The following is a 52,371-nucleotide window of genomic DNA, read 5'->3' as shown; positions in this document are numbered from 1 at the left end:
GACCACCGTGGCCGCCGCCCCCACTGCCCGCCGGGCGGCCGCCACCGCCCTTTCAGTAGGCGAGCCGGCTTCCGCCGTCCGGGGCGCTGTTGCTCGCCTCGACCAGCGCGTCCACAACCGCCCCCACGTCCGGCAGCCAGGGCGAGGCACTCGCCGATATCGCCGATGACGCTGCGCAACTGGGCGCGCCCGTCGGCGAGGTTGTAGGTCACACAGGCGATGGCCAGCGCGCCGGCCTCGACGCGCTCGGAGATCGTCGACGACCGTTGCATGAGCAGGCGCGCGGTCTCCTCGACGTGGCGGGCTTCCAGCTCGTCGACGTTGGTCAGGCCCTCCCGGCGCCCGAGCAGGATCGACGGCGTGACACGTTCGACAACGCTGCGGATGAACCCACCGGGCACCGTCCCGTTGTCGAGGGCGTCGATGGTGGCGGCGACCGCGCCGCAGGAGTCGTGGCCGAGGACGACGATCAGCGGCACCTGCAGCACCCCGACGCCGTACTCGATCGAACCGAGCACCGAGCTGTCCACCACGTGACCGGCGGTGCGCACGACGAACATGTCCCCGAGCCCGCGGTCGAAGATGATCTCGGCGGCGACCCGCGAGTCACCACACCCGAACAGGATCGCCGAGGGCTGCTGGCCACCGGCCAGCTTGGCGCGATCGGCGGCACCCTGGCTGGGATGCTGCAGGGTATCGGTGACGAAACGGTCGTTTCCATCACGCAGGGACTTCCACGCGGCTACAGGATTCGAATGGGGCATAAGACCCATACTGCACGAATCGCGCACCGCGGGGGGATGGGCCCCGCTCACCTCGGCACCCGCCGCGGGTCGGGATCCGGATTCCGACCAGAGCCATCCGGCCGGGTGGGCTGGCCGAACTCCGTTGCACCACTCCAGCGCGGCAGCTCGCCGCCCTCCCGGAAGCGACGGAAACCACCATGCGATCCCTGCGCAGCACACTCCTGGCGGCAGCACTCCTCGGCTCGGTGCTGGGCGCCGCCGCCTGTTCCGACGACGATTCGACCACCTCGTCGGCGACCTCGTCCGCACCGATGACCACCACCTCCGCCGCGACCGGCGCCGACGCGTCGGGCCTGGTCGGCCCCGGCTGCGCCGAGTATGCCGCCCAGGTCCCGACCGGCCCTGGCTCGGTGAGCGGCATGGCCCAGGACCCGGTGGCCGTCGCCGCGTCCAACAACCCGATGCTCACCACCCTCGTCGCGGCGGTGTCGGGGAAGCTCAACCCGCAGGTCAACCTGGTCGACACCCTCAACGGCGGCCAGTTCACCGTCTTCGCGCCCGTCGACTCCGCCTTCGCGAAGGTCGATCCGGCCACCGTCGAAGCGCTGAAGACCGATTCGGCCACGCTCACCCAGATCCTGACCTACCACGTGGTGCCGGGTCAGCTGTCGCCGTCGCAGGTCACGGGCACCCACAAGACCGTCGAGGGCGCCGACGTCACGGTGACCGGTTCCGGTGACAACCTGCAGGTCGACGGCGCGTCCGTGATCTGCGGCGGCGTGCGCACGGCGAACGCGACGGTCTACCTGATCGACAGCGTGCTCCTGCCACCCGCGGCGTGAGGTCGACGATGGTCACGCCGCCGAGGGCCGTAGAGTCACGAGAGAAAGTCTTCGGTGGCGCCCATCCGTACCGCGGGGCTGGCCGAAGTCCCTCTCATGCTGACGCACGCAGGGACCACACGATGACGAACCGTCCGGGCTCCTCGCCGATCCGGCTGCGCGTGGTCGCCGACCCGGCGCCCGCCTGCCCGGCGCCGACCCGGACCGACCACGCGGTGCAAGCGCGCCTGGTGACGCTGCTCGGCGAGATCGCGTCCGGGGACCGGACGGCCTTCGCCGAGTTCTACCGGGCCACCAGCCCGCGGGTGTTCGGGCTCGCGCTGCGGGTGGTGCGCAACCACGGCGCCGCCGAGGACATCGCGCAGGAGGTGTTCCTGCAGGCCTGGTCGCTGGCGGGCGAGTACGACGCGGGCAAGGCCAGCCCGATCGGCTGGTTGATGATGCTGACCCACCGCCGCGCGGTCGACCGGGTCCGCGCCGAACACTCCGCGACCAGCCGTGACCTGGTGTTCGGGCACACCCACCTCGGCCGTGACCACGACATCGTGGCCGAGGAGGTCACCCAGCGGCTCGACGAGCAGTCGGTCCAGGACTGTCTCGCGACGATGACCGACCTGCAGCGTGAGGCGGTGGCGCTGGCCTACTACAGCGGGCGCACCTACGCCGAGGTCTCCGAGACCCTGGACGTGCCGTTGCCGACGGTGAAGAGCCGGATCAGGGACGGCTTGAAACGACTCGAAAACTGTTTGACCGGAGGGAATTCCCGATGAGCGAGACAGATCGGCGGACCCCTCGGCCGTGGCTCGACGACCCCTATCCCTACGCCCTCGACGCGCTCGATCCCCGCCAGCGGCGCGCCGTCGACGACGAACTCGCCGCGGCGGATCCCGAGCGCGCGGCGGCGTTCCTCGACGCCGTGCACCGCATCCGGGAGACCATGGCCGCGTTGACCGTGTCCGACTCGGTGCCGCCGCCCGCCCGGCTGGAATCCGCGCTGCTGCGGGCACTGGACCGACTCGATCCGCAGGTGCGTCCGCTCGCCCGGCGGGACCCACTCGGCAGGCGCTGGCGGTTGCGCTGGCTCACCGCCGCAGCGGCCGCGGTCGTCGCGGTCGGCGTCGGCGCCGGGGTGGCGGTCGTGCTCGACCGCGCGAACGACGACACCGGCGCGATCACCGCGCAGCAGGTCCTCGACGAGCCGGACAGCCGGGAGTCGTCGGTCGCGATCACCGGCGGCGGCGAGATGACGGTGCATCAATCCACGGCACTGGGCGCCGCGGCGGTGTCGTTCCACGACATGCCCGCACTGCCCGCCGACCGCGCCTACCAGCTGTGGCGCGTGCCCGCGGGTGGTGCGCCCCGCTCGGTAGCGGTCATGGACGGGCCCGCCGCGGTGGTGACCGCCGTCGACACCGCCGACACCCTCGCGGTGACGGTCGAACCCGCCGGTGGATCGGCCGGTCCGACCACCCCGGCGATCGTCAGCATGACCGTCGGCTGACCCGCACACGGCGGGCCGCGCCGGCACTCGACCCCTCAGGAGTGACAGCATGGTCCGCCGTATCGCGCCCTCCCCATGGCCACCGGGGCGCATCGCCGCCGCGTCGGCGGCGATGGCCGCCGCCGCGACGGTGATCGGGGTCGGGCATCTCGTCGCCGTGTTCGTCGATCCGGCCGCCTCCCCGTTCTTCGTCCTCGGGGACACCGTCGTCGACCACACGCCGAAGTGGTTGAAAGACAGCGCTATCCGCTGGTTCGGCACGAACGACAAACTGGCGCTGGCGATCACGATGGTCGCGGTGATGGCGGCCGCCGCCGCGCTGATCGGGCTGCTCGCCCGTCGCAGTCCGGCGGCCGGTGCCGCGGTCCTGGGGGCGCTGGGGGTGGCTGTCGCCGTGCTCGCGGTGCGCCGGCCGGGCGCGGGTCCGGACTTCGCGCTGCCCGCGCTGGCGGGAACCGGCGCGGGAATCGCCGCGCTGTGTGTGCTGTTCGTCGTTCCGGCCGCTCGGCGGCCCGGTGACGGGCTCACCCGGCGTGGCTTCCTGCTGGCCGTCGCTGGGGTGACCGCCGGGGCGATCGCGGCGGGTGCCGCCGGCCGGGTCATCGGTGCCCGGTTGCGCGATATCGGTGCCGACCGTGCGGCTTTCGTGCCACCACGCGTCGCCGATCCGGCACCGCCGGTCCTGCCCGAGACGGACCTTCCGGTGCCCGGTCTGACCCGGTTCGTCACGCCGACCGCGGAGTTCTATCGCATCGATACGGCGTTGCAGCTGCCGTCGCTGACCCGCGCGCAGTGGCGGCTGCGCGTCCACGGGATGGTGGACCGGGAGATCGTGCTGGACTTCGACACCCTGAGCGCTCGCCGCGCCGTCGAGTCCCTGATCACGCTGACCTGTGTGTCGAACGAAGTCGGCGGCACGCTCGCCGGGACCGCCACCTGGACCGGCTATCGCCTCGCCGACCTGCTGGCGGAGGCGGGGCCCGCGCCCGGCGCCGACATGATCCTGTCGCGCAGCGTGGACGGTTTCACCGCCGGAACCCCGCTGGCCGCGGTCCTCGGCAACCCGGACGCACTGCTGGCGGTGGCCATGAACGGCGCGGCGCTGCCCGTCGCGCACGGCTATCCGGTGCGGATGATCGTGCCCGGTCTCTACGGTTACGTCTCGGCCACCAAATGGGTCGTCGACCTGGAACTCACCCGGTTCGACCTGGCCCGCGCGTATTGGACCGAGCGCGGCTGGTCGGAACGCGCACCCATCAAGACCGCGTCGCGGATCGATGTCCCCGCCGCGTTCGCGACCCTCGCCGCCGGGCCGGTGACGGTGGCCGGAGTCGCCTGGGCGCAGGGACGCGGGATCACCGCCGTCGACGTGCAGGTGGACGACGGGCCGTGGCAGCCCGCCGCCCTCGCCACGGCCTACTCCCTCGACACCTGGCGCCAGTGGACCTGGACGTGGGCGGCCACGCCGGGAACCCACACGCTGCGTGTCCGCGCCGTCGACGGCGCCGGCATCGTCCAGACCGAGGCCCGCACCACCCCGTTCCCCGACGGCGCCACCGGCAGGCACACCCGGGTGGTGACCGTCCGCTGAGCACGCGAGTCCACGATCTCCACCCATCTCCCGACGGGCGCGGCGCGAACTCCCTCCGCACCGCGGTCACATCCGGTCCGAGGGTGTGCCCGCGCACCCGTCGGACCACGGACCCATCAGGAGGAACTGTGAACAGTGAGCTGGGCGAAGTAGTCGTGGCGAGCACCGTCCGGGACGGCGACAACGAGATCGGCGTGGAGATCGCCGATCCGCGGCAGGACACCATGACGCAGGACTGGCACTGCACCTATCGCGTCGCGGGCACGCGCACCCATCGCGTCCGCGGCCCGGACCGGTTGGCGGCCGTCTACGCGGCGCTGATCGATATCCCCGGTGCGACAGCCCGATTCGGCTCCACCGACCTCGTGGCCGACCCGCATCGGCGGCGCGACCCCGTGGCAGGCCGGCCGCGTGGCGGCACCTCCGGGGCGACCGCCCGCGAGTTCGGTCCGCCGCTGGGGGCACGTGCCGTCGACACCGCCACCGGACCGGTGGTGATCGTGCTCGGTCGCCCCCGTCGGGACCCGTCCAGCCCGCACACCTGCCTGTGCCCGTTCCGCATCGACGATCGCACCGAGGTCTTCGGACAGGGATTCGACGACCTGCACGCCGTGCTGGCCGCGATCCGTGGGGCGAGCGCCATCCTGGGCATTCCGCGTGACTGGCCCGCGGGGGCGCAGGCCCGGACGACCCGGAGCGGATGAAGCGCGGCAGCGGGATGCGGGATTACCCCGTCTCCTGTTCCCAGAGCCGTCGGGTCGGGGGCATGGCGGCCTCGCCCCTCGCTTCCGCGACGACGCCGAGGACCTGGTGGATACCGAGTCCGCCGTCCTCGAAGCCCAGCGCGGAGGCGGCCATATAGAGCCGCCAGACGCGTGCTCGTCCCTCGCCGACGAGGGAAACCGCCTGCTCCCAACCATTTTCGAGATTCGCGACCCACTGGCGCAGGGTGCGCGCGTAGTGCTCGCGCAAGGACTCGACGTCGCGAACCTCGAATCCGGCGCGCTCCATGGCCAGGACGACCTCGCCCACGTCGAGGAGTTCGCCGTCCGGGAAGACATAGCGCCCGATGAAGGAGCGGTTCCGCATGGTGGAGCCACCCGGCGAGGAGATGGCGTGGTTGAGCAACCGGCCGCGCGGGTGCAGCAGAGCGCGCAGGGTGTCGAAGTACTCGGCGGCGCGCCGGGAGCCGACGTGTTCGAACATGCCGATCGAGGAGATGGCGTCGAATTCCTCGCCACGCAGGTCCCGATAGTCGGCGAGCCGGATCTCGACACTGCCGGACAGCCCCGCCTCGGCGACTCGCCTGCGGGCGAGCTCGACCTGAGCGCCGCTGATCGTGACGCCCACGACCCGCGCCCCGTAGGTGGAGGCCGCGTGCATCGCCATCGATCCCCACCCGCATCCCACGTCGAGCAGGCGCATCCCCGGCTGCTCGGCCAACCCCAGCTTGCGGCAGACCAGGTCGTGTTTGGCGCGCTGGGCCTGCGCCAGCGAGCCGTCCTCGCCCGGGACGAACCGCGCGCACGAGTAGGTCATGCTCGGGCCGAGCACCAACCGGTAGAAGTCGTTGCCGACGTCGTAGTGATGGCTGATCGCCGCCGCGTCGCGCCGTCTGGTGTGCAACGCGCCGCGCCGCGGCCGCGCCTCCTCCGGCGGTGGGGACGGGCGGCGGCCGAGCGCGCCGAGCCGCCGCGCCGCGCCGATCGCCCGCCAGGCCGCGCCGATGCCGAGGCGGGCGTCGTTCGGTGCGGTGGACTGGAGGGCGCGCAACATCGTGAAGATGTCGCCGTCGAGATCCACTGTGCCGGAGACGAAAGCGCGCGCCAGGCCGAGTTCGCCGGGCGCCCAGATCAGGTGCCGCAGCGCCACCTCGGAGCGCACGCGCAGGGTGCCGGGGCTCGTGCCCTCGGGCTGGATCGCGCTGCCGTCCCAGAACGCGAGTCCCACCGCGGGGTGTGGACCCAGGGTGGCGTGCAGCAGGGGTTCGAACGCGGCGGCGACCGTGGTCTGGTTACCCATCCGACAACTATGGCCCGCGTCGCCCCGCGGGGACGGCAGCGACGCGGGCGGCGGTCAGTCCCGGCGCCGCTGTACCGGTGGTGGGGCCCACGTCCCGTCGAGGGCTTCGGCGCGCGGCGCGTAGAGACGCATGGTGATACCCAGTGGCCCGCTGGACGCGGGCAGCCAGTTCGCTTCCCGGTCGGGTCCCGGGTTCTTCCGGGAGACGTGGATGTCGAGTGAGCCATCCGGGTTGTACTGCAAGGGATCTCGGTCGCCGATGGCGAAGCGATCGAGTTCGTTGGGGATCTGGAACCCTTCGGCGTCGTACATGGTGATCGACCAGAACGCCGCCGCGGGCGGCAGTTTCCCCGCGTCGAAGTGGATCAGGTAGTCGTTGTCGCCGACGAGCGGATCGCCGTCGGCGTCGGTCGCCAGCAGCGGGTAGATCGCGTCTTCGGGCGGGTTGGCGCCCAGGCCCGCCAGCGTGATGGCGGACCGGGTGAAGTAGTTGTTGCCGTAGACGCCGATCGTGCCCAGCACACTGACCCACCCGTTGACCGGCTGGGCGAGTTCCATCGGCGCCGCCAGCACCGCGGCGCGCGCGGCGGTGACGCCCGCATCGATCGCGGCGCGGTCCGCGGCGGAGAAGCGGGACGCGTCGAAGTCCCGGCCGGGCACGATGCCCAGCAGCGCGATGCGCGCGAGCTGGGAGAAATCGGTGCTGTGCGGCGGGTCGACCTTCAACGCCGTGGCGGCCCGCTCGAAGAACTCCGTGGCCGACATCGCGTTGACCTGCCGCAGCGGCTCGGTCTCGGTGACCAGGGTGGGGTCCGGCTGAAACGGTGCCGGGTCGCCCAGTTCGGTGATCCGCAGGCCGTCCTGGAACTCGCGCACCGCCGCGTAGTCGGCGGGCCCGTTGGTCTGGGTGCGGCCGATCATCCAGGCGTGCGGCGTCGGGGAGTGGATCACCGGGACACCGGCAGGTAGCTCTCCGCCGTACCCGGGCCCCACGACGACGAAGTCCTGTTCGGCGGTGCCGGTGGTCCGCTTGCCGGGGTTGGCGAAGACATCGGTCCAGGCGTCCAGGATCGGCAGCATGTAGAACCGGTCGCCGCTGTCGGGAACGTGGACGCGGACCGGGCCGCGGGTCAGATCCAGCCAGGCCGAGGAGTACAGCGTGTCGAAATTCGGCCGCACGACCGCGCGAAAATCGACATCTGGGAAGGAGCGCATGTGGTGGAATTGGTTCGGCGGTCCGAAACCCGGGGTGGAGTCCGCCGGGGCGTTCGTCTGCTGCTGGCGGGTGACGTCCATCGTCACCAGCGAGTACAGGTAGACATACGCCTCGTAGCTCAGTGTTTGCAGATCACTGGACAACACGCTCATGACGCCTCCATCGTGGATCGCGATCCAGCCGGGACGAGCCTCTTTTCGAACGTAACAGGGGGGAGTCACGACCCCATCACAGGGCGTTTGCCGGATCGCGGGACGTCACGCCGGGGTGAGCACGCAGAACTCGTTGCCCTCCGGATCGGCCAGGACCGTCCACGGCACGTCACCCTGGCCGATATCGAGGTCGGTGGCGCCCAGCGTCCGCAGGCGGTCCACCTCCGCGGCGTGGTCGTCGCCGGGATAGGGCCGCAGGTCGAGGTGGAGGCGGTTGCGGACGGTCTTCGGCTCCGGCTTGCGGAGGAACTCCAGGTAGGGGCCGATGCCCGCGGCGGACCGCAGCGTCGCGAAGTCGTCGGACACCTCGTGCACGGTCCAGTCCATCGCCTCGCCCCAGAATCCGGCCATGGCCCGCGGATCGCCGCAGTCGACGACCACCGCGGCGATCGGCCCGGTGTCGCGGTAGACCGGTCGCGGCTCGAGCACGCAGAACTCGTTGCCCTCCGGGTCGGCGAGAACCGTCCAGGGCACGTCGCCCTGGCCCACGTCCGCGGGCGTCGCACCGAGCGCGCGCAGCCGCGCGACCAGCTCCGCCTGCTCGGTGCCGGAGCCGGTGGCGAGGTCGATGTGCACGCGGTTCTGCGTCGTCTCGGGTGCCGGATCGATCACGATGTCGAGACAGACCGCGGCGGGATCGGGATAGACGAAGCCGACGGGCTCGAGATTGGCCACCCCCGGCGCCTCGCTGTCCATCCGCCAGCCGAGCGCCGCCGCCCAGAATCCGCCGAGCGCGACGTCATCGCGAGCTTTCAGATGGATCTGGACCAGCCGCGTCGCCATGGGACCCGAGTCTAGGGTCGGCGTCACGCCGCGGCTATTCGTGCCGCCGCGATGTCGGAGCGGTGGCGCGCTCGCCGAGCGCGTACTCGACCGCGGCGTCGAAGGTCATCGCCGCGCCCCGGCGCAGGCTCGTCTCGAATACCCGCGAGCTCAGCGCGTCCCGGCAGGCGAGCTCGCAGTCCGTGCGGTGGCGCAGGAGCGCGGGGAAGACGAACGGGGAGCTGCCGGTGACACCGGCCAGCGAGTCCGCCGCTCCCATCAGCACTGTCGCGCGCCGGTGCCGGTCGCGCTCGGCGGTGATCCACGCCAGCTCTTCCACGCAGGCGGCGGCGACCAAGGGGTCCGGCACCTGCCGGGCCGCTCGAATGCCCTTCTCCAACAGGTCCACCGCGCGGTAGGTCGCCGCTGCGCGCCAGGCGACATACCCCGCCGCCGCCAATGCCCACGAGCGGAGCATCGTTTCGCCCGCGGCCTCGGTGGTGGTGAGCACCTGGTCGAAGCAGTCGGTCGCCCTGGCCGCGTCACCGAGCAGGACACACGACCACCCCAGCGAGATCAGCACGTCCAATCGCATGCTGAGTTCGCCCAGTGCGGTGTAGATCGCGAGGGCGCCGGTCAGCAGCTCGTCGGCGCGCGCCGGATCGGCGTCGGCGGTCATGAGCACGGCGCTGCCCTCGGCGTGCGCGTGCAAGGCGCCGACCAGCGGGTCGGTGGACCGCTCGGCCAGCTGCCGGAGCTGGGCGAGTCTGTCGGTGGCTTCGGTGAAGTCGCGTTGCAACACCGCCATCGCCACGGCGGCGTGCAGCGCCTCGGCCTGTTCGATGAGCGGCGCACCGGTCGACGGGGTGGCCAGCGCCCGGGCAGACCAGCGGCGGCCTTCGCTGAGGCGTCCCCGCATCATCCAGAAGGGATACAGGGCGTTGGTCATCCGGACCGCGGTCTCGTTCGCCTCGGCGACGGCGGATTCCAGCGCGGTGCGCACATTGGGCAGTTCGCGCTCGAGCCGGGCGACCCATGTGAGCTGGTGCGGGCCGATCCACTCCGTCTCCGCGCGCAGCACCAGGTCGAGAGCCCACTCACGGTGTCGCCGTGACCATTCCGCGTACTCACCGCTGTCCTGGGCCCGCTGCCTGCCGTACTCCCCGACGGTCTCCAGCATCCGGAACCGCACCGTGGCACCGAGGTCTTCGCGGATCACGATCGACTTGTCGACCAACCCGGAGACCGCGTCGAGCATGTCCGCGGCGGCCGGATCGTCGCCACAGAGCCGGGCCGCGGCGTCGAGCTCGAAGCCACCGGCGAACACCGACAACCGGCGCCACCAGCGCTGCTCGTCCGGCGTGCACAGGTCGTAGCTCCAGCCGATGCACCAGCGCAGGGTCTGCTGGCGCAGCGGGGCACCACGGCGGCCGCGCGTCAACAGGCCGTAGCGATCGTCGAGCCGGGACAGGATCTGCTCCGGCGACAGGGTCCGGAGCCGGGCCGCGGCGAGTTCGATCGCCAGCGGGAGCCCGTCGAGGCGGGCACAGATCCGGGTCACGCAGGCCCGGTTGCTCTCGGCGATGCCGAATCCTGGCACCGCCGCGGCGGCTCGTTCGGCGAACAACGCCAGGGCGCTGTCCCCGGCGGTGCTCGGCGTCGCGAGCGCCGGGTCGGGAATCGTGAGTGGTGGCACCGCGAGCACCGCTTCGCCGCCGAGGTCGAGCGCTTCGCGGCTGGTCGCCAGGATCCGCAGGTGCGGGCAGGCGCCGAGCAGGGTTTCGGTCAGCGACGTGACGGCGTCGATCACCTGCTCGCAGTTGTCCAGCACCAGCAGCAGACGACGGGCGGACAGATAGCCCGCCAGCACGTCGACGGTCGGTCCGGCCCCTCGGCCCCGCAGCCCGAGAGCGCCGGCGACCACGTCGACCAGCAGGGCCGGATCGCGCACCTCACCCAGCTCCACCAGCCACACGCCGTCCGCGAAATCTCCCATCACCTCATGCGCGACATGGAGGGCGAGCCGTGACTTCCCGACTCCGCCGATCCCGGTGAGCGTCACTAGCGACGACCGCGCCAGCAGCTGCGTGACCTCGGCCAGCTCGGTCCGGCGACCGACGAAACTGGTCAGCTCGATCGGCAGGTTCCCGCCGTCACGAGCCGCCGCGGGCTCGGGTGGCCCGGTCGGCGCGGATCCGGGTTCGGACCGCACGGGCAGCCGGTCGACCGGGAAGCCGTGCCCGCGCTGCGCCTCGCGGAGCCGCTCGCCCATCGTCGCGGCGTCGGGCCGATCGGCGGGATCCCGCGCCATCGCGTCCTCGATGACGGCGCACACGTCGTCGGGAAAACCGCTGCCGCGCAGCGGGGGAGCTGGTTGCTCGGTGATCCGCAGGAATTGCGCGACCAGCTGTTCCCCGCTGCGCCGCTCGAAGGCCGCGTGCCCGGTCAGCACGCAGAACAGGGTGGCCCCCAGGCTGTAGACATCGGCGGCCCGGCTGGGTGCGTCCCCGGTGAGGACCTCGGGAGCGGTGAAGGCCGGGGAACCGGTGATGACCCCGGTCGTTGTCTCGAATCCGCCGGTCATGTGGGCGATGCCGAAATCGGTCAGCGCGGGTTCGTCGTAGTCGGTGAGCAGGATGTTCGCCGGTTTGATGTCGCGGTGCAGAATGCCGGTGCGATGGGCCGTCTCGAGCGCGCCCGCGAGTTTCACGCCGAGATGGAGCACGTCCTGGAGCGGGAGCGGGCCGTCGCGGTGCAGGCACTGCTGGATCGAGCCGCGCTCGTAGTACGGCATGACCAGATACGGGTGACCGTGCTCGGTGGTGCCGACCACCAGCAGGGACACGATGTTCGGATGTCCGGTCAGCTGTCCCATCGCCTGCTGTTCACGCAGGAACCGGTCGTGATTGTCGTCGAGCTCCTCGGTGATCACCTTCACCGCCACCGTGCGCTCGACACCGACCTGCCTGCACCGGTAGACCGCGCCGAACCCGCCCCGCCCGATCTCCTCGGCGTCCGCGAAACCGGCAGTGCTCAGCTCCGTGATGACATCGAACCCGGCATCACGCTGTGTTCGGGACGGATCGCTGTCGGCCATCGGCTACTCGGATCTACCAGGGACAGAGTCAGGATATCCCGGTGGTGGACTGTGCCGTCGGCGAACGTCAGCCGACGGCACAGCCGATCATGGCGACGCCGTCCGGGTCAGCGCTCCAGCGCGCGCCGGATGTACTCCGTCCGGGTCGACGACGCGGCCTGCGCGATGGCCGCGGTCGGGACGTTGTCGAAGCCATGGAAGCCACCGCCCCACAGGTGCAGGTCGACGCTCACCCCGGCCTGGCTCAGGTTCGTCGCGTAGTCGATCGCCTCGTCGCGGAACAGTTCGGCGGAGCCGACGTCGATGAACGTGCGGGGCAGGCCGGACAGGTCCTTCGCGCGCGCGGGTGCCGCGTAGTACGAGACGTCTTCGGTGCCGCGTCGTTCGCCGAGCAGGGCGGTCCAGCCGTAGAGGTTGCCGTTGCGGTCCCAGGTCCCGTCGTCGTCGAGCATCGTCGAGCTGTGGGTCTGGAACCGGTCGTCGAGCATCGGGCAGACCAGCACCTGGTGGGTCACCTGGGGACAGCCCTTGTCGCGGGCCATGAGGGTGGCGCCCGCGGCCAGGCCGCCACCGGCGCTGGTGCCGGTCACGACGATGTGCGACGGGTCGATGCGCAGGCGCTCGGCGTTGTCGGCGCACCAGCGCAGGCCGTCGTAGCAGTCGGTGACCGGAACGGGATCGGGGTATTCGGGTGCGAGCCGGTAGTCGATCGACGCGAGCACAGCGCGTCCCTCGGCCACGTGCGCGATGTGGTCGCCCAGGCTCAGATGGCGCCCGCCGGCGACCATCCCGCCGCCGTGGATGTAGTAGATCAGCGGCCACGGGCCCTGTCCCTCGGTGGGACTGAGCACGGTGAGGGCGAGTTCGGCCGCACCGGTGGTGATGGTGAGCTCCTCGACCCGGACCCGGCCACCGACGGTCAGATCGATGGGATCCTGCCCGGGTATCGCCCCCTTGGTAATCGATCGCATCAGCTCGAGCGTGTCGTCGCCGAGCGCGGGCATCGCGGACCGGATCGCGACGAGGCCGGGGATCAATTCGGGATCGTAGGGTGGCCGCACCGTGGTAGGTCCGAACGAGAATGGGTTCTGAGTCATGAACGCCTCCTTCGGCATTCAGTGAACCGGTTCTGTGTGGTGCGCTACAGCCGCCAAGGCGGCGCAGCTCCCGTCCCGATCACCGACAAACGGCGGTCCGCGTCGCGGGTCAGCGGTCGCGTGGCCGCGCGCCGTCGAGGACGAGACGGACGAGGTCCTGGCGCCGCTCGGCAGGCAGGCCGCTGGGCGGGTGGGTGGCGGCCCGCAGCATCAGCGTGCCGGTGATGGTCTCGGCGACGACGGTGGCATCGATATCGGCCCGGACCTCACCGCGGGTGGCGGCGTCGCGCAGCGCGTCCTCGATCGCCGCGAGACAGCGATCGATCGAGTCCCGTTTGAAGGCGGCGTACATGTCCGGGTACTCGGCGATCTCTGCCGTACAGCGCTGCAGGATGGTCAATCGCGGCTCGACGAACACGGCCGCGATCTGGTCGAGCAGGACCGTCAGGTCGCCGGTGATCGTTCCGGTGTGCGGCGGCACCAGCCCGGCCGCCAGCGTCGACATCGCCGCCAGGATGAGGTCCTCGCGCTGGGGCCAGCGCGCGTAGATGCTGCGCTTGGCGGCGCGGGCGCGGGCGGCCACCGCTGTGATGCTGAACTCCGCGATGCCCTTGTCGGCCAGCTCCTCGACCGCGGCGTCGAGTACGCGCTCGTCGACGGTGGTGTCGCGAGGACGGCCGCGCGGCCGGGGCGATGTCATCACGGCAGTATAGGCAGCAAATATGTCACGGGGGGCGTTGCATAAATACGGGACCTCAAATACCCTTGGCCGTATGACAATTCACAAATTCTCGGTCGCCACCGCGGACGGGGAACAGCGTTCGCTCGACGACTACAACGGCCGCGTGGTGCTCATCGTCAATGTGGCAAGCAAGTGTGGCTTCACGCCGCAATACGAAGGACTGGAAGCGCTGTACAAAGACAGCCGGGAGCGCGGGCTGGAGATCCTCGGATTCCCGTGCAACCAATTCGGTGGCCAGGAACCGGGTGCCGACGCCGAGATCCAGGAATTCTGCTCCACGAGTTACGGCGTCACCTTCCCGGTGTTCGGCAAGGTCGACGTGAACGGTCCCGAGGCGGACCCGCTGTTCACCTATCTCCGCGCGGAAGCACCGGGCGATTTCGGCCCCTCCGCCGGTCCGCTGTATACGCATATCGAGGCCACCCGCCCGGAAGCGCTCGGCACCGATGAAGTGAAATGGAACTTCACGAAATTCCTCGTCGGCCGCGACGGCGCGGTGATCCGCCGATACGAATCGACCGTGACACCGGAACAGATCAAGTCCGATATCGCGGGACTCCTGAACTGACAGCGCGGGTCGAGACGTAGTGTCTGCGTCTCGACCCGCACCGCCGGCGATCAGTGGTTGGGGTTGGCGGCGTGGACGGCCGCGCGGTCCAGGCGCGGCACCGGCGGCGGGCTCATGTCCTCGAGCCGGGAGACGCCGGGCAGGTCGCCGAAGTCGGGGCCGAGGATTTCGGTCATCGCCGTGGCGAAGGTGGTGTCCATGAACATCCGTTCGCCGAGGATGCGATTACCCGAGAAGACGATCACCGCCATGTACCGGCCGGTTTTGCGTCCCTCGTCGGTGTCGAAATACACGTACGCCTCGCGACACAGCGTGTTCTCGCTGATTGCGTGTACCCGCTTGTCGGCCCAGATGTTTCGCTTCTCGCCGCCGGGCAGCATGCGCTGATAGGTTTCGCGGACCGCCGCCCGGCCTTCGATATGCCAGCCGAGTGTCGGCAGCTCGTAGATGGGGTTCTCCACCAGGGTCTCCATGGTGGCATCGAGATCGAGCTCGAACTCGGCCGCCTCGTGTACGGCGAGCAGCGCTTCCATCTCCGGCAGCGTGAACTTTTCCATCGTGTGTTTCCTTTCCACTGAACTCGCCACCGAACGGGAACCCCGGTCGGTCCGCGAGGATTGCGTCACCGACTGCGGCCGCCGGCTCGGCGGAGTGTTCAGTAGGTACGCATGTGCTGGCCGTCCGCGATGCGTCGACACGTCGATTCTAGATTGATCTATCTAATTTCGAGGGTGATTCGCGTTTTCTCGCTTCGTCATCAGTGCGACGGCGAGAAGACGCGGTCTGGTAGTGCCTGTCCTTCGATCGTGCGCCGCGGGACGCCGGGCACGGTCCCGCCGATGACCCTGATTTCCGGATCGTTTCGCCGCCGACTGGCGGGTTGCCGCCGCCGATCGACCGCCGGCCCGCCAACTGGCGGATGTTTCGGGCGGTGTTCACGTCGTTTGGTGGCTACGACCGTGCTCGACCCGGGGATTGAATGGTCGGCATGACCTACACCACCCCGTTCACCGGCACCCCCGTCCGGCCTCCGTTCGACGCCGAGCTGGTCGCTCCGCTGCAGGCCTTTCGCTCCCTGGTGCCCTGGCTGAGCACCGACACGCTGGACGCGGTCCGCGAACTGTCGACCACCGGCCTGCCCGGGCAGCCCATGCCCGACTTCACCGCGGGCGGCGCCGTCCGGGTCGACGAGCACACTGTTCCCGGACCCGACGGCGAGCTGGAGCTGGCCGTGCTCACACCGGCCGCCGGGACCGGTCCGTGGCCGGTGCTCTACTACATCCACGGCGGTGGTGTCGTCGCGGGCAACCGGTACAGCGCGCTCGCCGAGATGCTGCCCTACGTCGCCGAGGGCAAGGCGGTCGTGGCGTCGATCGAATACCGGCTGGCCCCCGAGCATCCCTACCCGGTGCCGGTCGAGGACTGCTATGCGGGCCTACGCTGGGTCGCCCAGCACGCGGAGGAGCTGGACGTCGATGCCGAGCACATGATCGCGATCGGTTTCAGTGGTGGCGGCAACCTCGCCGCGGGTGTCGCGTTGCTGGCCCGCGATCGCGGTTTTCCCGCGCTGTCGCACCAGATCCTGGGGTGCCCGATGCTCGACGACCGTCTGCAGACCCACAGCGCGCAGATGCTCGACGGCGAAGGCGCGTGGGATCGCAACGAGAACCTGTGGGCCTGGACCGCGCTGCTCGGCGACCGCCGCGGCACCGACGATGTCAGCCCCTACGCGGCACCCGCGCGCGCCACGGATCTGGCCGGGCTGCCCCGCACCTTCATCGATGTCGGCTCGGCCGAGGGCTTCCGCGACGAGGCTGTCGACTACGCCCAGCGGCTGTCCCAGGCCGGTGTCAGCGTCGACCTGCATGTGTGGGGCGGTGGATTCCACGGATTCGACATCGGGATCCGCCAGCCCGCGCTGTCGCAGGCCTCGCTCGCCGCGCGGGACGAATTCATCCGTCGTGCGCTGGAACGCTGAGTGGGCTGGATCGTGGGACCGCATTCATCGATGACCGACGACGCGACACCGGCGGTGTACGCACCGTCCGAAGCCTTTGCCGCGCAAGCGAATGCCGACGCGACGCTCTACGACCGGGCGGCGGATCGGCTCGGCTTCTGGGCCGAGCAGGCCCGGCGCCTGGACTGGGCGACCGCGTTCACCGACGTCCTGGACTGGTCGGACGCGCCGTTCGCGCGATGGTTCGCCGACGGGACCCTGAACGTGGCGGTCAACTGCCTCGACCGGCACGTCGCCGCCGGGAAGGGCGAGCGGGTGGCGATCCACTGGGTCGGCGAACCCGGCGACTCCCGTGACCTGACCTATCGGCAGTTGCTCGCCGAGGTGAGCCGGGCCGCCAACTACTTCACCTCGATCGGCCTGACCGCCGGTGACCGGGTGGCGATCTACCTGCCGATGGTGCCCGAGGCGATCGTCTCGATGCTGGCCTGCGCCCGGCTCGGGCTGACCCACTCGGTGGTGTTCGCCGGGTTCTCGGCCGGGGCGTTGCGCTCCCGGATCGACGATGCCGGGGCCGAACTCGTCATCACCACCGACGGGCAATACCGACGTGGCCACCCGGTCGCGTTGAAGGCCAACGTCGATGCCGCTCTCGGCAGCGGATCCGACGCGGCTCCCTCGGTCGAGCGGGTGCTCGTCGTGCGGCGGACCGGACACGATCCGGCGCTGCCGTGGGTCGAGGGCCGCGACGTCTGGTGGGACGAGACCGTCGGGGTCGCGGACGACACCCACGAGCCCGCGGCGTTCGCCGCCGAGCACCCGCTGTTCCTGCTCTACACCTCGGGAACGACCGGGCAGCCCAAGGGCATCGTGCATTCCTCCGGCGGCTATCTGACCCAGGCCGCCTACACCTTCCACTACGTGTTCGACCACAAGGAGGACAGCGATGTCTTCTGGTGCGGGGCGGACATCGGCTGGATCACCGGGCACTCCTATCTCGTGTACGGGCCGCTGGCCAACGGCGCCACCACGGTGCTCTACGAGGGCACGCCCAACACCCCCGACGAGCACCGGCACTTCGAGATCATCGAAAAGTACGGCGTCACCACCTATTACATCGCACCGACCTTGATCCGCACCTTCATGAAGTGGGGCCGCGAGATCCCGGACGGGCACGATATGGGTTCGCTGCGACTGCTCGGCTCGGTCGGGGAGCCGATCAATCCCGAAGCCTGGCGGTGGTTCCACGAGGTCATCGGCGGAGGCCGCTGCCCGATCGTCGACACCTGGTGGCAGACCGAGACCGGGGCCGTGATGATCTCGCCGCTGCCCGGCGTCACGGCGGCCACACCGGGCGCGGCCATGGCGGCACTGCCCGGCATCGGCGCCGCGGTGGTCGACGACAACGGCGAGCCGGTGGCCCCCGGCGAGGCCGGCTATCTGGTCCTGGACCAGCCGTGGCCGTCGATGCTGCGCGGTATCTGGGGTGACGACGAGCGGTATCGCGACACCTACTGGTCACGGTTCGCCGACCGGGGCTGGTATTTCGCCGGTGACGGTGCGCGCTACGACGACGCGGGCGCCCTGCACGTGCTGGGCCGCGTCGACGACGTCATGAACGTGTCCGGACACCGGATCTCCACCGCCGAGGTCGAATCCGCGCTGGTGAGTCACCCGGCGGTCGCCGAGGCCGCGGTCGTCGGGACCGCCGACGACACCACCGGGCAGGCGATCGTTGCCTTCGTCGTTGTGCGCACCGGCTTCGAGGACGCCGGAGAATGTCTGGCCGGCGAACTGCGGACGCAAGTGGCACTGGAGATCTCACCGATCGCCAAGCCGCGCGAGATCACCGTCGTGCCGGAGTTGCCCAAGACCCGATCCGGCAAGATCATGCGCCGTCTGCTCCGGGACGTCGCCGAAGGCAGGGAACTCGGCGATACGTCCACCCTGGTCGACCCGGCGGTCTTCGACGCCATCCAGCGCGCTTCCGCGTCCGGGGTGTCGCCGGTGCGGTAATCGGTTTCCGGACACGGTGCGGAGAGGAGAACACGATGGTGTGGCCCGCAGGAGAAACGGCGTTCGTCACCGGCGCGGCATCCGGCGTCGGTCTCGGCGTCGCCAAGGCGCTCGTCGCCCTGGGCGCCCGAGTCGCGCTCGCCGACGACCCCGGCTCGTCGCTCGCCGATGCCGCCGGCCGGCTGGCCGCCGGCGGGGGTGCGGTCACCGCCGTCGACCTCGACGTGACCGATCCACGGCAGTGGGCCGCCGCCGTGGATCGGGCGGAAGCGGCGCTCGGTCCGATCTCGATCCTGTGCAACAACGCCGGGGTCAGCGCGGGCGGACCGGTCGATCGAACCTCGCTGGCGAGGTGGCAGCGGGTGCACCGGGTCACTGTCGATGCCCAGTTCATCGGTGTCTCGACCCTGCTGCCGCGGTTCAAGCGCCGCGGTGGCCGTGCGCACATCACCACCATCGCCTCCATGGCCGGGATCGTGCCGATGAGCCGGGTCGGCGCGGACGCCTCCGCCCATTTCGCCAGCGTCGGATTCTCCATGGTGTTGCGCGACGAACTGCGTGACACCGATATCGGGGTGTCCCTGTTGTGCGCGAGCCCGCCGACGGCGCCGGGCGACGAGCCGGGGGAGTGGATCGGTGCGCGGCGGGTGCCGGTGATCGATCCCGATCGCGTCGGTGAGCTGGTGGTCGAAGCGATGCGGGACCGGCGGTTCCTGATCGTCACGCGCCGGGAGTGGGCGCCGCTGGTCGCCCGTGTCCACGACGAGGTCGAGCGCGCGTTCGCGTTCAGTGAGTTCGACGGCAGGCACGGGCCGGATCCGGCACCGTGGATGCTGCGCGAAGGGACGTATCCGGCCTCCTTAGTGGCGGCCTCGCGATAACAGACTGTTGCCGATGCCCAAACCAAACTGTTTGGTGCGGTGTATACTGTGACCGTGGCCACTACCTCCACAACCCTCGACACCACCCGCGATCGCATCGTCAGCGCGGCGACCGACGAGTTCGCCGAGTACGGTGTGGCCGGTGCTCGCATCGAGCGGATCGCGCGCCGGGCACAGACCAGCAAGGAGCGCCTGTACGCCTACTTCCGGAGCAAGCAGGAGCTCTACCGGTTCGTCGCGGAGCGCGAGCTGGCCACGATGACGCGAGCCGCCGCCCTGGACGCGACCGACCTGCCCGGCTACGCCGGTCAGCTGCACGACTACTTCACCGAGCATCCCCAACGGCTGCGGCTGATGCACTGGGGTCGCCTCGACGTCACGGGCGACGGCGTGTCCGGTGAGCTGTTCCAGGGCGTGGTGCGGCGCGATGTGGAGGAACTGCGACGAGCGCAAGCCGCCGGGCAGCTGGATCCCGCGTGGGATCCGATCGACATCCTGGTGCTCGTCAACGAGATCGCCATCGCCTGGGCATGGCAACCGAACCTCGCCGGCCTGGCCGGCCTGGGTCCCGGGCACGTCCGGGACGCGTCGCCGGCGGCACGCCGCGCGGCGATAGTCGCCGCGGTGGCGCGGCTGTTTCCCGCGACGCACGGCGCGTCGACGGGGGACGGGGCGGCCGACAGCGTCAACCCGGGGGGCACTCAACGAGGAGATTGTTCGTGCGGGAATGGATAGTCAAGCTCAGCGCCATCGACGGTGGCGCGGCCGCGGCACTGCGGGTGATCGAGCATTTCGACACACTGGTCGATCAGCGGTCCTCGGCGCTGGCCATGGTGCGGGCAGCCGCGGCACTGGCCGACTGCCCGGTGGGGCTCGCCGACCCTGAGCGCGGCGTACGCGTCGGCGTCGACGCGACCGGTCGCGCCCTGCCGGATCTCGACATCGCGCCCGCCACCCGGCAGGTCGCCCAATTCGAAGGCACCACCGTCTGGCTGGACCGCGACGGCCCGCCGCGTCCGCTGGACGATCTGATCCTGGAACGGTTCGGCCGCAGCCTGCACGCGGTCAAGAAGAGCCGCGATACCGCCCCGGCGGTGACCGCGACGCGCCTCGCCTGCGATCCCGGTGTCGCGCCCGCTACCCGCGAGAGCTCCGTGCGCCGGCTGGGTCTCGGGTCGACCGTGACCGTCGTAGCCACCCACGTGGCCGACGCGCAGTCCATGCCCCCGGGCCTGGTCGTCGACGACTACCAGATCCATCTGTTCCCCGCGCCCTTGCCCGCGAACGCCCTCCCCGCCGGAATCGCCGCCGGGACCGTCACCTGCGCGGCCGCCGAGGTCTGCGCGCGGTGGCAGCACGCCTGCACCGCGCTGCGCATCGCGATCGACATCGCCACCGGCGAGCCCACCCACGTGCGCTACGAGTCGCTGGGCAGCATCGCCACCATCGTGGAGATCGTCGACGCCGACACCGCCGCCCGCGCGCCCGACGTCCAGCGGGTAGGGGAGTTGCAGGCCCAACGGCCGTGGGTCGTCTCCACGCTGGAGACGGTGCTCGCGCACAGCAGTATTCGCGAAGCCGCGCGCAGGCAGAACCTGCACCACTCGACCATGCGCCAGCGGATCGACTGGCTGGAGCGGCAATTGGGCTACACCCTGCTCAGCCACGACGGCTACGCGCGCGCGAGCACCACCCTGACGCTGTGGCGGATCACGATGGCGGTCGAACAGTCGCGGGTGGTGACGCGGTCCGTGGTCGGTGCCGTTCGGTGAAACACGCCGACACCGAGTCCGGGCGACGGTCCCTGCGCGCCGATGCCGCCCGCAACCTGGCGAGGATCCTCCAGGCCGCTCGCGTCCTGTTCGCCGCTCGCGGCCTCACGGTGACCCTCGACGAGGTGGCCGAGGCCGCCGGCGTCGGCGTCGGCACCGTCTACCGGCGCTTCGCGAACAAGCAGGAGCTGATGGGCGCGGTGCTCACCCGGGCTGTCACCGAGATGGCCGAGGCGACCGAGGCCGCCGCCGCCGATCCCGACACCTGGCGTGGCCTGTCCGGACTCTTCGAGTGGTACTGCGAGCAGCTGGCGACCGATCGCGGCCTCGGCGAAGTGATGCTCGAATTTCCGGATGTCACAGAGCGTTTCGTCGCGGTGCGCGAGCGGATCGAGCCGGTGGTGCTGCGATTGATCGACCGGGCCGTCGCCGAGGGCGTGGTGCGGCCCGGATTCGCCGCCACCGATCTCTTCGCCATGGTCACCATGGTCGCGGCGGTGGCGAGGTTCGCCGCGCCGGTGAATCCCGAGCTCTGGCGGCGCTATGCGGGCATCCTCTTGGACGGCGTGCGCGCCGACGGCGCCGCCCGGCCGCCGCTGGCCGTCGCGCCTCTCGGCGTCGACGACGTGTACACCGCGAAGGCCGTGAGGTCCGCCGGCCACCGGTCGCGGCCCTGCTGAACGTCCCCGGGGAACGGGATTTCGGCGGTCGGCGACGCCGGCATCGATGTCGCCGACCGGCGAAACGGCTCGGGGCCCACCATCGAGCGATGGTGGGCCCCGAGCCGTGGGTGGCGCCGGTGGGCGATCCGGCGATCACAGTCGCACGATCGTCCGGCCTCTGATCTTGCCCGCGAGAATGTCGGCGGTGAGCGCGGGAATGTCGTCCAGGCCGACTTCGTGCGCGATGCTCTCCGACAGGTTCTTGGGCTTGAGGTCGGTGCCGAGGCGCAGCCACACCGCGGCGCGCACGTCCTCCGGGCACTGGACGGAGTCGATACCGAGCAGGTTGACCCCGCGCAGAATGAACGGCGCGACAGTGGAACTCAGCGCGATGCCGCCGGTCATCCCGCAGTTCGCCACTGAACCGCCGTAGCTGGTGGTGCGCAGCAGATACGCGAGGGTGTCGCCGCCCACCGGATCGATGCCGGCGGCCCAGAGTTCGGCGTCCAGCGGCGCGCCCGCGGCGGAGACCTCGTCGCGACCGAGGATCTGCGTGGCGCCGAGGTCGCGCAGATAGTCGTGTTCCTCGGTCTTGCCCGTGCTGGCCGACACGTCGTAGCCGAGGCCGGCGAGCATGTTCACCGCGGTGCTGCCGACGCCGCCGGTGGCACCCGTCACCAGTACCCGGCCCTTCGCCGGGGTCAGCCCGTTGTCCTCGAGCCGCTGAATCGCCAGGCCCGCCGTGAAACCCGCGGTGCCCAGCGCCATCGCCTCCTTCACCGTGAGGCCGGGCGGCAGCGGCTCCACCCAATCGCCGGACACCCGCGCGTATTCCGCGAACCCGCCGAAATGCGACATGCCCAGGGCGCGGCCGATGGCGAGGACTTCCTGACCGGCGGTGAATCGCGGGTCGCTCGATTCGACCACGGTGCCGGCGAGGTCGATGCCCGGCACCATCGGGTACGAGCCGACCACCGGACTCTCCGGGAGGCAGGCCAGACCGTCCTTGTAGTTGATGCTCGAATACCGCACGCGGATGGTGACATCGCCCGCGGGCAGGTCGTCGAGGGTCAGGTGCTGCACCCCGGCGCTGAACCCGGCGGCGTTCTTTTCGACGACAAAGGCTTGGAAGGACTCAGACATGACGTTCTCCTGGTGTGCGCAAGGCGCTGTCTCCTGACTGGCTCGGCCACGGTAAGCCGGTGCCCGATGCACTAGATAGATTGATCTAGATCGAGCTTAGGTGGCGGGTGGTTGTGCGTCAACACGACCGGCTACCTGCCGGTGAGGTGCGCGTAGAAGGTGCGCACCGACGGGGCGAGCACCTTGCGGACATCCGGCGACAGCTCGCCGAAGACCTCGACGACGAGGCCCCCGCCGAGTTCGGCCAGCGAGCCGACCGTGGCACCGACATTCCCCAGGTGGACCAGGACGGCGGCGGAGTTCGTGTACTTCTCCTCGACCACGCATCTGGTTCCGTCTTCGCTCAGGAACCAGTCGTATCGGAGGGTCCCCGCTTCGTCCCGGGCGGCCGCCACCGCGTCCTCGGCGCGTTTCGTGAACTCGTCCAGGTTCGCCGCGGCGATCTCGGGAAAGGTGGCAACGATCTGGATCTCACCCATGGTGGACACCCTCTTCTCTCTCTTAATAAACCGATCTATCCGGAGCGTAGGCAACCCGCTCCGGTGGCGTCAATGTCGGTCGATCGCCCTTCTACCTGCGCAGGTGGCCTGCCTCCACCGCCGTTTGTCGGCGATGGCGACCGCCGCGCACACGCAATGGCGGGTGTGGCGCGCGTCGCATGGCGGATTCACTGGGGTCAGGTGGATGATGCCGCGGCCCCGGGGTTGCGGTGTCATGCCATCGGCGCTGGGCTCCGTTGTCCGAGCTCGGGTTTCGTCGCCTGTCGAGGGTTGACGAGGTGTGAGAAGGGACATACGCTGAGTCGACTAGATCAATCTATCGCCTACTGATCAGCGCGGCGCCCGCGGCCACACCCGGTGCCCCTGGCGTTCCGGATGTGAAATCGGTGGGCTCGACGTCGCTGGAGGCGAAATATGGGAATCAATCGTGTCGGCCATGTGGTGCTGAAGATGCGCGACCTGGACGTGGCCAAGGAATTCTATGCCGGGATTCTCGGCATGAAGATCTCGTCGGAATCGCCGATCGCTGTCTTCTTCCGCTTCTCCGATTACCACCACGACATCGGGGTGTTCAAGGTGAGCGACGAGGCCGAGCTGCCGAAGGAAGACCAGGCCGGACTGCTGCATTTCGCGCTCGTCGTGGACAGCCAGGAGGAGCTGGTGCGGATGCACCGGTACCTGCAGGACAAGGGCGTCACCATCGAGGCCACCTTCGATCACGGCATGACGCGGAGTCTCTACATCTTCGACCCCGATCACAACGCCATCGAAATCTATTGCGAGGTCCCGGAATACGACTGGCGCACGAACGACGACTTCGTGGGCTATTTGAAGCCGCTCGAGATCGAGACCCTCACTTCCTAGCCCCCGCCCGACCGAACCCAGAGGTTTGCAATGAAGCTTCTCGCACACGACGTCGACAGCCACGAGATGATCCCCGGCAATCTGCTCGGTGATGTGCTGGGTCAGCCCGGCCGGATCATGGGCAAGATCCTCGAGTACACCGACCAGCTGCGTCCGGATCCGACCCCGACCAATATGCACCAACCGAACATCCAGGGCGACGTCAGGCCGATCGATCCCGATGACATCTGGCAGATCAAGGGCCCGTCGGCGCCCAGCGCGGTCGACCTCGGCCGGCGGGCGGAGGTCCTCGATGTGATGGGAATCGAACGCCAGCTGGTGTTTCCGACCCTCGCGATCGGGGCGATGATGGTCGGCGGCATGGACGACCTCGGGTTCGAACAGCGATTCGGCGGGGACGTGTCGATGCTCGAGGGAATGACGCGACCGGAATTCGCCGCCAGCTACCTGCGCGCGTACAACGAGTGGGTCATGAGCGATCCGGTCCAGGCGGACGGCCGCATCCGGATGGTCGGCATCATCCCCACCAGTCATGACCTGAACGAGATGATGGCCACGGCGAAGAATCTGATCAGCGCCGGGGTGCGGGCGGTCTACGTGCAGGCCGACGAGCCGCCGGGCGGGGTCTCGCCCGCGCACTCCTCGCTGGACCCCTTCTGGGGCCTGTTCGAGGCGGCGGATATTCCGGTGACGCTCCACATCGGGACCGAGTTCGCGTTCCTGGACCCGCGGTGGGCACTCGCCGAGACCTTCCAGGATCTGTTCCAGTCGCCGGAGATCCCGAACAACACCATCCAGATGTTCTCGACGATCCACATGGCGATCGACAACTACCTGTCCACCATGGTGCTGGGCGGGGTGTTCGAACGGTTCCCCCGGCTGCGCGTCGGTCTGCTCGAAGTCGGTGCGCACTGGGTCGCCCCGGCCGCGCGGCGGATGGACATGTACGTGGACGTGTTCCCCGGCGCGGCCGCCGCGAAATTCTCGCTGAAGCCGTCGGAGTACATCGCCAGGAACGTGCGGGTCTCGCCCTTCAATTTCGAGCCCGTCGACCGGTATTTCCAGGACGACCCGTTCTTCGCCGACGTCTATTGCTATTCGACCGACTATCCGCACGTCGAAGGCACCAAGGACTCGATGAACCGGATGCTCGCCAAGCTCGAGCCGCTGGGCGAGGAGATCACGACGAAATTCTTCCGGACCAACGCCGAGTGGCTGCTGCCCTGACCTCGGCGCACCGGCGGCACCCGGTCTGGTACCGCCGGTGAATCCCTCTCGAAATCGCCGTACCGCCACCCGGTCTCGGACCGGCCGAACACATCCAGAGGTCGCGATGAAGCACCGTGCGCACGAGACGTCCCCACCCCCTCTCGGACCCCTCGGCATCTGGTCCTACCAGCTCGACGTGCAGCCGATGGCCCGTGCCGGGGAGGCGGTCGCCGAACTCGAGGAGCTCGGCATCGGCGCGCTGTGGGTGCCCGAAGCGGTGGCGCGCGAGCCGTTCGCCAATGCCGCGCTGCTCCTGTCGGCGGCCGCCCGGATGACCGTGGCCACCGGTGTCGCGAGTCTGCACGCGCGGACCGCGATGACGATGAACGCGGGCTGGCGGACGCTGAGCGAGGCCTTTCCCGGCCGGTTCCTGCTGGGCATCGGGGTGAGTCATCAGCCGATGGTGGACGGCGCTCATCGAGGCAGCTACGGCAGCAAGCCGTACAGCACGATGGTCGACTACCTCGACCGGATGGACGAGGGCGACTTCTGGGGCGCCGCCGCACCGGTCGCGCCACGGCGGGTGCTGGCCGCGCTCGGTCCGCGCATGCTGCGCCTGGCCGCCGAACGCGGGATGGGCGCGCACACCTACTTCGTCCCCGTCGAGCACACCGCGATCGCCCGCGAGACGCTCGGGCCCGCCGCGTTGCTCGCGCCCGCGCAGACCGTCGTGTTCGAGACCGACCCCGCCGTGGCGCGCCACGCCGCACGCCGCTTCATGAGCCGGTACCTGGCCTTGCCCAACTACACCAACAACCTCCGGCGCCTGGGCTGGGGCGAGGACGATCTGCGCGGCGGGGGCAGTGACCGGCTCGTCGACGCGATCGTCGCCTGGGGCTCGCTCGACCGGATCGCGGCCCGGGTGCAGGCCCACCTCGACGCCGGGGCCGACCACGTCTGCGTGCAGGTGCACACCCCCGATGTGCGGGTCCTGCCCGTCGACCGGTGGCGCGACCTGGCCTCGATCGTTCCCGCGCTCCGCACCCGCTCCGTTCCCTGACTTCCCTTGCCGCACCGAACAGAAAGCACTCCATGCCGCACACCGCAGCTACCCGCTACCTCACCGCACTCGCCGAGCAAGGCATCGAGTGGTTCTTCGTCAACGCGGGAACCGATTTCGCGCCGATCGTCGAGGCCTACGCCGACAACAAGCAGGAAGACGGTCCCGCACTGCCGATTCCGGTCCTGTGCGCCCACGAGAACCTCGCCGGCGGGATGGCCCACGGCGCCGCGCTGGTGACCGGCCGTCCGCAGGCGTTGATGCTGCACGTCAACGTCGGCACGGGGAACGCGGTGTGCTCGGTCGCCAATGCCGCGCGCGATCGGGTGCCGCTGCTGGTCACCGCCGGCCGGTCGCCGATCCTCGAGTTCGGCGCCACCGGCGCGCGTGACCTGCCGATCCACTGGTCCCAGGAGATGTTCGACCAGGCGAGCATGGTGCGCGAGTTCGTCAAGTGGGACTACGAATTGCGTGATCCGCGCCAGGTCGAGGCCGTGGTCGACCGTGCCGTGAGCGTGGCGGCCGCGCATCCTCGTGGTCCCGTGTACCTGTCGCTGCCGCGCGAGGTGCTCGCCGAGGCGGCGGACGCGCCGACCGCGGTGCAGGCGCCGACACCGGTCCCGACGGCCGTGCAGCCCGACCCGGCCGCCATCGAGGCGCTCGCCGACAAGCTCGTCGCGGCCGAGTTCCCGGTCATCGTGGCGGCGGCGGCCGGCGCGGAGCCCGCATCCGTCGGGCTGCTCGCCGACTGCGCCACCCGGTTCTCGATCGGGGTCGCGGACCCGTGGGCCAGGTACCTGAACATTCCCTCCGATCATCCGCATCGCCTCGGCTCCGACGTCACGCCCGTGCTCGAGCGGGCCGATGTCGTCGTGTTCGTGGAGTGCGACGTCCCGTGGATCCAGGCGCGCACGGCGCCGTCCGCGGAGTGCTTCATCGCCCAGGTCGGTGTCGACCCCCTGTTCACCACCTATCCGATGCGGTCGCATCGATCCGACCTCAATGTCACCGCCACCCCGGTCGCGTTCCTGACCCGGCTGATCGAGGCGCTCGAGACCCGGGCGTCGGGCATCGATCCGGCTCGCGCCGAACAGATCCGGGCCGTCGCCGCGGCGAATCGCGCGGCCGTCGACACCCTGCGCGAGGCCGAACTCGCCCAGGGGGACGAGGAGATCATCACCACGGCGGTGATCTCCGCGGTCCTGGGTGGACTGCTCGACGACGACGACATCGTGTTCAACGAATACGTGTCCTACCCCGAGCTGCTCGGCCGGACCGAGCCTGGGACGTACTACTTCCTGCCCGCGTCGGGTGGCCTGGGCTGGGGCCTGCCCGCCGCCCTCGGCGCCAAGTACGCCGCACGGGACCGCACCGTCGTCGCCACTCTCGGCGACGGCGCCTACATGTTCGCCAACCCGGCGGCCTGCCATCACGCGGCCGCCAAGCACGAGCTGCCGGTGCTGACCATCGTGGCCAACAACAGCAACTGGACCGCCGTCGACATGGCGACCTACCTCGTCTATCCCGACGGCACCGCGGCCACCACCGGCGAGGACCGCTTCTCCAATCTCGCCCCCTCGCCGGATCTGGCGGCCTACTGCCGGGCCTCGGGTGGCCACGGCGTGACGGTCCACCGCCGCAGCGAACTCGAGGGCGCGATCAAAGAGGCGCTGCGGGTCGTGCGCGACGAAGGACGTCAGGCCCTGCTCGACATCCGCTGCAAGTGACGACCGACTGTCACCGCTCACCCTGATGGAGATCTGATGCGTTACAACCATGCCGCGCTGTTCGCGGGTGTCGCCGCGGCGACACCGGACCGCGACTGCCTCGTGTTCCGGGACCGACGGCTCACCTACCGCGAGGTGGCCGGGCGGGTCGACCGGCTCGCGAACCTCCTGCTGTCGCACGGGATCACCGCGCACCGCGAGCGGGCCGACCTGCGGGAGTGGGAGTCCGGCCAGGACCACGTCGCGCTGTACCTGTACAACGGCAACGAGTACGTCGAGGGGATGCTGGGCGCCGCGGCGGCGCGCGCGACGGCGTTGAACGTCAACTACCGCTACGTCGAAGCCGAGCTCACCTATCTGCTCGACGACGCGTCCGCGCGCGCGATCATCTACCACGCCCGGTTCGCGCCGACCCTCGCCGCGGTGCTCGGCGCGCTGCGCGAGCCGCCGATCCTGCTGCTCCAGGTGGCCGACGAATCGGGCAACGCGCTGCTGCCCGGCGCGCTCGACTACGAGGAGGCCCTCGCGGCCGCCAGCGCCGATCCGCCGCCGACCGAACCGGACCCCGACGACCTCTACCTGGTCTACACCGGCGGCACCACCGGAATGCCCAAGGGCACCCTGTGGACCCAAGCCGACATCCTCGAGAGCGCGCTGGCGGCGTTCATGCCCGCGGGCGCGTTCGAGGTGGACTCGCTCGCCGAGGGCGTGGCCCTGATGGCCGCCGCCGAACCCCGGGTGGTGCTGCCACTGCCGCCGCTCATGCACGCCGCGGCGCAATGGATCGCCCTGGCCGGCTTCCTGACCGGTGGCACGGTCGTGTTCCCCGACGTGGTCGACCGGCTGGACCCGGCCTCGGTCTGGGAGGTGATCGACCGCGAGGGCGTGCAGCTGATGAACCTGGTGGGCAATGCGTTCGCGACGCCACTGTGCGACGAGTTCGATCGCGGCGGGTACCACGGGCGCTCGCTGCAACTGGTCGGCGTCGGTGGTGCCGTCACCAGTGCCTCGGTCAAAGACCGCATCCTGCGGCTGCTGCCGCACGTCGTCATCGCCGATGTCGCCGGCTCGTCGGAGACCGGATCGCAGCTGACGAACGTGAGTACCAGCGCGGCCCCGGCGACCTCGGGTGTCTTCACCGCGGCGCCGGGAACCTGTGTGGTGGACGAGGATCAGGCCCGGATCCTGGCGCCCGGTGACCCGGCGACCGGCTGGCTGGCCCGGCACGGTGCCATCCCGCTCGGCTACCTCGGCGACCGGGCCAAGACCGAGCGCACCTTCCCCACCATCCAGGGCTATCGCATGGCCCTGCCCGGCGACCGGGCCAAGCACCGGGCCGACGGTGGGATCGAACTGCTCGGCCGCGACTCGGTGACGATCAACTCCGGCGGCGAGAAGGTCTTCGCCGAGGAGGTCGAGGACGCGCTGATCGCCCACCCCGCCGTGAGCGATGTTGTCGTCGCCGGACGGCCGAGCGAGCGCTGGGGCACCGAGATCGTCGCCGTCGTGCAACTCGTGCCCGGTCACGACCCGACCGACCAGGAACTGCTGGTCGGCGCCGAACAACGGCTCGCCAGATACAAGCTGCCCAAGGCCATCGTCCGCGTGGACCAGGTGCTGCGCAGTCCGGCGGGCAAGGCCGACTACCGGTGGGCCGGACAGATCGCCGCGCAGTACGCGCCCGCACAGAAGGAACCCAGCAAATGACCATGACCACCGCACCGATCGTCGACGTCACGCCGGCGGAATTGCAGCGCCTGCTCGACGCGCAGCGCGCCGCGCACGCCCTGGACCCGATCCCCGACGCCGCGACCCGGCGCGATCGGATCGATCGCCTGGTCGCCGCCGTCCTGGAACACCGGCAGGAACTCGCCGAGGCGCTGGACGCCGACTTCGGCAGTCGTCCGGTGACCACCTCGATGGAGGTCGACATCCTCGGCGCCCTGCCGGGAATCGCCGACACCCGTGCGCACCTCGAGGCGTGGATGGCCCCCACCGAGGTTCCGGCCGCCATGGGTGGGGTGATCCCGGCCTTCGTGCAGAACCGGCCCAAGGGCGTGGTCGGCGTCATCGGCCCGTGGAACTTCCCGCTCGTGCTCGTGTTCGCCCCCGCGGTGGAAGCGCTCGCGGCGGGCAATCGGGTGATGATCAAGTTCTCCGACCTGACGCCGCGCACCGGCGCGGTGTTCGCCCGCGCGGTGGCGTCCCGGCTGAGCCCCGAGGAGGTCGTGGTCGTCAACGGCGGGCTGGCGACCGCCGCCGCCTTCTCCGATCTGCGGTTCGACCACCTCTTCTTCACCGGCTCGCCGAAGGTCGGGCGCCTCGTCGCCACCGCCGCGGGCCGGAACCTGGTACCGGTGACGCTCGAGCTCGGCGGCAAGAACCCCGTGGTCGTCGCTCCCGATGCCGACGCCGCCGAGGCCGCCGCCCGCATCGCCCCCGCTCGCCTGTTCAACAACGGCCAGGTGTGCCTGGCCCCGGACTACGTCTTCGTGCCCGAATCGAGCCGGGACGCCTTCGTCGCGGCCTACCGCGCGGCGGTCCACACGCATTTCCCGACCTTCGCCGACAATCCCGATGTCGTCTCGGTGGTGAACGACGCGAACTACACCCGCGTCACCGGACTCGTCGCGGAGGCGAAGGCCAAGGGTGCGGTGGAGGTCGTCCTCGTGCCGGAGGCGGAGCAGGCCCGGGTACCCGACCCGACCACACGCCGCATCCCGCCGACGCTGCTGCTCGACACCCCGGCCGACGCGCAGATCAACACCGAGGAGATCTTCGGCCCGGTGCTGGTGGTGCACACCTACACCGAGGTCGACGAGGCCATCGCCCACATCCGCGCGGGCGAGCACCCGCTGGCGGCGTACTGGTACGGCGCCGACACCGCCGACTTCCAGCGCTTCCTGGTCCAGACCACGTCGGGCGGGGTGTCGCGCAACGACTTCGGGCTGGCCTACAGCAACCACGCCGTGCCGTTCGGTGGTGTCGGCATGAGCGGATCGGGCGCCTACCACGGCAAAGCCGGCTTCGACACGTTCTCCCACCAGCGGGCCGTCGCCCAGCACGATCTGCCCACCGGTCTGGCCGGCGCGCTCGTCCCGCCGCTGACGCCCGAGCGCGTCGCGGGCGTCGCCGCCGCTGCCGCCGCGGCCACCGCCGACACGGTCGCCCGGCTGGGGCGTCCCGACGGGCAGGAGTGACCTTGCCCGAGTTCGAGACCATCCGGTACGAGCGCCCGGCCGACAAGGTCGCGCGCATCGTGCTCGATCGCGCGCAGGCGCGCAACGCGCAGAGTATGCAGCTGCTCTACGAGCTCAACGACGCATTCGACATGGCCGCGCAAGATGATTCGATCAGCGTCATCATCCTCGCGGCGAACGGCCCGCACTTCTCGGCAGGCCACGATCTGCGCGACGGGGACGGGTTGCGGGTGGTATCCGAGCACCGGCGGATCGGCACCTGGTGCGGCTTCGGCTGCGCCGGCGCCGAATCGCGGATGGCGATCGAGAAGGAGATGTACCTCGGTCTGTCCGAACGGTGGCGCAATCTCCCGAAACCGACCATCGCGGCCGTGCAGGGCAAGGTCATCGCCGGTGGTCTCATGCTCGTGTGGCCCTGCGATCTGATCGTGGCCGCCGAGGACGCGCTGTTCCAGGACAACACCGTCGCGATGGGGGTGTCCGGCGCGGAGTTCTTCCAGCACCCCTACGAGGTCGGCGTGCGGAAGGCGAAGGAGATGCTGTTCACCTCCGACTTCCTCACCGCCGCCGAGGTCCACCGGCTGGGCATGGTCAATCATGTGGTGCCGCTCGACGAGCTGTCGTCGTTCACGCTGCGGCTCGCGGAGCGCATCGCCGAAAAGCCGCTCTTCGCACTGAAATTGGCGAAGGAGTCGGTCAATGTCGCGCAGGACAACCAGGGCCGGGCCACCGCGATGCAGACCTCGTTCGCCTACCACCAGCTCTGTCACAGCCACAACCAGCAGCTGCACGGACTGCCGATCGATCCGGCCTTCCTGGAGCGGGCGTTCGCGGCCGAGACCGGGGTGGGGTCCGGCTCGGCGCCGAAGAGGCCGTGATGACCGGCGTCGTGCTCGTCGACGCGGGCAGGTCCGGTGTCGTCCCGGACCTGCCCGGCCTGCCGGAGACTCCCGGCAGGCTCACCGAGGACGTGATCGAGGCGCTGCTGCGCAGAACCTGCCTGCAGCGCTCGGAGCTCACCCGGCTCTTCCTCGCCGATCCTCGCTGCCTGTCCACGGGATCACCGGTCGGCGAGGCGGGCTGGATCTTCGAACCACCGCCGCTCGGGCTGCGGACCACGGTGAGCATGAGCAGCTCGGTGAGCATGACGCAAGCGGTCAGAGCGATCGAGCAGGATCCCGATGTCATCGCGGTCGTCGCGGCGACCGACTTCGGCACGGGCACTTCCTATCACGGTGACAGCGCCGCGGCCGTGCACCGGCAACAGCACATGGCGCGGGTGGTCGCGGCCTGGTGGGACCTCGTCCCCGACGAGCTGGCCGACTGGGCCCGCTCGTCCTGTACGCGATCCGCCGAATGCTCGGCCGCGGGGGACTTCGCGGGTGAGATCGTCGCCACCACAGGCAGTTACGGGACCGATCGCTTCCGTGCACCTGACTCCGCCGACGGGGACGGGGCGGATCGGACACCGAAGCGCGAGCTCGTCGACGACGGCGCGGCGTTCACCGCACACCCGGCCCGCGGCGCGAGCGCGATCATCCTCGCCGGCGAAGCGAACGCGATCCGGCTGGGACTGCGGATCCGCGCCCGGCTGTCCGCGGTCTGCGCGACCCGCGCCCGCGCCGAGTTCGGCATCGCCCCACTGAGCGCGCGTGCCCTCGACGAACTGCTGGCCCCCAGCGGATTCGGGCTCGGCGCGCTCGATCAGCTCGAGGTCCCCGAACAGTACGCCGTGACGCCGGTCGCCTGGATCAAGGAGACCGGGATCAGCGAATACCTGGTGAACCCGCGCGGCGGTGATCTCGCGTTCGGTCACCTGCCCCGGTCCGGCCATCTGAGATCGCTGGTCACCATGGCGAATTCGCTGGAAGCCACCGGCGGCTGGGCAGGTGCCCTGGTGGCTTCCGAGATCCATCGCACCACCGCCTTCGTCCTCGCCACCACGGACTCGACCACCTCGAGAGGGTGACCGGAGGCGTGCGTCGGTGACCGAAATCCCGGTCATCCAGGAAAGGAACATCACTGATGAAGGCCGCACTGTTCTACGGCAAGGAGGACCTCCGCATCGAGGAGGTACCCGAAACCAGTCCCGGCCGCGGCCAGGTGAAGCTACGCAACGCCTACTCGGGCATCTGCGGCTCCGACCTGCATTTCTCTTTCTTCCCCGAAGCGATCCCCTGGGACATGCACACGCCGCATCCACTGACCGGCGCGGCGCTGCCCCAGATCCTGGGCCAGGAGTTCGCCGGCACCGGCGCCAAGATCCTCATCCGGACCACCTGATTCACCACTGTCGCCTGTTCACGAGAGGACCGGTCCCATGTCGGAACTGACCAAGAAGCAGATGGAAGAAATCCTGCTCGCGCACGAGATCGCCGAGCTGGAAATGGACGTCGAAGCCACCCTGGCGACCCTGGCGCCCAACCCGCACTACGAAATCGCCTCCCTCGGCTGGGCCATCGACGGCACGGACGCGGTGCGCGAAACGTATCACCGCATCCTGCGGCAGCAGGGGCGCGGCGTCGCCGCCGAGAAACGGGTGCACGCCGTCGCCGAGAACACCCTGCTGCGTGAGGCTTTCATGACGTTCAACACCCTCGACGGCGAGCGGGTCACCGGTCTGTATCTGGTGGTGATGGCCTTCGACCCCGGCCTGAAGCTGATCTCGGGCGAACGGATGTACACCGACCCGAACTTCGGGCAGACGATGGCCGAGCTGCTCGGGCCCGACTTCGGCAGCCTGCCCGGCGTCTCGCGAATCAGCGACACGGCGCCCGTGATCGACAAGCACGACGCCTACAAGTACGCCGCGGCCCGCGGGCTGACCATCACGCCGCCCGAGTAGCCGTCCGGATGGGCCACTACAAGAGCAATATCCGCGACCTAGAGTTCAATATGTTCGAAGTGCTCGGCATCGATCGAGTCCTGGACACCGGTGCGTTCGGTGACCTGGACACCGCCACGGTCCGCGCGATGCTGGGGGAAGCGGCGCGCCTGGCCGAAGGTCCAGTGGCGGCGTCGTTCGCCGACGCCGACCGCAGTCCGCCGACCTTCGACCCCGTGAGGCACGCGGTCGAGCTGCCCGCGTCCTTCGTCACCTCCACGCTCGCCTGGCAACGGGCGGGGTGGCACAAGATCGGGCTGGCGACGGCGGTCGGCGGGACCGCCGCGCCCTCGGTCATCAAATGGTCGATCTGGGAGCTGGTCCTCGGTGCTCAGCCCGCTGCGTTCGTCTACACCAGCGGACCGCAGAACGCCGAGATCCTGCACACCCTGGGCAACGACACCCAACGGCGGTGGGCCGCGATCGCGGCCGAACGCGAGTGGAGCGGGACCATGGTGCTGACCGAGGCCGAGGCCGGCTCCGACGTCGGCGCGGTCCGGACCAAGGCGATTCCGCAGGCCGACGGCAGCTGGCACATCGAGGGCGTCAAACGGTTCATCACCGGCGGTGACTCGAACATCGCCGAGAACATCCTGCATCTCGTCCTGGCCCGGCCGCAGGGGGCCGGACCGGGGACGAAGGGGCTGTCGCTGTTCGTGGTGCCGAAGTTCCATTTCGATTCCGGCACCGGCGAACTCGGCGCGCGCAACGGCGTCGTCGTCACCGCCCTGGCGAGCAAGATGGGGCTCAAGGCCTCGGCCACGTGCGAGCTCGCGTTCGGCCTGCACGGTGCTCCCGCCGTCGGCTGGCTCGTCGGAGATTCCCACGCCGGCATCGCGCAGATGTTCGAGGTGATCGAGTACGCGCGAATGATGGTCGGTACCAAGGCGATCGCCGCGCTGTCCACCGGCTACCTCAACGCCCTCGAATACGCGAAGACCCGCGTGCAGGGTCGCGATCCGACGAAGCGGGCCGACCGCGGCGCGCACCGGGTGACGATCACCCACCATCCCGACGTGCGTCGCAGCCTGATGCTGCAGAAGGCCTATGCCGAGGGGATGCGCGCGCTGTACCTGTACGTCGCCGCGCACCAGGACCCCGGCACCGCCTTGGCCGTGTCCGGCGCCGACGCCGACACGGCCTTCCGGATCAACCATCTGCTGTTGCCGGTCGTCAAAGGCGTCGGATCCGAACGCGGGTATCAGTACCTGGGCGAATCGCTCCAGATCCTCGGGGGATCCGGGTACCTACAGGACTATCCGATCGAGCAGTACCTCCGCGATACCAAGATCGACTCGATCTACGAGGGGACGACCGCCATCCAGGCGCAGGACTTCTTCTTCCGCAAGATCGCTCGCGACGACGGCGCCGCCTTCGGGCGCGTCATCGGCGAGATCGCGACGTTTCTCACGACGGGTGACGACCGTCTCCACGCGGAGCGCGGCCTGCTCGGCAGCGCGCTCGACGACGTCGAGGCGATGGTCGCGACGCTGCGGAACTACCTGTCCGCCGCACGCGACGACCCGACCGGGTTGCACCGAATCGGGTTGGTATCGGTGCGGTTCCTGCTCGCCGTCGGCGATCTGCTGATCGGCTGGTTGCTCCTGCGCCAGGCCGAGGTCGCGCTCGCCGCCATCGATACCGGCGGCGGCACCCCGTTCTACGAGGGAAAAGTCGCTGTCGCCTCGTTCTTCGCGCGCACTGTGCTCCCGGAACTCGGGGCGGTGCGGCGGATCGTCACCGATGTCGACCCGCACATCATGGATCTCGACGAAGCGGCATTCTGACGCGCTCCGGACCCGGCATGTGGCGGGCGGCGGGGCGCGATCGCGCGACGGTCGGCGGGTGCCCGGGTTCCGGGATTCCGAACAGACTCGTTCTGTGCCAGGAGAACGCGATGTCCCGAGGAGCTCGCCGAGGGTTGACGGAGCGGGAAAAGCGCGTTTACGCTGGAGAAGTAGATCAATCTATCTAGGCGCGGACCGTCTTCGATGGCGGGCCGGACAATTCGGAGGTTGCAATGAAGCTGCTTGCGCATGACGTCGACAGTCATGAAATGATCCCCAGCCACCTGCTCGAAGGAATTCTCGGCCAGCCGGGCCGCATCATGGGCCGGGTCTTCGAATCCGCCGACCGGCTCCGCCCGGATCCGACGGCCACCAACATGCACCAGCTGGATGTGCTGGGTGACACGAAGGAGATCGACCCCCAGGGTATCTGGGAGATCAAAGGCCCGTCGGCGCCGAGCGCGATCGATCTCGGCAGGCGCGCCGAGGTGCTCGATGTGATGGGCATCGACCGGCAGCTGGTCTTCCCGACCACGGCGATCGCCGCGATGATCATCGGCGAGATGGCGGATGTCGCCTACGAAATGCGTTTCGGCGGTGACCTTTCGGTATTCGAAGGTATCTCCCGGCCGGACTTCGCGAAGAGCTACGTGCACGCCTACAACCAGTGGGTCATGGACAACGCGGTGCTGGCAGGCGGCCGGATCCGGCTCGTCGGGATTCTCCCGACCAGTCCCGATGTCGGCGAGATGATCGCCACCGCACGGCGATTGATCGAGGCCGGTGTCCGCGCGGTCTATCTGCAGGCCGACGTGCCGCCGGGCGGGGTATCGCCCGCGCACTCGGCGCTCGACCCCCTGTGGGCGATGCTCGAGGCCGAGAACATCGCGGTGACGCTGCACATCGGTACCGAATTCGCGTTCCTGGATCCGGGCTGGATGATGGCCGAGACCTTCGCGGATCTGTTTCAGTCGCCGGAAATCCCGAACACCAATATCCAGCTGTTCTCGACGGTCCACATGGCCATCGACAACTACCTGTCGACCATGGTGCTCGGCGGCGTCTTCGAACGATTCCCGCGACTGCGCGTCGGTCTCTTCGAAGTCGGTGCGCACTGGGTCGGCAACGCGGCGCGACGGATGGACATGTACGTCCAGGTGTTCCCCGGCGCGGCCGCGGCGAAATTCCCGCTGAAGCCCTCGGAATACATCGCCCGCAACGTGCGGGTCTCGCCCTTCAATTTCGAGCCCGTCGATCGCTACTTCCGGGACGACCCGGCCCTGGCCGACGTCTTCTGCTATTCGACCGACTATCCGCATGTCGAAGGCACGAAGGACTCGATGAAGAACATGCTCGCGAAAGTCGAGCCGCTGGGCGAGGAGATCACCACGAAGTTCTTCCGGACGAATGCCGAGTGGCTCCTGCCCTGACCGGCACGCACGACATCTCCCTCCCAGGAAAGGAACACCACCCATGAAGGCCGCTCTGTTCTACGGCAAAGAAGACATCCGCGTCGAGGAGGTACCGGATTCCGGTCGCCCCGGTCCCGGACAGGTGAAGCTGCGCAACGCCTACTCCGGGATCTGCGGCTCCGATCTGCACTTCTACTTCTTCCCGGAATCGCTGCCGATGGATCTGTCGCACCCGCATCCGATCACCGGTGCGACGCTGCCTCGAATCCTTGGCCACGAATTCGCGGGCACCGTCGTCGAAGTAGGGGAGGGGGTGACCGAGGTCAGGGTCGGCGACCGGGCCGCGGTGTATCCGATGGCGGTCTCCTGTGGTGAGTGCGTGGCGTGCCGCAAGGGCCTGCCGTTCTCCTGCGCCATGTCGGGCTCCCTGGGTTCGGCCGCCGACGGCGGCCTGTCCGAGTTCACCACGCTGAACGCGTCCGCTCTGCACGTGCTGCCCGAGTCCGTGGACCTGCGCATGGGCGCTCTCGTCGAGCCGATGGCGGTGGGCTGGCACGCGGTCGCGCGCAGCGGGGTCGAAGCCGGCGGCTCCGCGCTCGTCGCCGGTGCCGGGCCGATCGGCATCGGGACCTGGTTCGCGCTCAAGGCACACGGCGTGGACAAGATCCTGGTCTCCGAGCCGAGCGCGGAGCGCCGCGCGATCATCGCCGCGCTGGGCGCGACCGTGGTGGATCCGGTGAACGGGGATCTCGCCGCCGCGGTCGCCGCGCTGACCGACGACAGCGGCGTCGACGTCGTCGTCGACGCGGCCGGCGCTGGTCCCGCGATCACCACCGGCCTGGCGAGCCTGGTGCCCGGCGGCCGCCTGGTCGTCGCGGGTTTCCACGAGCACCCGATGCAGTTGCAGCCCACCCAGATCATGTGGACCGAGACCGAGATCGTCGGCGCGGTCGGCTATCTGCCCGCGGACTTCGACGCCGTCATCGCGGCCATGGAGCGGGGCGTCTACGACACCACCGGCTGGGTGCACGAGATCCCGATCGACAAGATCGTCGACGCCATCCACACGCTGCGCGCCGGTTCCGGGGCGAAGATCCTCATCCGCACGCACTGACCGTCTCCGCCAGGCCGGAATACGTTGGCGCAGTAGTGATTTCGTTGAAAGTGAGTTCATGACCAACGAGGCATACATCTACGAGGCGATCCGCACGCCGCGTGGCAAGAACAGAGGCGGGGCACTGCACGGGACCAAGCCGATCGACCTGGTCGTCGGCCTGCTCGACGAGCTGCGGGCGCGCCACCCCGGGCTCGACCCCGCCGCCATCGCCGACATCGTGCTCGGCGTGGTCACGCCGATCGGTGATCAGGGCGGCGACATCGCCCGCGCCGCCGCGATGAGCGCGGGCCTGCCGGACACCGTGGCCGGCGTGCAGCTCAACCGGTTCTGCTCGTCCGGGCTCGAGGCGGTCAACCAGGCCGCGGCGCGCGTGCGTTCGGGCTGGGAGAACCTGATCATCGCCGGTGGCGTCGAGTCGATGTCGCGGGTGCCGATGGGCTCCGACGGCGGTGCGATGTTCACCGACGTCGCCCTGACCTACGACCACTCGATCGTGCCGCAGGGCATCGGTGCCGACCTGATCGCGACCATCGAGGGCTTCTCGCGGACCGATGTCGACGAGTTCGCGGTGCGGTCGCAGAACCGCGCCGCGGCCGCGTGGGCGGGCGGCTACTTCGCGAAATCCGTGGTGCCGGTGCGGGACAGCAACGGGGTGACGATTCTCGATCACGACGAGCATCGCCGCCCCGGCAGCACGGTCGAGTCGCTCGGAAAGCTGCGGCCCGCCTTCGTCGGCATCGGCGAGGTGAGTGGATTCGACGCGGTGGCGCTGCAGAAGTATCACTGGGTGGAGCGGATCGACCACGTGCACACCGGCGGGAACTCCTCCGGCATCGTCGACGGCGCTGCCCTGGTGCTGATCGGGAACGAGCAGGCGGGCCGCGATCTCGGTCTCACCCCGCGCGCCCGGATCACCGCCGCGGCGATCACCGGGTCGGACCCGACGATCATGCTGACCGGTCCCACACCGGCCACCCGCAAGGTGCTCGATCTGGCGGGGCTGACCGTCGACGACATCGACCTGTTCGAGCTGAACGAGGCGTTCGCCTCGGTCGTCCTGAAATGGATGAAGGACCTGAAGCTCCCGGACGAGAAGGTCAACGTCAACGGTGGCGCGATCGCGATGGGGCACCCGCTGGGCGCCACCGGCGCGATGATCCTGGGCACCATGGTCGACGAGCTGGAACGGCGACAGGCCCGGCGCGCGCTGGTGTCGCTGTGCGTCGGCGGCGGCATGGGTATCGCGACGATCATCGAGCGGGTGTGAGGACATGACCGAAACGATTCTCTGGGAGCGGGATTCCGACGGCATCGTCGTGCTGACCCTGGACGACCCGAACCAGTCCGCGAACACGATGAACGCCGACTTCCAGGTGTCGCTGGGGCTGATCGTGGATCGACTGGTGGCCGAGCGGGATTCGATCACCGGGGTGGTGCTCACGTCGGCGAAGCGGACGTTCTTCGCGGGTGGTGACCTGCGGGACCTGATCGAGGCGACGCCGGAGCAGGCCGAGGAGCTGACCGCCACGACGAACAGGCTCAAGGCCCGGCTGCGCACGCTCGAGACCTTGGGCAAGCCGGTGGTGGCGGCCCTCAACGGGTCCGCGCTCGGCGGCGGCTTCGAACTGGCCCTGGCGGCCCACCATCGGATCGCCGCCGAGGTCCCGGGCAGCACGGTCGGGCTACCCGAAGTCACCTTCGGGTTGCTGCCGGGCGGGGGCGGCGTCGTGCGGACGACGCGGTTGCTCGGCGTCCAGCGGGCCGTCCGCGACGTCCTGGTGCAGGGACAGCGGTACCCGGTGGCCCGTGCCAGGGACCTCGGCCTGATCGACGACCTGGTGGCCACGGTGGACCAGCTCGTACCGAAGGCCAAGGAATGGATCAGGGCCAACCCGGACGCGGTGCAGCCGTGGGACGCCGAGGGCTACCGGATCCCCGGTGGCTCCCCGTCGGATCCCGCTGTCGCGGTGCAGCTTTCCGTGCTGACCGCGCTGCTGCGCAAGCAGACCAGGGGTGCGCCGCTGCCCGCGCCGCGCGCGATCCTGGCCGCCGCGATGGAGGGCGCGCAGGTGGACTTCGACACCGCGGCCCGCATCGAGACCCGCTACTTCGTCGGCGTCGTCACCGGTCAGGTGGCCAAGAACATGACCAAGGCGTTCTTCTTCGACCTGCGGCGGATCACCGCCGGTGGTTCGCGGCCCGACGGCCTGGAGCAGTACACCGCGCGCAAGGTCGGGGTGCTCGGGGCCGGGATGATGGGCGCCGCCATCGCCTATGTGAGCGCGAAGGCGGGCATCGATGTCGTGCTGAAGGACGTGTCGCTCGAGAACGCCGAGAAGGGCAAGGCTTACGCGGTCGGGCTGGAGCGGAAGGCGGTGGCGCGCGGCGTGACCACGCAGGAGGCCGCCGACGCCCTGCTCGCGCGAATCACGCCGACGGCCGATCCCACGGACTTCGCCGGCGTGGACTTCGTGATCGAGGCCGTGTTCGAGAGTCCCGAACTCAAGCACAAGGTGTTCGGCGAGATCGAGGACATCGTCGTGGTGGACGCGGTGCTGGGTTCCAACACCTCCACCCTGCCGATCTCCGAGCTCGCCCGGGGCGTGCGCAGGCAGGAGGACTTCATCGGGATCCATTTCTTCTCCCCGGTGGACAAGATGCCGCTCGTGGAGATCATTCGCGGTGCGAAGACCTCCGAGGCGACGCTGGCCAAGGTCTTCGACTACGTCCTGCAGATCGGGAAGACGCCGATCGTCGTCAACGACAGCCGCGGCTTCTTCACCTCGCGCGTGATCAGCACCTTCCTCAACGAAGCCGTCGCCGCCGTCGGCGAGGGCGTCGAACCGGCGACGGTCGAGCGCGCCGGTGCGCAGGCGGGATATCCCGCTCCGCCGCTGCAACTGTGGGACGAGCTCACCCTGACGCTGCCGCGCAAGGTCAGGGAGGAAACGCGGGCCGCGGTCGAAGCGGCCGGTGAACCATGGACGGCGCACAGTTCGGACGCCGTGATCGACCGGATGATCGACGAATTCGACCGCACGGGGCGTTCCGCAGGCGCCGGGTTCTACGACTACGTCGACGGGAAACGCACCCGCCTGTGGCCGGGGCTGCGCACGGCCTTCGGCAGCGGCGGCAAGCAGATACCGATGGAAGATCTGCGCGACCGCATGCTGTTCGCCGAGGCGCTCGAGACCGTCAAATGCCTCGACGAGGGCGTGCTGAACTCGGTGGCGGACGCCGACGTCGGCTCGCTGCTCGGCATCGGCTTCCCGGCCTGGACCGGGGGTGTTCTCCAGTTCATCAACCAATACGACGGCGGCACAGCGGGTTTCGTCGCCCGCGCGCGGGAGCTGGCCCACCGCTACGGTGACCATTTCCTGCCGCCGCAGTCCCTCGTGGCGAAGGCGGCCACGGGCGGGCGCTACGAGTAGGGCGCCCCGGCGCACTCCTCTCATCCCGAGCCGGCGGCAACCGTCGGCTCGGGGTGGGGGAAGGGTTCCGGCGCAGAAGGAAACGCAACGATGACAGAGCGCTCACCACAGCAACCGAACGAACCGATCGCCTCGTCGACCGTCGTGGAACAGCGCACCAACGTGGTCGCGGGGTGGGTTCCGGCCCACCCCGCGACCGTTCTCACCCGGTCGCGATCGCGAGGTCGGCACCGGCCGTAGCGGTGTCGAGGATCAGTTCGGCGATCTGGACCCGGTACTCCTCGGCGCTGCCGAGGAGCGCGGCGTCGGTGTAGGCCCGCTTGAAATACAGGTGCGCCTGGTGTTCCCAGGTGAAGCCGATGCCGCCGTGGACCTGGACCGTGTCGGCGGCGATGCGGGTGTAGGCGGCCGAGCAGGTCGCCTGCGCGATGGCGGCCGCGAGCGCCGGGTCGTCGGTACCGTCCGCCAGCGCCCAGGCACCGTGCTGGGCTGCCGAGCGGGCATGTTCCAGCTCGACGAGCATGTCGGCCAGGCGGTGCTTGACCGCCTGGAACGACCCGATGGGCCTGCCGAACTGCCAGCGCTGCTTGGCGTAGGCGACGCTCAGATCGAGAAGATGCTGGGCACCGCCGACCTGCTCGGCGGCCAGCAAGACGGCGCCGGCCCGCAGCGCGTGCGCACACACCCGAGCTGTTTCCGCCTGGCCCGCGAGCAGTCTTGCCGGGGCGTCGGCGAATCGCACCGTGGCCTGCGGCCGGGTCAGGTCCATCGTCGTCAGGTCGGTGCGCACCACCCGCGGATCGATGGCGTCGACGACGAACAGCGCGGGTCCGTCCTGGCCCGCCGCGACGACGAGGAGGTCGTCCGCCGCGCCCGCGTCGACCACACGCTCGACGGTGCCGGCGAGGGTCCACGTCTCGTCCGAGCCGGTCGCCCGCACCGTCACCGCGTCGGCGGCGTACCGCCCCGCCCGGACCGGAACCGCGAACGCGGCGGTCCGGATACCCGCGACCAGCGGGACGAGGGTCTCGGTGCGCGCCGCCGAGTCCGGCGCCGCGACGAGCGCGGGGATCGACAAGGCGACGGTGCCGACCACGGGTCCGCAGAACAGCGCGGCGCCCATCTCCTCGACGGCGATCGCGGCGTCGACGACGCTGCCGCCGGATCCGTAGAGCTCTTCCGGCACACCGAGACCGAGCACACCGAGCTCGGATCCGAGCCGGGCCCAGGCCCGGTGGTCGAAGGTGGGGGTGGATTCCATCAGCCGTCGCACGGTCGCCTCGTCGGATTGTTCCGCGCAGAATCGGCGCACCGCCGCGCGCAGCTCCAGCTGCTCGGGCGTGAAGACGAACGGGTGGTTCGGGGTCGAATTCGGGTCAGCCACGGGGCACCTCACGCCAGGATCGTGCGGAGTCGGCGCGCAGGTCGCCGGGCAGGCCCAGGATCCGCTCACCGAGAATGTTGCGCAGCACCTCGGAGGTGCCGCCTTCGATAGTGTTGGCGCGCGAGCGCAGGAAGCGCTGCTGCACCGGTCCGCCGTCGTCCTCGTCGGGGCCGATGTCGCGCATCGTGTAGTCCCCGTAGAGCAGCGCCTCCGGTCCGAGCAGGTCCATGCAGAACTCGTAGATCCGCTGGTTCAGTTCGGCGCCGACGAGCTTGCCGATCGAGCCTTCCGGCCCCGGTCCGCTGACGGTCGCGGCCGCGCGGGAACGCTCCGCGGTGAGCCGCTGGGCCTCCGAGCGCAGCCAGAGCTGGGTGAGGCGGTCGCGCAGCACCGGGGTGTGCCGGTCCGGGCGCCGCGCCCACAGCGTCACGGCGTCGGCGATCGTGCCGTCGCCCCGCCGGGTGCCACTCGCGCCGATCGAGCTGCGCTCGTTCATCAGCGTGGTCATCGCGACCTGCCAGCCCGCGCCGACCGCACCCAGCCGATGCTCGTCCGGGATCCGGACGTCGGTCAGATAGACCTCGTTGAACTCGGCCTGACCGGTCATCTGGCGCAGCGGTCGGGTCTCGACACCGGGGGCGCGCATGTCGACGACGAAGTAGGTGAGCCCCTTGTGCTTGGGGGAGTCCGGGTCGGTGCGCGCCAGCAGCAGCGCCCAGCTGGCGCGATGGGCCAGGGTGGTCCACACCTTCTGCCCGTTCACCACCCAGTCCGCGCCGTCGCGCACGGCCGAGGTGGCGAGCCCGGCCAAGTCGGAGCCGGAGCCCGGCTCGGAGAACAGCTGGCACCAGATGTCCTCGGTGCTGGCGAGCGGACGCAGCCACCGGCGCACGAGCTGCTCGGACTGCGCGTGTTCGCGGACCGTCGGCGCGGCCATGCCGTGGCCGATCGGGTTCACACCGAACGGTGCGGGCGCACCGGCCTCCTGGAAGATCGCGTCCGCGATGCCTTGCAGACCACGCGAGACGCCGAGCCCGCCCAAGCCCTCGGGGAAGTGCACCCAGGACAGGCCCGCGTCGTAGCAGGCCCCGAGGAATTCCGTGGCGGGCACCGACCGGGGGTCGTACTCCCGCACGACCCGGCGCGCGGCGTCGGCCACCCGGACCGCGTCGGTATCGGTACTCACTGTCCCACCGACCTGTGCCATCGCGCGGGCGCCTCCGGTGATCGAGGCGTGGGGACCGGGAATCGCATTGTGCTCCTTCGTTGTTCGACGACACGTGGCCCGGCGCCGCCGTGCTCCGCTGCGGTCGCGTGCCGCGCAGGGCGGGGGAGCCCGGTGGACGGGCACGATGTCTGGGTGTTAGATAGAACGATCTAATAGCCGACACTAAAGGCCGTCTATCCCGGTGTCAACGTCGCGGGATCGGTCCGAAGGAGAACCCCGATGAGTGGCAAGACCACCCAGATCCGGCTGGCCGCGCGCCCGGCCGGTGAGCCGCAGGACAACGACTACGAGGTCGTCGTCGCCGAGCTGCCCGACCTCGCCGACGGGCAGCTGCTGCTGCGCACCGTCTACCTGTCGCTCGATCCGTACATGCGGGGCCGGATGAACGCGACCAACTCCTACGCCGAACCGCTCGCGCTCGGCGACGTCATGATCGGCGGCACCGTCTGTGAGGTGCTGGAGTCCCGCTCCCCGCACCGATCGGCGGGCGAGCTGGTGCTGGCCTTCACCGGCTGGCAGACCTACGCCGTCGTGGACGCCAAGCAGACCCGGCGCCTCGACCCCGCGCAGGCGCCCGTGTCGACGGCGCTCGGCGTACTCGGGATGCCGGGATTCACCGCGTACGCGGGTCTGCTCGAGATCGGCAAGCCGCGAGCGGGGGAGACCGTGGTGGTCGCCGCCGCCACCGGACCGGTGGGTTCGGCGGTCGGTCAGATCGCGAAGATCAAGCAGGCGCGCGCGGTCGGCATCGCGGGCGGGCCGGAGAAATGCCGGGCGCTGATCGAGGAATTCGGCTTCGACGCCGCGGTCGACCATCGCTCGCCGACCTTCCGGGCCGACCTCGCGGCGGCGACGCCGGCGGGCATCGATGTGTACTTCGAGAATGTCGGTGGCGCGGTCACCGATGCCGTCCTGGGCCGGCTGAACAAGTTCGCCCGAATTCCCGTGTGCGGGGTGGTGTCCACCTACAACACCCTGCTGTCCCCGTCCGGGCGGGACCGGCTGGATCTGTCCGCCTTCCTCTTCCAGGCGCTCTCGCTGAGCCTGTCCGTGCGCGGCTTCATCCAGGACGAGTTCATCCCGACCCATCACGCGGACTTCCTGCTGGAGATGACCGGCTGGGTCGCCGACGGAACGGTCCGCTATCGCGAGGACATCGTCGACGGCCTCGACCGCGCGCCGGAGGCCTTCCGCGGCCTGCTCACCGGACGGAATTTCGGCAAGCTGCTCGTTCGGGTGGGCGAGGACCCGACCCTGAGCTGAAGCGCCCGACCGCGACTCCCTCGCCGTGCACGGCGGGGGAGTCGCTTCCTCTCACGAGGCGATCGGTTCGGCACCGTCGATCAGCAGCTGGGCCGTCGCGTCGGGGCCGTGCCTGCCGTCGAATTCGGTGAAGGCGCGCTCGACCTCGTTGTGTACCCGGGCGACCAGCGGACTCCATTCCCGATGGGTGATGATCAGGAATTGCCTGTCCTGCATGGCCTCGACGACCTGCGCGCCGACCCGGTCCGGATCGGCGCCCTGGGCGAGCAGCGCGCCGTTCTGCGCGGCGGCCTCGGCGTCGACCTCCTGGCCGAGCAGTTCGGCCTGCGCCTCTTCGGCGGTGGTGCTCAGCCGGGTCGCCACGGTGCCGGGGCACAACAGCGATACATCGACATCGGTGCCCCGGAACTCCTCGCGCAGCACCATCGAGAAGCCGACCGCGGCGAACTTGGACGAGACGTAGGCGCCTACGGAGACCATCGGCACGATCCCGGCCATGGAGGCGGTGTTCATGATGTGCGCGCGTCCGCCCCGGCGCTTGAACCGCGGCAGGAACGTCGAGACGCCGATGAACTGGGCGTCGATATTGATCCGGTGGACCCACCGCCACACCTCGAGCGGAATCCGATCGATCGGCCCGCCGCCGCTGACCCCGGCGTTGTTGCACAGGATCGAGATCGGACCCAGCGCGGCCTCGGCTCGATCCGCGGCCGCTTCCCACTGCTCGGCGTCGCTGACGTCGAGTTCCACCGCCGTCACCGTGCCACCGGCGGCGGTCAGTTCCGCGACGATATCGGCTAGGCGCGCGCCATCGATATCGGCGAGCGCGACCTTCGCGCCGGCCGCGACGAGTGCCCGCGTGATGCCGAGACCGATACCCGACGCCGCACCGGTGACGAAGGCGGTTTCTCCTGTCGGCCAACTCATGATCGGTGTCCTTTCCCGAGGAAACGTACTGGTCTGTCTGCTCTGAGACGAAGTCTTTCGGCTGGTCCGCGCACCCGGTACCCGCCATCCGGTGCGCGGTGGTGACCGATTTCCCGCCAACCGCCGGGTCGTGGTGGCGACCCGGAACGGCACTGTTGACGGGGTACGAGCCCGGCACCTACGCTCAATTAGATCAATCTATCAATTCGATCCGCGGCATGGTCGGCGCGCCGCGGGAGAGCGATCGCCGGCGCGCTCGCGACGGCCAGAAGTTGGGAGACCCTCGTGAACCAGTCCGTCCCCGTCGTCACCGAGATGGCGTTCGAACCGATCACCGCCGACCCCGCCCCGCTGCGGCGGGCGTTCGGGTGCTTCCCATCCGGGGTGACCGCGGTGTGCGCGATGGTCGACGGGAAGCCGGTGGGGATGGCCGCCAGCTCGTTCACCTCGGTCTCGCTCGCGCCGCCGCTGGTGTCGGTCTGTATCCAGGAGTCCTCGTCCACCTGGACGCGGCTGCGTGACCTGCGCCGGCTGGGGATCAGCGTGCTGGCCGAGGGGCACGACGACATCTGCCTGCGGCTCGCCCGCAAATCGGCCGACCGGTTCGCCGATGTCGCCTGGGACCAGACATCGGGCGGTTCGGTGTTCGTGCACGGCGCCACCGCCTGGCTGGACTGTTCCCTGCATTCGGAGATCCTGGCCGGCGATCACACCGTCGCCCTGCTCGAGATCCACGGGCTCCGCGCCGATCCCGACGCCGCGCCACTCGTCTTCCACGGCAGCCGGTTCCGTCGCCTCGCCGATCTCTGACCGACGCGGCGACGGGGTGGTGACGTTGCCGTCACCACCCCGTCGCCGTTTCGATGGTGTTCTGCCGCAGACGAATTCGCGCGGCCGGGTCGATCCTCAGAAGATCGAGTAGCCGCCGTCGATCACGATCTCGTCGCCGGTGTGGAATCCGCCGACGCCGCCCGCCAGGTACGCCGCGAGCCGGGCGAAATCGTCCGGCTCGCCCCAGCGGCGGTGCGGCATCCGCTTGATGACGTTCTGTCCGAACGTCGGGTTGTCCAGCTCCCGGGACAGCAGCGGCGTCTCGGTCCAGCCGACGATGAGCGAGTGCGCGTTGATCCCGTAGCGCGCCAGTTCCACCGCGCAGCTCCTGATCATCGCGGACAGGCCCGCCTTGCTCGCCGCGTAGGACTGACCGCGCGGGGCGCCGTGCAACGCCGACACACTCGATGTCCCGACCAGCACGCCCCCGCCTCCGCGCGCCACCATGTGCCTGGCCGCGGCCCGCAGGGTGAGGAACGCCCCGTCGAGATTGACCCGGGCCACCGCGCGGAAGTCCGCGAGGCTGGTCTCGAGGAAGGGGGTGTCGGACGCGCGGGCGCCCGCGTTGGCGAAGCAGGAGTCGACCCGCCCGAAATGGTCGAGGGTCTGCGCGAAGCTGGTGGTCACGGCGTCTTCGTCGCCGACATCGCAGCGGATCGCCTTGACCCGGGTACCGTGCGCGGCCAGCTCTGTGGCCGCCTTCTCGTTGCGCTCGGCGTTGGTGCCCCAGAGGCAGACGTCGGCGCCGCAGCGGGCGAGCCCGTGCGCCATGCCGAGCCCGATGCCGGAGTTGCCGCCGGTGATCAGCGCGACGTGTCCGGTGAGGTCGAACAGCGAGGTCATATCAGCGCAGCGCCGAGAAGTCGGTGGAGTCGAGGAACTTCGACGTCGCGCTGGCGGTGACCTGTTCACCGTCCGCGCGGGCGGCGGTCCATTCGGGATCCGCCCAGAACGCCTCCCATGACTTCTGTGCGGCCTCCCGGCTGGCGTGGGCGACCAGGTACACCAGCGTCTCGGTGGGTTTGCCCTCGTCGTCGGCCGCCACCCAGAAGCCGATGTTGGTCATGCCATGTTTCTCGAACAGGGCGGTGGCGTGATCGCGGAAACGGGCCAGGAGCTGGTCGAACTTGCCTGGCACCGCCTCGTAGGTGCGGAGCTCGAAAGTGCGGGTATCGGTAGTCACTAGATCAATCTATCATGTGAAGTCTGTCGGAATACCGGTTTGCCTACGCGGTGTGGGGCGGGACGCCTGGACCGCCCGAGGTCCCTGGTGGGGCCGGTGTGGTTGCCGGGCGTGGGGGTGCGACCTGGCCGGATCGGAAATGGTCGTGCACGCGGGGGTAGGTGCTGATGCGGCTCGTCGGCTCGGGGTCGCCTGGGGCGAGCGTCACATGCGACAGATTGATCTAGTGGGGTACCCTAGGGTCATGTCTCCCTCTTCGTCAACCCTTGGAAAGCGGCCCGAAACGCGCACCCGCCTAGTGGAATCCGCGGCCGAGCTGTTCAGCCGGCAGGGCTTCGGGGGCACCGGCATCAAGGCGGTGCTCGCCGCGGCCGAGGCTCCGTACGGATCGTTGTACCACTTCTTCCCCGGTGGGAAGCAGGAACTCGGCGCCGCGGCGCTGACACACGGCGGGGCGCGGTACCGCGAGCTGCTCGAGTCGATCTATCCGCCGGGCGCCGATGTCGTCGAGGCGACGGCGGCCTCCTTCGTCCAGACCGCCGAGTTGCTCGAGGACACCGAGTACGGCTACGCCTGCCCGATCGCGACGATCGCCCTGGAGGTGGCCAACAACGACGAGATGATGCGGACTGCCGCCGCCGCGGCGTTCGAGTCGTGGCTGGAGGTGCTCACCGAGCGCTTCACCACGGCCGGGATGGCCGCCGATCGCGCACGCGAGGTCGCGGTCGAGATCTTCTGCTTGATCGAGGGCGCCGTTCTGCTCGCGCGCACCACCCGATCCTCGGCGCCACTGGACACCGCCGGTCGGGCGGCGACGAACGCCGTGGCCGCCGGGCTCGCTGCCGGGCGCTACGACCGCAGGGATCGGGGAAACGGCGGGGACTGAGCTGTCACCGCGGCCGGGGCACGTCGTCGACGGCTCACCGGCGCACTGGGCCCGGATCGGGCCGTCGAGGGGGAGAAGGAGATTCGCGCCGCTCGGGAGGGTGGATCCACGAGCGGCGCGACATCGGCGTCGGTCAGGGCTGACCGCTGACGACGGCGGTGACGGCGTCGAGGAACGGCTGGCCGCCCATCGCGTAGCCGCCGGCGATCGCGCCGAGGACCAGGCCGACCGGGCCGGTGATGATGCTCAGGAAGCCGAAACCGAGGACCGTCCCGATGAGGCCGCCGAGCAGGCCGCCGACGACCACGCCGACCACATTGCGGTTGATCTCGTTCGTCAGCTGGGACATGGGGCTGATGGTCTGCATCTCGCCGATCTCGGTGGCGTTCGCCTGCGGGGTGAGCACGAGGTGGCGGCCGTTGTCGGAGATCGTCTGCGCCACCCGCATCTTCGCGCCGGAGATCTCGTAGGTGAGCGGGATGTGGGTGACGACCTCGCCCGCGTCGGAGGTGAGGGTGACCGCCGTGTTGTCCTCGGTGGTGGTGAAGGTGCCGCCGGTGACGGTGGTGGTCAGCACGCGGGAGAACTCGGTGAGGGTGGCCTCGTAGCGCACGGACCGGTCTACCCCGGACGTGGTGGCCTGGGGCGTCGGCGCGGCCGGCTCCGCGGCGGCGGCACCGGAGGTGATCCAGACGGCGGTGCCGACCAGGAGCGCGGTAGCAGGGAAAAGACCGAGTTTCATCAGGGATTTCCTTTACGCATGACGAAGACAGCCCGGCCGACCGGCGTGCCGAGGGGCACGAACCGTGGTGTCCGCCAGTGAGATCGGGCAGACCCTAGCACCCTTTTTCGCCGGATAGTTATCCGTGCTCATTTGGGCGCCGGACCAGCTTTCCGCTGTAAAACTGCGCAGATTCACAATTCGACACGTTCGTGTGCGGCCGTGTATGAACTGTCAAGCAGTGGGGCGTCGGTCGGGAGGCGTCCAGCGGACGAGTAGGAACAACACAGATGGCGCGTCGAAAGAACTTGGCCGTGGCTGGCGTGTCGGTGGTGGCGGTGTTTGCCCTGGCAGGGACGTTCTACGGGGCGCTGTCGGTGATCGCGGGGCTGGGCGCGCGGATGTCCGGACCGGCTGAGGACGATTCTGCCGCAACAACTTCCTTTACCGAGGTTTCGGGAACTCAGCCGCTGGGTACTATTCTCGAGCTGTCCGGTGGAGTCGCGTCCACACTGAGTAAATCCGCGTCCCGGATTCCCCGCGTGGATCTGAGCGTCGGCGATTGTGTGGATTTGGGCGCGGCCGATATTCAGCAAGCCGCGTGCGGCAGCGCGAATTCTCACTACAAGGTCACGGAATTGGCGGCGGCGGGTGCCCACTGCCCCGGCGACGTCGACCGTTCCCAACCCCGCACTCTCCCCGGCGGCCTCCAGGAGACCCTCTGCCTGGACATCGACTGGACGGTCGGCGGCTGCGTCGACCTGTCCGGCGGCGCGGTCCGGCACGTGGAATGCACTGCCGCCGTACCGGGCCGGGTCCGCGTCCTGGAAATCCGTCACGACACCACCGACGTGAACATCTGCACGGCGGGCGACCGCGGTGTCGTCTACGGCCAGCGCCGCTACGTCGTCTGCGTCAGCTCCCGCTGAGCGATACCGCCATCCGGCGGAGTTTCCCGGAACAATCGCGCCGTTCGGCGGCTACAAGCGCACTCCCGCAATGGATTTACTGATCTCGCTACGAACATCCGTACGAGACAGGAGCGTGCCATGGTCGACGTCAGCGACGCGGACAGCTGGTCCGGTGTTGCCGATGCCGCCGGGGTTGGCCCGGGGGAGAACATCCGGCTGTGACAGAGACGAGGGTCCGGGGGTCGTGGGTTCGACGGCAGGGTACGAGTATCCGGATACGGGTGCTGGCGATCGCGCTCGTTCCCTGTGCGGCACTCTTTCTCACCGGGACGGTCACTGTCGCCGTTCTCGTGGACGAGGCGCGCGCGGCTTCCCAGTGGTCGAAGCATTTGAACGACGCGGTCGATCCGCTCGTCGTGTTCATCATCGAAGTGCAGAACGAGCGATCGCTGAGTCTTGCCGCGCTGAACGGTGACTCGACGTCGGCGGCCGGACTGCCGGCACAGCGAGCCAGGACCGACGCCGCGCTCGCCGAGATCGGCCGCCGTACACCGGAGCTGGAGAGGCTGGCGCCGGACGGGGTGGACAAGTCCTCGACTGTCTACGTCGATCTCGTCGCCGCCGCGCCCGGGGTTCGGCAGGCAGTGGATCTGGGGCACACCGATATCGGCTCCGTCGACGACTTCTACCGTCGACTCGCCGGTGTCATCGCCACCGGCCTCGAAGGCCTCGCGATCGCCGTCCCGGACGCACGGACCGCCGCGGCGGAGATGACCGCGGCGGATCTGTTCCAGATGGCGGAGTTGCATTCCCGCGCGTTCGCCATCGGTGCCGCGCGCGCGGCCCGCGAGGAATCGCTCTCGGTCCAGGAACGCCGCATCTTCGCGCAGCTCGTCGGCGGATATCGGCACCAGCTCGAAGGTCTGACCGGACGACTCACCGACGATGGCAGGCAACGCGTCGCCCGGCTCGTCGAGACCGCCGCATGGCGAACCGCGACCGGATCACAGGAGCTGCTC

47 protein-coding genes and 1 pseudogene (1 of these 48 only partly in view) are annotated in these 52,371 nt (G+C 69.7%); 32 read left to right on the top strand and 16 right to left on the bottom strand.

Going from position 1 to position 52,371, the window contains the following annotated elements; translation table 11 throughout:
• Window positions 1-149: 149 nt before the first annotated feature.
• Window positions 150-764 (bottom strand): annotated as a pseudogene (locus tag ACFVW6_RS11245) (carbonic anhydrase); the annotation flags it as partial.
• Window positions 765-943: 179 nt separating this feature from the next.
• On the opposite strand from ACFVW6_RS11245, the gene ACFVW6_RS11240 reads away from it, so the two are divergent.
• The 5 genes from ACFVW6_RS11240 to ACFVW6_RS11220 all read left to right on the top strand — a co-directional run bounded on the left by ACFVW6_RS11240 (window position 944) and on the right by ACFVW6_RS11220 (window position 5,384).
• A complete protein-coding gene (locus tag ACFVW6_RS11240; RefSeq protein WP_357348993.1) occupies window positions 944-1,588 on the top strand; it encodes a fasciclin domain-containing protein in 645 nt (214 codons plus the stop codon).
• Window positions 1,589-1,710: 122 nt separating this feature from the next.
• Window positions 1,711-2,358, top strand: coding sequence for an ECF RNA polymerase sigma factor SigK (sigK, locus tag ACFVW6_RS11235; RefSeq protein WP_378831392.1), 648 nt, complete (start codon window positions 1,711-1,713; stop codon window positions 2,356-2,358).
• A complete protein-coding gene (locus tag ACFVW6_RS11230) occupies window positions 2,355-3,089 on the top strand; it encodes an anti-sigma factor domain-containing protein (protein ID WP_378831389.1) in 735 nt (244 codons plus the stop codon). The genes sigK and ACFVW6_RS11230 overlap by 4 nt, the downstream gene beginning before the upstream one ends.
• A gap of 49 nt (window positions 3,090-3,138) precedes the next feature.
• Entirely contained in the window at window positions 3,139-4,680 is a 1,542-nt protein-coding gene (locus ACFVW6_RS11225; RefSeq protein WP_378831387.1) for a molybdopterin-dependent oxidoreductase, read from the top strand.
• Window positions 4,681-4,808: 128 nt separating this feature from the next.
• Window positions 4,809-5,384 carry a hypothetical protein gene (locus ACFVW6_RS11220; protein ID WP_365014493.1) on the top strand — a complete coding sequence of 192 codons (576 nt, stop codon included), beginning with the start codon at window positions 4,809-4,811 and terminating at the stop codon, window positions 5,382-5,384.
• Between the two features lie 22 nt (window positions 5,385-5,406).
• Here the strand turns inward: ACFVW6_RS11220 and ACFVW6_RS11215 are convergent, their stop codons facing one another.
• The 6 genes from ACFVW6_RS11215 to ACFVW6_RS11190 all read right to left on the bottom strand — a co-directional run bounded on the left by ACFVW6_RS11215 (window position 5,407) and on the right by ACFVW6_RS11190 (window position 13,786).
• Window positions 5,407-6,702, bottom strand: a complete 1,296-nt coding sequence (locus ACFVW6_RS11215) for a class I SAM-dependent methyltransferase (protein WP_378831383.1) — start codon at window positions 6,700-6,702, stop codon at window positions 5,407-5,409.
• 54 nt (window positions 6,703-6,756) lie between these two features.
• The gene (locus ACFVW6_RS11210; RefSeq protein WP_378831381.1) at window positions 6,757-8,070 is read right to left on the bottom strand and encodes a DUF1254 domain-containing protein; all 1,314 of its coding nucleotides are present in this window, start codon (window positions 8,068-8,070) and stop codon (window positions 6,757-6,759) included.
• A 105-nt stretch (window positions 8,071-8,175) separates the two neighbouring features.
• Window positions 8,176-8,913, bottom strand: coding sequence for a VOC family protein (locus ACFVW6_RS11205; RefSeq protein WP_378831379.1), 738 nt, complete (start codon window positions 8,911-8,913; stop codon window positions 8,176-8,178).
• A 34-nt stretch (window positions 8,914-8,947) separates the two neighbouring features.
• Window positions 8,948-11,989, bottom strand: a complete 3,042-nt coding sequence (locus ACFVW6_RS11200) for a protein kinase (RefSeq protein ID WP_378831376.1) — start codon at window positions 11,987-11,989, stop codon at window positions 8,948-8,950.
• Between the two features lie 107 nt (window positions 11,990-12,096).
• Window positions 12,097-13,086: an alpha/beta hydrolase gene (locus tag ACFVW6_RS11195; protein ID WP_378831374.1), complete on the bottom strand. Its 990-nt coding sequence runs from the start codon at window positions 13,084-13,086 to the stop codon at window positions 12,097-12,099.
• Window positions 13,087-13,195: 109 nt separating this feature from the next.
• Window positions 13,196-13,786: a TetR-like C-terminal domain-containing protein gene (locus ACFVW6_RS11190; protein ID WP_378831371.1), complete on the bottom strand. Its 591-nt coding sequence runs from the start codon at window positions 13,784-13,786 to the stop codon at window positions 13,196-13,198.
• A gap of 73 nt (window positions 13,787-13,859) precedes the next feature.
• Between ACFVW6_RS11190 and ACFVW6_RS11185 the strand changes: the two genes are divergently transcribed.
• Window positions 13,860-14,396 carry a glutathione peroxidase gene (locus tag ACFVW6_RS11185; protein WP_355279553.1) on the top strand — a complete coding sequence of 179 codons (537 nt, stop codon included), beginning with the start codon at window positions 13,860-13,862 and terminating at the stop codon, window positions 14,394-14,396.
• A gap of 50 nt (window positions 14,397-14,446) precedes the next feature.
• Here ACFVW6_RS11185 and ACFVW6_RS11180 read toward each other — a convergent pair whose 3' ends face one another.
• On the bottom strand, window positions 14,447-14,953 hold the full coding sequence (locus ACFVW6_RS11180; RefSeq protein ID WP_378831369.1) for a hypothetical protein: 507 nt from the start codon (window positions 14,951-14,953) through the stop codon (window positions 14,447-14,449).
• 431 nt (window positions 14,954-15,384) lie between these two features.
• Between ACFVW6_RS11180 and ACFVW6_RS11175 the strand changes: the two genes are divergently transcribed.
• Genes ACFVW6_RS11175 through ACFVW6_RS11150 form a run of 6 tightly spaced genes read left to right on the top strand, consistent with a single transcriptional unit; the run spans window position 15,385 to window position 21,702 of the window.
• On the top strand, window positions 15,385-16,374 hold the full coding sequence (locus tag ACFVW6_RS11175; protein WP_378831367.1) for an alpha/beta hydrolase: 990 nt from the start codon (window positions 15,385-15,387) through the stop codon (window positions 16,372-16,374).
• A 30-nt stretch (window positions 16,375-16,404) separates the two neighbouring features.
• Window positions 16,405-18,369, top strand: a complete 1,965-nt coding sequence (gene acs / locus ACFVW6_RS11170) for an acetate--CoA ligase (protein WP_378831364.1) — start codon at window positions 16,405-16,407, stop codon at window positions 18,367-18,369.
• Window positions 18,370-18,404: 35 nt separating this feature from the next.
• Window positions 18,405-19,250 carry an SDR family NAD(P)-dependent oxidoreductase gene (locus ACFVW6_RS11165; RefSeq protein WP_378831362.1) on the top strand — a complete coding sequence of 282 codons (846 nt, stop codon included), beginning with the start codon at window positions 18,405-18,407 and terminating at the stop codon, window positions 19,248-19,250.
• Between the two features lie 54 nt (window positions 19,251-19,304).
• Window positions 19,305-19,985, top strand: a complete 681-nt coding sequence (locus ACFVW6_RS11160) for a TetR family transcriptional regulator (RefSeq protein WP_378831359.1) — start codon at window positions 19,305-19,307, stop codon at window positions 19,983-19,985.
• Complete coding sequence (locus ACFVW6_RS11155; RefSeq protein WP_378831357.1) at window positions 19,970-21,022, top strand: helix-turn-helix domain-containing protein; 1,053 nt, start codon at window positions 19,970-19,972, stop codon at window positions 21,020-21,022. Before ACFVW6_RS11160 ends, ACFVW6_RS11155 begins: the two co-directional genes overlap by 16 nt.
• Window positions 21,019-21,702 (top strand): TetR/AcrR family transcriptional regulator, encoded by a 684-nt coding sequence (locus tag ACFVW6_RS11150; protein ID WP_378831354.1) that lies wholly within the window; start codon window positions 21,019-21,021, stop codon window positions 21,700-21,702. The genes ACFVW6_RS11155 and ACFVW6_RS11150 overlap by 4 nt, the downstream gene beginning before the upstream one ends.
• Window positions 21,703-21,837: 135 nt before the next feature.
• On the opposite strand, the gene ACFVW6_RS11145 is transcribed toward ACFVW6_RS11150, so the two are convergent.
• Together ACFVW6_RS11145 and ACFVW6_RS11140 are read right to left on the bottom strand one after the other, a co-directional pair.
• The gene (locus ACFVW6_RS11145) at window positions 21,838-22,827 is read right to left on the bottom strand and encodes an acryloyl-CoA reductase (RefSeq protein ID WP_378826998.1); all 990 of its coding nucleotides are present in this window, start codon (window positions 22,825-22,827) and stop codon (window positions 21,838-21,840) included.
• Window positions 22,828-22,958: 131 nt separating this feature from the next.
• Complete coding sequence (locus ACFVW6_RS11140; protein WP_378826996.1) at window positions 22,959-23,306, bottom strand: putative quinol monooxygenase; 348 nt, start codon at window positions 23,304-23,306, stop codon at window positions 22,959-22,961.
• Between the two features lie 435 nt (window positions 23,307-23,741).
• Here ACFVW6_RS11140 and ACFVW6_RS11135 point away from each other — a divergent pair, with 435 nt between their 5' ends.
• From ACFVW6_RS11135 to ACFVW6_RS11065, 15 genes are all read left to right on the top strand, one after another.
• Window positions 23,742-24,191, top strand: a complete 450-nt coding sequence (locus ACFVW6_RS11135; RefSeq protein WP_378826993.1) for a VOC family protein — start codon at window positions 23,742-23,744, stop codon at window positions 24,189-24,191.
• A gap of 30 nt (window positions 24,192-24,221) precedes the next feature.
• Window positions 24,222-25,418, top strand: a complete 1,197-nt coding sequence (locus ACFVW6_RS11130) for an amidohydrolase family protein (protein WP_378826991.1) — start codon at window positions 24,222-24,224, stop codon at window positions 25,416-25,418.
• A gap of 106 nt (window positions 25,419-25,524) precedes the next feature.
• Window positions 25,525-26,460 (top strand): TIGR03620 family F420-dependent LLM class oxidoreductase, encoded by a 936-nt coding sequence (locus ACFVW6_RS11125; RefSeq protein ID WP_378826989.1) that lies wholly within the window; start codon window positions 25,525-25,527, stop codon window positions 26,458-26,460.
• 32 nt (window positions 26,461-26,492) lie between these two features.
• Window positions 26,493-28,187 (top strand): thiamine pyrophosphate-requiring protein, encoded by a 1,695-nt coding sequence (locus tag ACFVW6_RS11120; protein ID WP_378826987.1) that lies wholly within the window; start codon window positions 26,493-26,495, stop codon window positions 28,185-28,187.
• 36 nt (window positions 28,188-28,223) lie between these two features.
• A complete protein-coding gene (locus tag ACFVW6_RS11115) occupies window positions 28,224-29,894 on the top strand; it encodes an AMP-binding protein (RefSeq protein ID WP_378826986.1) in 1,671 nt (556 codons plus the stop codon).
• Window positions 29,891-31,387 carry an aldehyde dehydrogenase family protein gene (locus tag ACFVW6_RS11110; protein ID WP_378826983.1) on the top strand — a complete coding sequence of 499 codons (1,497 nt, stop codon included), beginning with the start codon at window positions 29,891-29,893 and terminating at the stop codon, window positions 31,385-31,387. The genes ACFVW6_RS11115 and ACFVW6_RS11110 overlap by 4 nt, the downstream gene beginning before the upstream one ends.
• 2 nt (window positions 31,388-31,389) lie before the next feature.
• Window positions 31,390-32,265, top strand: coding sequence for an enoyl-CoA hydratase (locus ACFVW6_RS11105; protein WP_378826980.1), 876 nt, complete (start codon window positions 31,390-31,392; stop codon window positions 32,263-32,265).
• Complete coding sequence (locus ACFVW6_RS11100) at window positions 32,265-33,356, top strand: hypothetical protein (protein ID WP_378826979.1); 1,092 nt, start codon at window positions 32,265-32,267, stop codon at window positions 33,354-33,356. The genes ACFVW6_RS11105 and ACFVW6_RS11100 overlap by 1 nt, the downstream gene beginning before the upstream one ends.
• 56 nt (window positions 33,357-33,412) lie before the next feature.
• Entirely contained in the window at window positions 33,413-33,670 is a 258-nt protein-coding gene (locus ACFVW6_RS11095) for a hypothetical protein (RefSeq protein WP_378826977.1), read from the top strand.
• Between the two features lie 37 nt (window positions 33,671-33,707).
• Entirely contained in the window at window positions 33,708-34,232 is a 525-nt protein-coding gene (locus tag ACFVW6_RS11090) for a hypothetical protein (protein ID WP_378826975.1), read from the top strand.
• Window positions 34,233-34,240: 8 nt separating this feature from the next.
• Window positions 34,241-36,058 (top strand): acyl-CoA dehydrogenase, encoded by a 1,818-nt coding sequence (locus ACFVW6_RS11085; RefSeq protein ID WP_378826973.1) that lies wholly within the window; start codon window positions 34,241-34,243, stop codon window positions 36,056-36,058.
• A gap of 269 nt (window positions 36,059-36,327) precedes the next feature.
• Complete coding sequence (locus ACFVW6_RS11080) at window positions 36,328-37,488, top strand: amidohydrolase family protein (RefSeq protein WP_378826971.1); 1,161 nt, start codon at window positions 36,328-36,330, stop codon at window positions 37,486-37,488.
• 43 nt (window positions 37,489-37,531) lie between these two features.
• The gene (locus ACFVW6_RS11075) at window positions 37,532-38,584 is read left to right on the top strand and encodes an alcohol dehydrogenase catalytic domain-containing protein (RefSeq protein WP_378826969.1); all 1,053 of its coding nucleotides are present in this window, start codon (window positions 37,532-37,534) and stop codon (window positions 38,582-38,584) included.
• A gap of 58 nt (window positions 38,585-38,642) precedes the next feature.
• Window positions 38,643-39,854 carry an acetyl-CoA C-acetyltransferase gene (locus tag ACFVW6_RS11070; protein WP_378826967.1) on the top strand — a complete coding sequence of 404 codons (1,212 nt, stop codon included), beginning with the start codon at window positions 38,643-38,645 and terminating at the stop codon, window positions 39,852-39,854.
• A gap of 4 nt (window positions 39,855-39,858) precedes the next feature.
• Window positions 39,859-42,018, top strand: a complete 2,160-nt coding sequence (locus tag ACFVW6_RS11065; RefSeq protein ID WP_378826965.1) for a 3-hydroxyacyl-CoA dehydrogenase NAD-binding domain-containing protein — start codon at window positions 39,859-39,861, stop codon at window positions 42,016-42,018.
• 202 nt (window positions 42,019-42,220) lie between these two features.
• Here the strand turns inward: ACFVW6_RS11065 and ACFVW6_RS11060 are convergent, their stop codons facing one another.
• Entirely contained in the window at window positions 42,221-43,402 is a 1,182-nt protein-coding gene (locus ACFVW6_RS11060; protein WP_378826963.1) for an acyl-CoA dehydrogenase family protein, read from the bottom strand.
• Window positions 43,395-44,588: an acyl-CoA dehydrogenase family protein gene (locus ACFVW6_RS11055; RefSeq protein WP_378826961.1), complete on the bottom strand. Its 1,194-nt coding sequence runs from the start codon at window positions 44,586-44,588 to the stop codon at window positions 43,395-43,397. Before ACFVW6_RS11055 ends, ACFVW6_RS11060 begins: the two co-directional genes overlap by 8 nt.
• 261 nt (window positions 44,589-44,849) lie before the next feature.
• On the opposite strand from ACFVW6_RS11055, the gene ACFVW6_RS11050 reads away from it, so the two are divergent.
• Entirely contained in the window at window positions 44,850-45,893 is a 1,044-nt protein-coding gene (locus ACFVW6_RS11050; protein ID WP_378826958.1) for an NADP-dependent oxidoreductase, read from the top strand.
• Between the two features lie 51 nt (window positions 45,894-45,944).
• On the opposite strand, the gene ACFVW6_RS11045 is transcribed toward ACFVW6_RS11050, so the two are convergent.
• On the bottom strand, window positions 45,945-46,820 hold the full coding sequence (locus tag ACFVW6_RS11045) for an SDR family NAD(P)-dependent oxidoreductase (RefSeq protein ID WP_378826956.1): 876 nt from the start codon (window positions 46,818-46,820) through the stop codon (window positions 45,945-45,947).
• A 315-nt stretch (window positions 46,821-47,135) separates the two neighbouring features.
• Here ACFVW6_RS11045 and ACFVW6_RS11040 point away from each other — a divergent pair, with 315 nt between their 5' ends.
• Window positions 47,136-47,630 (top strand): flavin reductase family protein, encoded by a 495-nt coding sequence (locus tag ACFVW6_RS11040; protein ID WP_355279781.1) that lies wholly within the window; start codon window positions 47,136-47,138, stop codon window positions 47,628-47,630.
• A 96-nt stretch (window positions 47,631-47,726) separates the two neighbouring features.
• Here ACFVW6_RS11040 and ACFVW6_RS11035 read toward each other — a convergent pair whose 3' ends face one another.
• Window positions 47,727-48,494: an SDR family NAD(P)-dependent oxidoreductase gene (locus tag ACFVW6_RS11035; protein ID WP_378826954.1), complete on the bottom strand. Its 768-nt coding sequence runs from the start codon at window positions 48,492-48,494 to the stop codon at window positions 47,727-47,729.
• Window position 48,495: 1 nt separating this feature from the next.
• Window positions 48,496-48,834: an NIPSNAP family protein gene (locus ACFVW6_RS11030; protein ID WP_378826952.1), complete on the bottom strand. Its 339-nt coding sequence runs from the start codon at window positions 48,832-48,834 to the stop codon at window positions 48,496-48,498.
• 298 nt (window positions 48,835-49,132) lie between these two features.
• On the opposite strand from ACFVW6_RS11030, the gene ACFVW6_RS11025 reads away from it, so the two are divergent.
• Window positions 49,133-49,720: a TetR/AcrR family transcriptional regulator gene (locus ACFVW6_RS11025; RefSeq protein ID WP_378826950.1), complete on the top strand. Its 588-nt coding sequence runs from the start codon at window positions 49,133-49,135 to the stop codon at window positions 49,718-49,720.
• Between the two features lie 133 nt (window positions 49,721-49,853).
• On the opposite strand, the gene ACFVW6_RS11020 is transcribed toward ACFVW6_RS11025, so the two are convergent.
• On the bottom strand, window positions 49,854-50,462 hold the full coding sequence (locus tag ACFVW6_RS11020) for a hypothetical protein (protein WP_378826948.1): 609 nt from the start codon (window positions 50,460-50,462) through the stop codon (window positions 49,854-49,856).
• A gap of 269 nt (window positions 50,463-50,731) precedes the next feature.
• Between ACFVW6_RS11020 and ACFVW6_RS11015 the strand changes: the two genes are divergently transcribed.
• Window positions 50,732-51,370, top strand: coding sequence for a hypothetical protein (locus ACFVW6_RS11015; protein ID WP_378826946.1), 639 nt, complete (start codon window positions 50,732-50,734; stop codon window positions 51,368-51,370).
• A gap of 371 nt (window positions 51,371-51,741) precedes the next feature.
• A protein-coding gene (locus tag ACFVW6_RS11010) for a nitrate- and nitrite sensing domain-containing protein (RefSeq protein WP_378826943.1) crosses the window boundary here: on the top strand, window positions 51,742-52,371 show its 5' end (the start). 1,545 nt of this gene lie beyond the right edge of the window; the window shows 630 of its 2,175 coding nt (coding positions 1-630); the start codon lies at window positions 51,742-51,744; the stop codon falls past the right edge of the window.

The sequence above is a fragment of the Nocardia sp. NPDC058244 genome (assembly GCF_042882065.1).
GTDB lineage: Bacteria > Actinomycetota > Actinomycetes > Mycobacteriales > Mycobacteriaceae > Nocardia.
The sequence above is the reverse complement of the archived record's forward strand: the minus strand, read 5'-3'. Positions and strand labels throughout refer to the sequence as shown.

Bases quoted from the DNA above. Each gene is read 5' to 3' on its own strand.
- ACFVW6_RS11240 (WP_357348993.1), top strand. From the start codon at position 944: ATGCGATCCCTGCGCAGCACACTCCTGGCGGCAGCACTCCTCGGCTCG.
- sigK (WP_378831392.1), top strand. From the start codon at position 1,711: ATGACGAACCGTCCGGGCTCCTCGCCGATCCGGCTGCGCGTGGTCGCC.
- ACFVW6_RS11230 (WP_378831389.1), top strand. From the start codon at position 2,355: ATGAGCGAGACAGATCGGCGGACCCCTCGGCCGTGGCTCGACGACCCC.
- ACFVW6_RS11225 (WP_378831387.1), top strand. From the start codon at position 3,139: ATGGTCCGCCGTATCGCGCCCTCCCCATGGCCACCGGGGCGCATCGCC.
- ACFVW6_RS11215 (WP_378831383.1), bottom strand. From the start codon at position 6,702: ATGGGTAACCAGACCACGGTCGCCGCCGCGTTCGAACCCCTGCTGCAC.
- ACFVW6_RS11210 (WP_378831381.1), bottom strand. From the start codon at position 8,070: ATGAGCGTGTTGTCCAGTGATCTGCAAACACTGAGCTACGAGGCGTAT.
- ACFVW6_RS11205 (WP_378831379.1), bottom strand. From the start codon at position 8,913: ATGGCGACGCGGCTGGTCCAGATCCATCTGAAAGCTCGCGATGACGTC.
- ACFVW6_RS11200 (WP_378831376.1), bottom strand. From the start codon at position 11,989: ATGGCCGACAGCGATCCGTCCCGAACACAGCGTGATGCCGGGTTCGAT.
- ACFVW6_RS11195 (WP_378831374.1), bottom strand. From the start codon at position 13,086: ATGACTCAGAACCCATTCTCGTTCGGACCTACCACGGTGCGGCCACCC.
- ACFVW6_RS11190 (WP_378831371.1), bottom strand. From the start codon at position 13,786: ATGACATCGCCCCGGCCGCGCGGCCGTCCTCGCGACACCACCGTCGAC.
- ACFVW6_RS11185 (WP_355279553.1), top strand. From the start codon at position 13,860: ATGACAATTCACAAATTCTCGGTCGCCACCGCGGACGGGGAACAGCGT.
- ACFVW6_RS11180 (WP_378831369.1), bottom strand. From the start codon at position 14,953: ATGGAAAAGTTCACGCTGCCGGAGATGGAAGCGCTGCTCGCCGTACAC.
- ACFVW6_RS11175 (WP_378831367.1), top strand. From the start codon at position 15,385: ATGACCTACACCACCCCGTTCACCGGCACCCCCGTCCGGCCTCCGTTC.
- acs (WP_378831364.1), top strand. From the start codon at position 16,405: ATGACCGACGACGCGACACCGGCGGTGTACGCACCGTCCGAAGCCTTT.
- ACFVW6_RS11165 (WP_378831362.1), top strand. From the start codon at position 18,405: ATGGTGTGGCCCGCAGGAGAAACGGCGTTCGTCACCGGCGCGGCATCC.
- ACFVW6_RS11145 (WP_378826998.1), bottom strand. From the start codon at position 22,827: ATGTCTGAGTCCTTCCAAGCCTTTGTCGTCGAAAAGAACGCCGCCGGG.
- ACFVW6_RS11140 (WP_378826996.1), bottom strand. From the start codon at position 23,306: ATGGGTGAGATCCAGATCGTTGCCACCTTTCCCGAGATCGCCGCGGCG.
- ACFVW6_RS11135 (WP_378826993.1), top strand. From the start codon at position 23,742: ATGGGAATCAATCGTGTCGGCCATGTGGTGCTGAAGATGCGCGACCTG.
- ACFVW6_RS11130 (WP_378826991.1), top strand. From the start codon at position 24,222: ATGAAGCTTCTCGCACACGACGTCGACAGCCACGAGATGATCCCCGGC.
- ACFVW6_RS11125 (WP_378826989.1), top strand. From the start codon at position 25,525: ATGAAGCACCGTGCGCACGAGACGTCCCCACCCCCTCTCGGACCCCTC.
- ACFVW6_RS11120 (WP_378826987.1), top strand. From the start codon at position 26,493: ATGCCGCACACCGCAGCTACCCGCTACCTCACCGCACTCGCCGAGCAA.
- ACFVW6_RS11115 (WP_378826986.1), top strand. From the start codon at position 28,224: ATGCGTTACAACCATGCCGCGCTGTTCGCGGGTGTCGCCGCGGCGACA.
- ACFVW6_RS11110 (WP_378826983.1), top strand. From the start codon at position 29,891: ATGACCATGACCACCGCACCGATCGTCGACGTCACGCCGGCGGAATTG.
- ACFVW6_RS11100 (WP_378826979.1), top strand. From the start codon at position 32,265: ATGACCGGCGTCGTGCTCGTCGACGCGGGCAGGTCCGGTGTCGTCCCG.
- ACFVW6_RS11095 (WP_378826977.1), top strand. From the start codon at position 33,413: ATGAAGGCCGCACTGTTCTACGGCAAGGAGGACCTCCGCATCGAGGAG.
- ACFVW6_RS11090 (WP_378826975.1), top strand. From the start codon at position 33,708: ATGTCGGAACTGACCAAGAAGCAGATGGAAGAAATCCTGCTCGCGCAC.
- ACFVW6_RS11085 (WP_378826973.1), top strand. From the start codon at position 34,241: ATGGGCCACTACAAGAGCAATATCCGCGACCTAGAGTTCAATATGTTC.
- ACFVW6_RS11080 (WP_378826971.1), top strand. From the start codon at position 36,328: ATGATCCCCAGCCACCTGCTCGAAGGAATTCTCGGCCAGCCGGGCCGC.
- ACFVW6_RS11075 (WP_378826969.1), top strand. From the start codon at position 37,532: ATGAAGGCCGCTCTGTTCTACGGCAAAGAAGACATCCGCGTCGAGGAG.
- ACFVW6_RS11070 (WP_378826967.1), top strand. From the start codon at position 38,643: ATGACCAACGAGGCATACATCTACGAGGCGATCCGCACGCCGCGTGGC.
- ACFVW6_RS11065 (WP_378826965.1), top strand. From the start codon at position 39,859: ATGACCGAAACGATTCTCTGGGAGCGGGATTCCGACGGCATCGTCGTG.
- ACFVW6_RS11050 (WP_378826958.1), top strand. From the start codon at position 44,850: ATGAGTGGCAAGACCACCCAGATCCGGCTGGCCGCGCGCCCGGCCGGT.
- ACFVW6_RS11045 (WP_378826956.1), bottom strand. From the start codon at position 46,820: ATGAGTTGGCCGACAGGAGAAACCGCCTTCGTCACCGGTGCGGCGTCG.
- ACFVW6_RS11040 (WP_355279781.1), top strand. From the start codon at position 47,136: ATGGCGTTCGAACCGATCACCGCCGACCCCGCCCCGCTGCGGCGGGCG.
- ACFVW6_RS11035 (WP_378826954.1), bottom strand. From the start codon at position 48,494: ATGACCTCGCTGTTCGACCTCACCGGACACGTCGCGCTGATCACCGGC.
- ACFVW6_RS11020 (WP_378826948.1), bottom strand. From the start codon at position 50,462: ATGAAACTCGGTCTTTTCCCTGCTACCGCGCTCCTGGTCGGCACCGCC.
- ACFVW6_RS11015 (WP_378826946.1), top strand. From the start codon at position 50,732: ATGGCGCGTCGAAAGAACTTGGCCGTGGCTGGCGTGTCGGTGGTGGCG.